The 57,671-nt window shown below is 42.3% G+C and carries 53 protein-coding genes (2 of these 53 running past the window's edge); 31 read left to right on the top strand and 22 right to left on the bottom strand.

Annotated elements, in window-relative coordinates:
• The 3 genes from AAEY75_RS08140 to AAEY75_RS08130 all read left to right on the top strand — a co-directional run.
• Positions 1 to 358: the 3' portion of a hypothetical protein gene (locus AAEY75_RS08140; protein ID WP_197216552.1), read on the top strand. The gene continues 101 nt to the left of window position 1, outside the view; the window shows 358 of its 459 coding nt (coding positions 102-459); its start codon lies beyond the left edge, outside the window; it ends in the stop codon at positions 356 to 358.
• Positions 359 to 602: 244 nt separating this feature from the next.
• Positions 603 to 1,316: a YidB family protein gene (locus tag AAEY75_RS08135; protein ID WP_197216554.1), complete on the top strand. Its 714-nt coding sequence runs from the start codon at positions 603 to 605 to the stop codon at positions 1,314 to 1,316.
• A 320-nt stretch (positions 1,317 to 1,636) separates the two neighbouring features.
• Positions 1,637 to 3,094, top strand: a complete 1,458-nt coding sequence (locus AAEY75_RS08130) for an anion permease (RefSeq protein ID WP_110923285.1) — start codon at positions 1,637 to 1,639, stop codon at positions 3,092 to 3,094.
• A 199-nt stretch (positions 3,095 to 3,293) separates the two neighbouring features.
• Here the strand turns inward: AAEY75_RS08130 and AAEY75_RS08125 are convergent, their stop codons facing one another.
• The 3 genes from AAEY75_RS08125 to trmB form a co-directional block, all read right to left on the bottom strand.
• Positions 3,294 to 4,415 (bottom strand): regulatory protein RecX, encoded by a 1,122-nt coding sequence (locus AAEY75_RS08125; RefSeq protein ID WP_197216556.1) that lies wholly within the window; start codon positions 4,413 to 4,415, stop codon positions 3,294 to 3,296.
• Between the two features lie 40 nt (positions 4,416 to 4,455).
• The gene (gene recA, locus AAEY75_RS08120; RefSeq protein WP_110923283.1) at positions 4,456 to 5,514 is read right to left on the bottom strand and encodes a recombinase RecA; all 1,059 of its coding nucleotides are present in this window, start codon (positions 5,512 to 5,514) and stop codon (positions 4,456 to 4,458) included.
• A 1,036-nt stretch (positions 5,515 to 6,550) separates the two neighbouring features.
• Positions 6,551 to 7,402, bottom strand: a complete 852-nt coding sequence (gene trmB / locus AAEY75_RS08115) for a tRNA (guanosine(46)-N7)-methyltransferase TrmB (RefSeq protein ID WP_197216558.1) — start codon at positions 7,400 to 7,402, stop codon at positions 6,551 to 6,553.
• Between the two features lie 566 nt (positions 7,403 to 7,968).
• On the opposite strand from trmB, the gene AAEY75_RS08110 reads away from it, so the two are divergent.
• The gene (locus tag AAEY75_RS08110; RefSeq protein ID WP_352259325.1) at positions 7,969 to 8,898 is read left to right on the top strand and encodes a DUF2628 domain-containing protein; all 930 of its coding nucleotides are present in this window, start codon (positions 7,969 to 7,971) and stop codon (positions 8,896 to 8,898) included.
• Between the two features lie 12 nt (positions 8,899 to 8,910).
• On the opposite strand, the gene AAEY75_RS08105 is transcribed toward AAEY75_RS08110, so the two are convergent.
• The 8 genes from AAEY75_RS08105 to gmk all read right to left on the bottom strand — a co-directional run bounded on the left by AAEY75_RS08105 (position 8,911) and on the right by gmk (position 19,816).
• Positions 8,911 to 10,797, bottom strand: a complete 1,887-nt coding sequence (locus AAEY75_RS08105; RefSeq protein WP_352259324.1) for a monovalent cation:proton antiporter-2 (CPA2) family protein — start codon at positions 10,795 to 10,797, stop codon at positions 8,911 to 8,913.
• Between the two features lie 77 nt (positions 10,798 to 10,874).
• Positions 10,875 to 11,579, bottom strand: a complete 705-nt coding sequence (locus AAEY75_RS08100; RefSeq protein ID WP_197101593.1) for a hypothetical protein — start codon at positions 11,577 to 11,579, stop codon at positions 10,875 to 10,877.
• A 209-nt stretch (positions 11,580 to 11,788) separates the two neighbouring features.
• Entirely contained in the window at positions 11,789 to 12,934 is a 1,146-nt protein-coding gene (locus AAEY75_RS08095) for a cation diffusion facilitator family transporter (protein WP_352259323.1), read from the bottom strand.
• A 90-nt stretch (positions 12,935 to 13,024) separates the two neighbouring features.
• A complete protein-coding gene (locus AAEY75_RS08090) occupies positions 13,025 to 15,322 on the bottom strand; it encodes a primosomal protein N' (protein ID WP_352259322.1) in 2,298 nt (765 codons plus the stop codon).
• Positions 15,323 to 15,464: 142 nt separating this feature from the next.
• The gene (locus tag AAEY75_RS08085; protein ID WP_110923276.1) at positions 15,465 to 15,845 is read right to left on the bottom strand and encodes a RidA family protein; all 381 of its coding nucleotides are present in this window, start codon (positions 15,843 to 15,845) and stop codon (positions 15,465 to 15,467) included.
• Between the two features lie 364 nt (positions 15,846 to 16,209).
• A complete protein-coding gene (locus tag AAEY75_RS08080; protein WP_352259321.1) occupies positions 16,210 to 18,408 on the bottom strand; it encodes a RelA/SpoT family protein in 2,199 nt (732 codons plus the stop codon).
• Positions 18,409 to 18,741: 333 nt separating this feature from the next.
• Positions 18,742 to 19,002: a DNA-directed RNA polymerase subunit omega gene (rpoZ, locus tag AAEY75_RS08075; protein ID WP_110923274.1), complete on the bottom strand. Its 261-nt coding sequence runs from the start codon at positions 19,000 to 19,002 to the stop codon at positions 18,742 to 18,744.
• Positions 19,003 to 19,189: 187 nt separating this feature from the next.
• A complete protein-coding gene (gene gmk / locus AAEY75_RS08070) occupies positions 19,190 to 19,816 on the bottom strand; it encodes a guanylate kinase (protein WP_352259320.1) in 627 nt (208 codons plus the stop codon).
• Positions 19,817 to 20,139: 323 nt separating this feature from the next.
• On the opposite strand from gmk, the gene ispH reads away from it, so the two are divergent.
• From ispH to AAEY75_RS08015, 11 genes are all read left to right on the top strand, one after another.
• The gene (gene ispH / locus AAEY75_RS08065; RefSeq protein WP_197216566.1) at positions 20,140 to 21,096 is read left to right on the top strand and encodes a 4-hydroxy-3-methylbut-2-enyl diphosphate reductase; all 957 of its coding nucleotides are present in this window, start codon (positions 20,140 to 20,142) and stop codon (positions 21,094 to 21,096) included.
• A 77-nt stretch (positions 21,097 to 21,173) separates the two neighbouring features.
• Positions 21,174 to 21,419 (top strand): hypothetical protein, encoded by a 246-nt coding sequence (locus tag AAEY75_RS08060; protein WP_110923271.1) that lies wholly within the window; start codon positions 21,174 to 21,176, stop codon positions 21,417 to 21,419.
• Positions 21,420 to 21,445: 26 nt separating this feature from the next.
• Positions 21,446 to 22,261 (top strand): thioesterase family protein, encoded by an 816-nt coding sequence (locus AAEY75_RS08055; protein WP_197216568.1) that lies wholly within the window; start codon positions 21,446 to 21,448, stop codon positions 22,259 to 22,261.
• A gap of 470 nt (positions 22,262 to 22,731) precedes the next feature.
• On the top strand, positions 22,732 to 24,693 hold the full coding sequence (htpG, locus tag AAEY75_RS08050) for a molecular chaperone HtpG (RefSeq protein WP_197216570.1): 1,962 nt from the start codon (positions 22,732 to 22,734) through the stop codon (positions 24,691 to 24,693).
• Positions 24,694 to 25,112: 419 nt separating this feature from the next.
• On the top strand, positions 25,113 to 26,591 hold the full coding sequence (locus AAEY75_RS08045) for a C13 family peptidase (RefSeq protein ID WP_197216572.1): 1,479 nt from the start codon (positions 25,113 to 25,115) through the stop codon (positions 26,589 to 26,591).
• A 39-nt stretch (positions 26,592 to 26,630) separates the two neighbouring features.
• Positions 26,631 to 27,521 (top strand): S-formylglutathione hydrolase, encoded by an 891-nt coding sequence (gene fghA / locus AAEY75_RS08040; RefSeq protein ID WP_197216574.1) that lies wholly within the window; start codon positions 26,631 to 26,633, stop codon positions 27,519 to 27,521.
• A 298-nt stretch (positions 27,522 to 27,819) separates the two neighbouring features.
• Entirely contained in the window at positions 27,820 to 28,068 is a 249-nt protein-coding gene (locus tag AAEY75_RS08035) for a TIGR03643 family protein (RefSeq protein WP_320158630.1), read from the top strand.
• A 112-nt stretch (positions 28,069 to 28,180) separates the two neighbouring features.
• Complete coding sequence (gene rpe, locus AAEY75_RS08030; protein ID WP_110923266.1) at positions 28,181 to 28,870, top strand: ribulose-phosphate 3-epimerase; 690 nt, start codon at positions 28,181 to 28,183, stop codon at positions 28,868 to 28,870.
• A gap of 151 nt (positions 28,871 to 29,021) precedes the next feature.
• Positions 29,022 to 29,378, top strand: a complete 357-nt coding sequence (locus AAEY75_RS08025; RefSeq protein WP_197216581.1) for a hypothetical protein — start codon at positions 29,022 to 29,024, stop codon at positions 29,376 to 29,378.
• A 120-nt stretch (positions 29,379 to 29,498) separates the two neighbouring features.
• A complete protein-coding gene (locus AAEY75_RS08020) occupies positions 29,499 to 29,810 on the top strand; it encodes a hypothetical protein (RefSeq protein ID WP_352259319.1) in 312 nt (103 codons plus the stop codon).
• 184 nt (positions 29,811 to 29,994) lie between these two features.
• A complete protein-coding gene (locus tag AAEY75_RS08015; RefSeq protein WP_110923263.1) occupies positions 29,995 to 30,306 on the top strand; it encodes a hypothetical protein in 312 nt (103 codons plus the stop codon).
• 110 nt (positions 30,307 to 30,416) lie between these two features.
• On the opposite strand, the gene rpmG is transcribed toward AAEY75_RS08015, so the two are convergent.
• Positions 30,417 to 30,572 (bottom strand): 50S ribosomal protein L33, encoded by a 156-nt coding sequence (gene rpmG, locus AAEY75_RS08010; RefSeq protein ID WP_010201403.1) that lies wholly within the window; start codon positions 30,570 to 30,572, stop codon positions 30,417 to 30,419.
• Positions 30,573 to 30,705: 133 nt separating this feature from the next.
• Complete coding sequence (rpmB, locus tag AAEY75_RS08005; RefSeq protein ID WP_010201401.1) at positions 30,706 to 30,942, bottom strand: 50S ribosomal protein L28; 237 nt, start codon at positions 30,940 to 30,942, stop codon at positions 30,706 to 30,708.
• A 455-nt stretch (positions 30,943 to 31,397) separates the two neighbouring features.
• Here rpmB and purU point away from each other — a divergent pair, with 455 nt between their 5' ends.
• Complete coding sequence (gene purU / locus AAEY75_RS08000) at positions 31,398 to 32,330, top strand: formyltetrahydrofolate deformylase (RefSeq protein ID WP_227681310.1); 933 nt, start codon at positions 31,398 to 31,400, stop codon at positions 32,328 to 32,330.
• A gap of 100 nt (positions 32,331 to 32,430) precedes the next feature.
• Here purU and AAEY75_RS07995 read toward each other — a convergent pair whose 3' ends face one another.
• Complete coding sequence (locus tag AAEY75_RS07995; RefSeq protein WP_413786940.1) at positions 32,431 to 33,222, bottom strand: cytochrome C assembly family protein; 792 nt, start codon at positions 33,220 to 33,222, stop codon at positions 32,431 to 32,433.
• 384 nt (positions 33,223 to 33,606) lie between these two features.
• On the opposite strand from AAEY75_RS07995, the gene ffh reads away from it, so the two are divergent.
• From ffh to AAEY75_RS07960, 7 genes are all read left to right on the top strand, one after another.
• On the top strand, positions 33,607 to 35,157 hold the full coding sequence (ffh, locus tag AAEY75_RS07990; RefSeq protein WP_352259318.1) for a signal recognition particle protein: 1,551 nt from the start codon (positions 33,607 to 33,609) through the stop codon (positions 35,155 to 35,157).
• A gap of 274 nt (positions 35,158 to 35,431) precedes the next feature.
• Positions 35,432 to 36,124: a tRNA (adenosine(37)-N6)-threonylcarbamoyltransferase complex dimerization subunit type 1 TsaB gene (gene tsaB / locus AAEY75_RS07985; RefSeq protein ID WP_197216920.1), complete on the top strand. Its 693-nt coding sequence runs from the start codon at positions 35,432 to 35,434 to the stop codon at positions 36,122 to 36,124.
• 89 nt (positions 36,125 to 36,213) lie between these two features.
• Entirely contained in the window at positions 36,214 to 37,056 is an 843-nt protein-coding gene (locus AAEY75_RS07980; RefSeq protein ID WP_197216585.1) for an undecaprenyl-diphosphate phosphatase, read from the top strand.
• A gap of 49 nt (positions 37,057 to 37,105) precedes the next feature.
• Entirely contained in the window at positions 37,106 to 38,005 is a 900-nt protein-coding gene (locus AAEY75_RS07975; RefSeq protein WP_352259317.1) for a class I SAM-dependent methyltransferase, read from the top strand.
• A gap of 93 nt (positions 38,006 to 38,098) precedes the next feature.
• A complete protein-coding gene (locus tag AAEY75_RS07970; RefSeq protein ID WP_197216589.1) occupies positions 38,099 to 38,341 on the top strand; it encodes a hypothetical protein in 243 nt (80 codons plus the stop codon).
• Between the two features lie 96 nt (positions 38,342 to 38,437).
• Complete coding sequence (ubiA, locus tag AAEY75_RS07965) at positions 38,438 to 39,355, top strand: 4-hydroxybenzoate octaprenyltransferase (protein WP_352259316.1); 918 nt, start codon at positions 38,438 to 38,440, stop codon at positions 39,353 to 39,355.
• 25 nt (positions 39,356 to 39,380) lie between these two features.
• Positions 39,381 to 40,025 carry a DUF4112 domain-containing protein gene (locus AAEY75_RS07960; RefSeq protein WP_502944396.1) on the top strand — a complete coding sequence of 215 codons (645 nt, stop codon included), beginning with the start codon at positions 39,381 to 39,383 and terminating at the stop codon, positions 40,023 to 40,025.
• A 99-nt stretch (positions 40,026 to 40,124) separates the two neighbouring features.
• On the opposite strand, the gene AAEY75_RS07955 is transcribed toward AAEY75_RS07960, so the two are convergent.
• The 3 genes from AAEY75_RS07955 to AAEY75_RS07945 all read right to left on the bottom strand — a co-directional run bounded on the left by AAEY75_RS07955 (position 40,125) and on the right by AAEY75_RS07945 (position 41,905).
• Entirely contained in the window at positions 40,125 to 40,760 is a 636-nt protein-coding gene (locus AAEY75_RS07955) for a hypothetical protein (RefSeq protein ID WP_352259314.1), read from the bottom strand.
• A gap of 67 nt (positions 40,761 to 40,827) precedes the next feature.
• Entirely contained in the window at positions 40,828 to 41,265 is a 438-nt protein-coding gene (locus tag AAEY75_RS07950; protein WP_201550086.1) for a secondary thiamine-phosphate synthase enzyme YjbQ, read from the bottom strand.
• Positions 41,266 to 41,272: 7 nt separating this feature from the next.
• A complete protein-coding gene (locus AAEY75_RS07945; protein ID WP_201550087.1) occupies positions 41,273 to 41,905 on the bottom strand; it encodes a hypothetical protein in 633 nt (210 codons plus the stop codon).
• 146 nt (positions 41,906 to 42,051) lie between these two features.
• Between AAEY75_RS07945 and yiaA the strand changes: the two genes are divergently transcribed.
• The gene (gene yiaA, locus AAEY75_RS07940; protein ID WP_352259313.1) at positions 42,052 to 42,615 is read left to right on the top strand and encodes an inner membrane protein YiaA; all 564 of its coding nucleotides are present in this window, start codon (positions 42,052 to 42,054) and stop codon (positions 42,613 to 42,615) included.
• A gap of 22 nt (positions 42,616 to 42,637) precedes the next feature.
• Here the strand turns inward: yiaA and mnmC1 are convergent, their stop codons facing one another.
• The 4 genes from mnmC1 to ispZ form a co-directional block, all read right to left on the bottom strand.
• A complete protein-coding gene (gene mnmC1, locus AAEY75_RS07935; RefSeq protein ID WP_502944392.1) occupies positions 42,638 to 44,740 on the bottom strand; it encodes an FAD-dependent 5-carboxymethylaminomethyl-2-thiouridine(34) oxidoreductase MnmC1 in 2,103 nt (700 codons plus the stop codon).
• A gap of 39 nt (positions 44,741 to 44,779) precedes the next feature.
• Complete coding sequence (locus AAEY75_RS07930; protein ID WP_352259312.1) at positions 44,780 to 45,154, bottom strand: SH3 domain-containing protein; 375 nt, start codon at positions 45,152 to 45,154, stop codon at positions 44,780 to 44,782.
• A gap of 62 nt (positions 45,155 to 45,216) precedes the next feature.
• Positions 45,217 to 45,546, bottom strand: a complete 330-nt coding sequence (locus AAEY75_RS07925) for a YciI family protein (RefSeq protein ID WP_352259311.1) — start codon at positions 45,544 to 45,546, stop codon at positions 45,217 to 45,219.
• A gap of 163 nt (positions 45,547 to 45,709) precedes the next feature.
• A complete protein-coding gene (ispZ, locus tag AAEY75_RS07920; RefSeq protein ID WP_194197699.1) occupies positions 45,710 to 46,261 on the bottom strand; it encodes a septation protein IspZ in 552 nt (183 codons plus the stop codon).
• Positions 46,262 to 46,630: 369 nt separating this feature from the next.
• Between ispZ and AAEY75_RS07915 the strand changes: the two genes are divergently transcribed.
• Together AAEY75_RS07915 and AAEY75_RS07910 are read left to right on the top strand one after the other, a co-directional pair.
• A complete protein-coding gene (locus AAEY75_RS07915; protein WP_352259310.1) occupies positions 46,631 to 47,512 on the top strand; it encodes a PHP domain-containing protein in 882 nt (293 codons plus the stop codon).
• A gap of 276 nt (positions 47,513 to 47,788) precedes the next feature.
• Positions 47,789 to 49,240 (top strand): diguanylate cyclase, encoded by a 1,452-nt coding sequence (locus AAEY75_RS07910; protein ID WP_352259309.1) that lies wholly within the window; start codon positions 47,789 to 47,791, stop codon positions 49,238 to 49,240.
• A gap of 73 nt (positions 49,241 to 49,313) precedes the next feature.
• On the opposite strand, the gene truD is transcribed toward AAEY75_RS07910, so the two are convergent.
• Complete coding sequence (truD, locus tag AAEY75_RS07905; protein ID WP_502944395.1) at positions 49,314 to 50,432, bottom strand: tRNA pseudouridine(13) synthase TruD; 1,119 nt, start codon at positions 50,430 to 50,432, stop codon at positions 49,314 to 49,316.
• A 514-nt stretch (positions 50,433 to 50,946) separates the two neighbouring features.
• On the opposite strand from truD, the gene AAEY75_RS07900 reads away from it, so the two are divergent.
• From AAEY75_RS07900 to AAEY75_RS07880, 5 genes are all read left to right on the top strand, one after another.
• Positions 50,947 to 52,620: an FAD-dependent oxidoreductase gene (locus AAEY75_RS07900; protein WP_352259307.1), complete on the top strand. Its 1,674-nt coding sequence runs from the start codon at positions 50,947 to 50,949 to the stop codon at positions 52,618 to 52,620.
• Between the two features lie 261 nt (positions 52,621 to 52,881).
• On the top strand, positions 52,882 to 53,505 hold the full coding sequence (locus AAEY75_RS07895) for a GNAT family N-acetyltransferase (RefSeq protein WP_197216607.1): 624 nt from the start codon (positions 52,882 to 52,884) through the stop codon (positions 53,503 to 53,505).
• Positions 53,506 to 54,078: 573 nt separating this feature from the next.
• Complete coding sequence (locus tag AAEY75_RS07890; RefSeq protein ID WP_352259306.1) at positions 54,079 to 55,134, top strand: XAC2610-related protein; 1,056 nt, start codon at positions 54,079 to 54,081, stop codon at positions 55,132 to 55,134.
• Between the two features lie 53 nt (positions 55,135 to 55,187).
• Positions 55,188 to 56,114 (top strand): SDR family NAD(P)-dependent oxidoreductase, encoded by a 927-nt coding sequence (locus tag AAEY75_RS07885; protein WP_197216610.1) that lies wholly within the window; start codon positions 55,188 to 55,190, stop codon positions 56,112 to 56,114.
• A gap of 222 nt (positions 56,115 to 56,336) precedes the next feature.
• On the top strand, positions 56,337 to 57,671 hold the 5' portion of the coding sequence (locus tag AAEY75_RS07880) for an AMP-binding protein (protein ID WP_197216612.1). Its footprint extends 585 nt past the window's final position; 1,335 of the gene's 1,920 nt are visible here — the first part of the coding sequence; the start codon lies at positions 56,337 to 56,339; the stop codon falls past the right edge of the window.

The raw sequence follows: 57,671 nt of genomic DNA, 5'->3' as shown, positions 1-57,671 counted from the left end.
CGCATGGCTTGCTTCTTTAAACGTATGGCAGTATGTCGTTACCTTAGTAGTGGCAGCAGCAGTTACTGGGTATTTGATATTATCACGGCCTGTACTATTGCATATGAGCCAACCGCCCCTGAGTCAGCGTGTTGATAGAGGTTGGCAGCTAATGATTAGGACGAGTCGCGGTGATGAGCTGTGGCAGGCACAAATGGTCAAGGTCCATAATTATCGGTGGGCTATGAGCTTTGAGTTCGATATTGTAGAACCCTATCAACGTTCTTTATCAATGACAGTATTCCGTGATCAAGTGAACGCTGAGCAGTGGCGAGAATTGAATATTTTAGCCAATGTGAGCTCTGCTAAAAGTAAGTAGGTGGTTGTTATTTCAGTCCTTGAATGGCAGTTTTGGTATTTTAGCTTTTTTATAAGGTTAATGAATGACTACAGGTTATAACAAAACAGCTCTCTCGATAATGAAAGCAATTTGTTATTTTGTAAGCGTAAAGTGCGCCGTTTAAGAGATCTATACAGTCGTCAGATACTGATTAAATTTTAATATATTAAAAAAGTATAGTGATACTTTCAAAATAAATAATATGACAAAAAAGGAGTAGAGTATGAGCTTGTTAGGGAATTTAGTGAGCCAAGTTGCCCGTAGTGCGATGAATCCAGAAAGTACACAGCGTAATTCTACCGACCAAAGCGTGAACTCGAGTGGTACTGGTGGTTTGGGTGATATATTGGGCAGTGTGTTAGGTGGAAGCAGTCAGACAAGTGCCAATAATTCACAAAATAATCGTCAGGCCGATAATGGTTTTGGTTTAGATGATATTCTGGGTGGTCTGACGGGGAGCACTCAAAGCGGTGGTATGAGCTCAGGTGCTGGTGGTTTAGGAGATATATTAGGCAGTGTATTGGGTGGCGGTCAAAAACAAAGTGGCAGCTTTGGTGGGAAAAGCATGCTAATAGCTGCATTGATGCCAATGGTACTCAGCTGGATCAAGCGTAATGGTGGCTTAAGTGGTGCACTATCGAAAATTACTGCTATGGGTCATGAAAGCAAAGCGCGATCTTGGATGAGTAGTCAAGAAACTAACGATAACCTTGACCCTAATGATATCAATCGCTTGTTTGATGAAAATGAAATTCAACAAGTAGCTGCGCATACCGGTGCCAATGATGCAGAAGTACGTCAGGGTCTCGCTGAACTACTGCCTGAAGTGATGAATCAATTAACACCAAATGGTAACTTAGATACTGAAAATGAAGCCAATGAAGAGATTGACCAAATCATTAGCCAATTATCTAACCGTCTTGGTAATTTCAAATAGTCTTTTATAAAATAAATTTTTATTTGCAAAATTAGACATATCAATGAAAGCATAATAGAAAAACAGCCCGTCACTAGACGGGCTGTTTTTTTATAGCTTATACATGAATACCATATTTAGCAGAACAGTTGTCACTAACTTGTTTTTTAATCTAAATAGATATGTTAAAAACAGTAAACAATAACGTAAGAATTCTATAAATCTTATAAAATAGTTAAGATGATAACTTAAGTGATGACGGTAATACCTGTCACACTAAGAGTATTGAATGAAAGGTATATCCATTTGTTCGTTCAATAATTTTATAAGGATTATTATTTATGCCATTTAAGCCTGTTCAAGCGGCTATCGCTATTTTAGTTGGTTTGATAATTTGGTTTGTCATCCCAGTGCCGACGGGTGTCACACCAGAAGCGTGGCATATGCTGGCACTATTCATCGCGACCATTGTTGCCATTATAGGAAAGGCATTACCTATTGGCGCCATTGCTATTATTGCCGTGACTTTAGTTGCGTTGACAGGCGTCACAAGTGATAGTCCAAAGCAAGCCATTAGCGATGCCTTGTCAAGCTATTCAAGCCCATTGATTTGGCTAATTGGTATTGCGGTTATGATATCGCGTGGGTTGATAAAGACAGGCTTAGGTCGCCGTATCGCTTATTACTTCATCTCTATCTTTGGTAAAAAAACCATTGGCGTTGCTTATTCCTTAGCTGCTGCTGAGCTGATGGTCGCACCCATCACACCGTCTAATACGGCACGTGGTGGCGGTATTATTCATCCTATTATGAAATCCATTGCACAAAGCTTTCATTCGACGCCAGAAGAAGGTACTCAAAATAAAATTGGTCGCTATTTAGCGATGGTGAATTATCACGCCAACCCTATTACTTCTGGTATGTTTATCACTGCTACTGCGCCCAACCCTTTAGTCGTAGAGCTGGTGAATAAAGCGACTGGTGGTGATATTCAGCTGTCGTGGACGACATGGGCAGTGGCGATGTTTATCCCTGGTATGCTGTGTCTGATCGTCATGCCATTAGTTATTTACCTGATTTATCCTCCTGATGTCAAAGCAACACCTGATGCCAAAAAATTCGCAAAAGATAATCTAACAGAAATGGGCCAAATCAGCACCCACGAAAAGATAATGCTCGGTGTATTTGGTCTTATGTTGGTATTGTGGGCTAATATTCCTGCGTTAATTTTGGGTGAGCAGTATAGCGTTGATGCCACCACAACCGCCTTTATTGGCTTGACGACATTGATATTGACTGGTGTATTGACGTGGGATGACATTCTAAAAGAGAAGTCTGCATGGGACACCATTGTTTGGTTCGGTGCACTGATTATGATGGCCGCTTATCTGAACAAGCTTGGTTTGATTAGCTGGTTCGCGGGCAATATTGAGTCTCTTATTGGAACGACTGGGGTAGGTTGGATAGGCGCAGTGACAATTCTGACCTTAGTCTATTTATATATACACTATTTTTTCGCTAGTACTACCGCCCATATTACCGCACTATTTGCAGCATTTTATGCGGTTGGCCTGACACTAGGCGCGCCGCCGATGTTATATGCCTTAATCTTGGCTGCAGCGGGTAATATCATGATGACGTTGACCCATTATGCGACTGGTACAGCCCCTGTAATTTTCAACTCTGGCTATGTGACGTTGAAAGAGTGGTGGAGCATTGGTGCGATTATGAGTGTGGTGAACTTAGTTATTTGGATAGGTGCTGGTTTGATTTGGTGGAAAGTACTTGGCTATTATTAATAAGCCATCTAAATCTATAGTCATTCCACTATAAAATTATTACAGCGTTAACTTCGCTTGAAGTATTTAATATACATCTACACTCGGTTGCCTTGTACTACTTGACGTAGTTTGGCAAGATTTAGCCATTTTTAGCCCATTTAGATGAATATCGATTGAATTGAAGACACGCCCTAGTCAATATATAGGTGAGTGTTGGCTAAAAACGCTCATCTAACGTGTCCAGCGTATAGTTGAGCGCGGCAAAACATATATCAGTATTGAATCCTCTATATTGTAAAAATCGCAACTGCTTGGCTTTGTCTTTTTGCTCAACAGGTATGTCATCACCGTATTTTTTAGTACGTGTTGTCACAGCCAATTTCAGCCAGTCTACGCCATCGACCAAGTTGTCATCATTGTCATCTACAAATTCGCTAAATTCCTCTGACTCAGTATTGGCCATATCAATCAGCTCATCGATATTACCAGGCATAGCAATTTTCTTACGATAAAATTCTTGCTTAATACGACCGCGTCCACGGCCTTTACGAATATTTTCACGTATTAGCATCAGAGTAGTGCGGTAATCGCTTTGATAGCCTTTCTCCTCGAATTCATCAAGGAGCGCATCAACTTTCTCTGGATCTTGTTCCTTATCGATGAGTTTTTGCTTGAGCTCAGATTTGCCATATTCACGGCGCGACAAATAATAAAATGCCAACCAACGTAAGCGGCTTTCGGCTTTAATCGCATCGATCTCTGCTTGTTTCTGTTCAGGTGTACGCAAATAAGCTTTGAGAGCAGCTGGTATATTATCGTTTTGATTGTCTATGTCGTTATCATCAGGAGTCGAAAGCTCAGTTTTATTTTTTGATTTTCTCAAAGACGGATCAGTGCTACGACCAGTATCTGTTGCTAAGCTATTATCTATCTCATCTCCATGAACGCTGTGCTTAACCTCTGCTAGCATCTCTTTGATACTTTGCGCTTCAGGTGGCAGATAAGTAGGCACATCACTAGGTTCAGGGCTAAAGTTAGCCGCTGGATGGAAGCGTTTTTCACGTTTCTGACGCTTTTTAGGTTTGGATGTTTTTTGATTGATAGAGGAAGAGAAGAGTGGGTCGCTCGAGTCTATGTCAGCAGTAGAATCACTAATTAACGAGTCATTGGCTATAGCGTTATTTTTATTTGAATAGGTAGGTCGCTTGCCATTTTTACGAGGTTTGTGCGGCTCATCTTTATATGTGTGCTTAGTATGTTTTTTTGGTTGGGCATTAGGAGAACTCGCTGAATCGGTGTCCGATTCAGCGAGTATCTCAGCTAAGGTTTTAATTTTCATAATAAATCATGATAATTGATAACAGTTATTGATCGTTCCGTTATTGTACAGGTTCAGCGCCTGGTTTTTCTTTGGCTTCGTCAGTCTTTTTATCTTTGGCACTCTTTTTTGATCCAAGTTTTTCGTCGCGAATCTTATCTTCGATTTCTTGAGCAATCACAGGATTCTCTTTTAAGAATAATACAGAATTGGCTTTACCTTGACCGATTTTTTCGTCGCCATAGCTATACCAAGAGCCTGCTTTACCAACCGCACCAATCTCAACGCCCAAATCAATGACTTCGGCTAAGTGATTAGTACCTTCGCCGTAAGTGATTTCAAATTCGGCTTGGCGGAATGGTGGTGCCATTTTATTTTTGATGACTTTCACACGGGTTTGGTTACCGATGATTTCATCACCATTTTTAACTGCGCCAATACGGCGAATGTCCATACGTACAGAGGCGTAGAACTTCAACGCGTTACCACCAGTTGTGGTCTCAGGGCTACCAAACATAACGCCGATTTTCATACGGATTTGGTTAATAAAGACCACCATACAGTTAGAGCGTTTGGCATTACCTGTAATCTTACGTAGTGCTTGGCTCATGAGACGTGCTTGCAGGCCCATATGTGAGTCGCCCATCTCGCCTTCAATCTCAGCACGCGGCGTCAAGGCTGCAACTGAGTCAATAACGATCATGTCGATGGCCCCTGAACGAACCAACATATCAGTGATTTCAAGTGCTTGCTCGCCATTATCAGGCTGAGATAGCAATAGCTCGTCCGTGTTTACACCCAGTTTGCGAGCATAGACAGGGTCAAGCGCGTGCTCAGCATCGATAAAGGCACAAGTACCACCTTGCTTTTGGCACTCTGCAATGGCTTGCAGGGTCATGGTCGTTTTACCTGAGCTCTCTGGGCCATAAATTTCAACGATACGGCCTTTTGGTAGACCACCAATGCCAAGGGCAATATCTAGGCCTAATGAGCCTGTTGAGACCACATCGACATCCATGATGGCTGCGTCATCGCCTAAATGCATGATGGTGTTCTTACCAAACTGCTTCTCAATCTGACCGAGTGCTGCTTTAAGTGCTTTGGCTTTATTGTCGTCCATACTAGATTCCTTATTTTCAATCATTAATGTAAAACTATCAATTTCGGTGTTATGCGTAATATATTTGTACGATAGAAAGTAGTGGCTCAATAGGGCGGGTTGCCACTTAGATAGGAAGAAGCGTTCAGCATCTACCTAGGATAAATAGGTTGTCATCTCGATGAAATAGACAGTAATGTTTATTAGGTCACCTTACTATACAGTAAAATCAAATCGTGAGATAAGCAAAAATAAGTTCATAATTAGCATCTGTTGGTATCGCCATTAAGCCTTACTGTGCCTGTATGTCACGAACATTTTCTCTTGAGTACTATTGATTTGGTAGAGTGATTATAACAAATTGCAAAGGCCATTTAGTGGGTCGAGTGACGATAGACGACATTAACTGTCGCATGATATACAGCTGATGGGTTGCCTAAAATAATGAAAATAGGAACTATTATTTTGGACAATATAATGGTACTGTTTGTCAATAGGCTTAAAGGTTGTCCACAGTAGATAAAGCCTAGAAATTCACGAATTGTGAAACATCGCTAACGATAAAATTTTATTTTGAAAATATTAAAAATAATTTCAAGTAGTTGTCATATCAGTCTAAGTGTTTGATTTATAAGTTTTTTTTAATTGTACAAAAAATGAACGATTTTACCTTACCCTTTAAGTTGTCTAGGGAAATTCTTGTCAAGTGGCGACTTATACACAGGGTTATCCACAGCTTATGGGGAGAACTCACCAAACCCTTATAGCATCGATGTTTGCGTAGATTATTGATATAGAATAATCAAGAATTAATACTATTGTCACAATTGTCAAAATATATATTTAGCCATAAACCCCATGCTAATGGCTATGTTTCACGTATTAATATTTTATAAGTTTTTTTTATAAAAGTAGTGAAAGCTCCTAAAATAAGGCTTACAGCTGATGATTTATCAAGAATTAATCTGAAAACCAGTAACTGGTCAGTTGTAAAGCAAAAAAAGCGGCTAAATATATTAGCCGCTTTTTTAGATCTATCACAAATACGTTATCGGTATTACTCTTTGATATAGATTAAATCCCATACGCCATGCCCACGTTCTAGGCCGCGACGTTCAAACTTGGTCATTGGACGAAAGTCAGGACGATCCGTAAAGTTACCCGCACCCGCTTGATTGGTTAACCCTGCAAAACCATCTAATACCTCAACCATCCAAAATGCATAATGCTCCCAGTCAGTCGCCGTATGGAACCAGCCACCTTGTTTTAAGCTGCGAGTGACGATGGCCATACGTTCAGCACTGACAAAGCGACGCTTGTAGTGACGCTTCTTTTGCCATGGATCAGGGAAGTAAAGTTGGATACGGTCGACATGATTTTCTGGTAATTGCTTGAGCAACTGAATAGCATCGCCGTTGATGATTTTGACGTTTTTTAAGCCTTCTGTGCCTGCCATATAAGCACATTTACCAATACCAGGCTCATGCACTTCGACGCCAACAAAGTTGCGGCTAGGCTCTGCTGCTGCCATTTCAATAAATGAAACACCCAATCCAAAACCAATCTCTACCGTAAGTGGCGCTTCACTACCATTAGGGCTATCAGCGAATAGTGTGCGTAGATTGTTGATACCTTCTAAATCACCATCACCGAAACTGTTATTGACCAAATAATCAGCAAATTCTGGAGCGGTCAGGGCCAGTTCGGCATTTTTATTCATGTGTGTACGTCGTTTCATAAACGTATTGACGATACGAATGTGTTTGCTTTCTTCAGGCGCTATCTCATTACCGACACTGTCATCAATGTCAGTATCGATATTGCTTTCAGTGCTGGTGCTAAGGGTGTTTGGCTCATCAGTAGTACTCGTACTATCGATGTTATCGTTAATATCAGGATGTTGACTCATAGGATTGACAAGACTTAATAAAATGGGTGATGTACGCTTATTATAAGTGAAATCTATACAGCTGTGAACGGACAATGCTTTTTTAATACGCTTATGCTCAATCTATCATGAAAGAATCAAAGCGTTAATCTCGTTTGACGTTTTGCAGATATATTCGTACTTGGCTGCCTTATACTTCTTTTACATTGAATCAACTATATTTATCGGTCACTTACTATTCTGTACAGCGGTTTTGGCGTTATCATATAACCTGCATAGGGTCTGTTGAACATTCAAATGTGGTGCTGGCAGTCACTATTTTTTAGACAATACGCAGTGAAATTTTTGATGCCTAGTCGTTCTAGGTTAAATAATTTCGCCATATATTGGCAAAAAAGAGTACTACCCTGAAAGGCTGATGCTAAAATTACCCCAAACGTTGTTACAAGCCTAGCTAAGGTCTGGACATTATCGTCGGCTTGCGCCTAGTTTGGTGCAATTTTAGCAATCAGCAGCCCTAATATTTGAATGTTCAACAGACCCTGATTAATTTAAACTTTTCTTTATAGTAAATAGGGCACCTCACTATGCTATTTATCGAGACAGATTCGCCGCCTCCGTTTTATCAGGATCAGCTGACTACTGCGAAGCGTAAACAGTTGGATAAGTGGTTTATTAGTCATCGTAGTCAGCACTATTATCTCAAGCGCTTTGAGCAGTTTGATGAGCAAGGTTATCTGTCACCAAAATGGCACTGGGCCGCATTTTTTGTGACTTTTCCTTGGCTACTCTATCGCAAGCGCTATATGGATGCCATTGTATACAGTGTGGCAGGATGGTCGTTCATCCAGCTAAATGTAGCATTGGTGTTGGTTGCCTTTGAATTTGTAGCAATGTCCTATATTCCTGATGCTTATCAGATGGCTACGCGTATAGGTATTGCTGCAGTAATCTGGCTGTTTTGGTCATCTATGGTTGCACGTTGGACGGACGCTTACTATTACCGTATGGCGCGCCGTGAAATTGCCGATGTTGTGGAGGACTATCAGCGAGATGAGAACGCGCAGAAGGCTCACTTGCAGAGGGAAGGTGGCGTGAGCCTGTTTGGACTAGGCTTGGGGTTTGGATTGTTTGCATTTGCTCTAATGGTGATTAAGGTGCAGTTTTTACCGATTATTGCCAAGCCACAAGCAAATGAAGTGGTGTTTGATGCCTATGATACGGTCAAAACGACACAAAATCGTGTGGCATTACTTTATCAGCAAACAGGACAGTGCCCAACTAATTCGTCCTTGAATACGGCAACAGAGCAAGTAAGTATCGACATTGATACCACTGCTGCTGAGGTAGCAGAAACTGACTGTGCGGTGATTGCAACGATTCAGAACATCAAGTTTCCGATACGTTATTTGAATGATCAGACACTGGTTTTTTATCATGTGCCAGACAGCGATAGTTGGAACTGTATGACGTCGCTAAATAAACGGCAAGCGCCACAAAGTTGCTTGCCTGAATAGAGCGTTACGCTATTATTTTTTAGTGTCTGTGACGATATCGTCTTTTTCATCGACTGGCGTCGCTTGGCTCTTTAGCGCTTCATAAAAGTCAGTCAAATCCATTTTGCGTGCTTTACCAATGTCTTCATCAAATAAGCTTTCAAGCTCTGCCATTGCTGATTGTGCAGATTCAATCATACTGGCTTCATCATCATAAATGGCTTGCTGACGTTCAATCAAATCATCATCATAATCACGGAAAGTTTGCACCGTCTCACGCGCTTTTTCTGGTGAGATACCGAGCAGCTGTAGCGACTCACGTGACATATCCAACGACGACAAATAAGTCTCACGCCAGATATGACGAACACCCACTTCACGTAGGCGGTAGTAATGCTGACGATCGCGTGCTCGCGCTAGGACAATCACGTCTGGATAGTTTTTACGCAAATATTGAGCGGTCGTGATGGAGCGCTCTAAGTCATCAATAGCGAGAATGAATACACGTGCTTTTTTGATACCGGCGGCGCGTAAGATTTCGGGGTTTTTGGGATCACCATAGTAAACTTGGTTACCGAATTTTCGGACAAAATCTACGCGATTTGCAGAGCGCTCGATGGCGGTGAATTCAATATTGTGCATGCGCAACACACGACCGATAATCTGACCAACACGGCCAAATCCGGCAATGATTACCTGATGCTCATGGTCTGGAATGGAATCGTATTCACGGCTTGGTTTGCTCTTAGCAAATAAGGGCTCACCTATCTTTTCTAATAGTAAAAATGCCAATGGCGTGAGTGCCATAGAGATTGTTACAACAAGGTTTAGTGTATTGGCAAGCTCAGGTCGCAGGACGTTCTGTGCGGTAGCGACACTAAATAGTACGAAGGCAAATTCACCACCTTGAGCGAGAGTCACACCGAGTCTAAGACTGGTTGGCCAGCGATTTCCTAGTACTTTTGCAATTGCTGTAATGACACCAAATTTGATAAACATTAAGGCCATCGCACAACCGATGATAAAGATAGGCTCGGCTAATATAAGCTTGACGTCGGTCAGCATCCCAACGGACATAAAGAACAAGCCTAACAGCAGCCCTTTGAAGGGCTCAATACTGGCTTCTAACTCATGGCGATACTCTGAATCCGCTAGCAATACACCAGTTAGGAATGCACCTAATGCCATCGATAGACCGATTTGTCCCATCAAAATAGACACACCCATCACGATAAATAGGGCAACTGCAGTTAGTAACTCTGATGCGCCACTTGACGCCACAAATTTAAAAAATGGTCGAACCACATAGCGACTGGCAAAAATGAGACCTGCAAATACGGCAAATACCTTACCAAAATAAATCAAATCATAGCTTTGCTCGCGCACCCCTGATAAAAATGGAATGACGGCGAGTAAAGGAATAACGGCAATATCTTGGAATAATAAGATCGTAAAAGCTTCTCGACCATGGGTACTCGCAAGCTGCTGTTTTTCAGTCAATATCTGTAATACAAATGCAGTAGAAGATAGTGCAAGGCCAAAGCCTACGATAAAAGCAGTATCCAATTGTAAGGAGAAGAAATGATGTAAGAGCAGCATTAATAGTGTGCCGGTCAGGCCGACTTGCAAGCCACCGAGTACAAATATGGAGCGCCGTAATGCCCATAGTCGTGAAGGCTGAAGCTCAAGACCAATGATGAATAGCAGCATCACCACGCCAAACTCAGAAAAGTGTAATAAGCTCTCAGCGTCGCCCGCTACATCTAGGCCACTGGGGCCTAATATCAGACCTGTGATGAGATAACCTAAGACCGTCGCAATACCAAATCGTTTACCAAGGGGTACAAAGAGCAGTGCTGCTCCTAAGAAGATTGTAGCTTGTAACATTAAATTTGGTGAGCCGGCGGCGGCAGCAAGCATCTGAGATCCTTAAGATGGAGTAATAAGACAAACAATATAAAGTGGCTATAGTGAAAATAATATAGCGTCAACGTAGGTTATTTTTTACGGTAAATCTTCCAAATGCCATTATCGGCAAGCGGATTGTTATAAGCGTCATTACGGCGCTTACGTGGAGTCTGCCTGCTATCAACTATTTTAAAATCGGGTAAAGCATGGACGATGAGTCCAGTACGATAAAAGCGTACCCGTTCGGGCTCTAGCATCTCACCTTTATTATCACGGCAAAACACATAAGCGCGTAGATCAATAAACTCACGGTGCGCAACCAAACGTGCCTCATCATCGTTATCGAATACTGCCGACATTCGTGCAATTTCATCAGCACTATAATCACCGCATTTATCAGTCAGCGCACCCACTGAACCAAAGCTTTTGGATTCTTTGGCACGAGTCTTGGTTAAATGTAGACGTTGAACATGATAGATAAACTGTGGAATCTCAAGGCTGGCTGGTAGTGGTAGATAGTCGGGCGGTAGATTGGCTGCAGGGTAAAACGCCATCGCGCGCTCAAGTATCGTTTGCCAGTGTTGTTGGTAGGCTTGGACTTCTGCCAAGTTACCTTCATAAATAGGCATGTCACGAATTTGACGCAAAATATCAGGTGGAAATTGCTCATCACGAAAGCTCGCAATATCTTCTTGCAGCGTTGATAGCAAAACTTTGGCGTGTTTTTTGCCGTCTTTTGAAGTGGGATCATCGATATAGTCAGGGGCGACAAAGGGTGCTGAGCGTCTAGACATAATGGTATATCTTCAATAGATCGTGAATAAGTTTTTTAAGTCTTAAGTATACAGAATTTCTATTAAAAATATGGCAACGAGACTCAATTTTTCATTATTTGTGACATGCTATTACATTGATAGAAACTAGGGTGACATGAATTTGAGATTTTTTATTTGTTAACATTTACTTATTTTATATTCATCTACTTATTATAAGTGGCTCATAGTCAATGGTTATGCCCGATGTGACTATTGCTATCAGTTGCTTGTTCGGAGATGTCACAGACCAACGCATCGCTATGTGGTTTAGTCTGTAGGTGCGATGAGCTTTCGACCTGGATGGTAGCGTGATGTATGCCAAGCGTGAGCAAGCGTTGTTCTAGATTGGCAATTAATAGGCTTGATTCGTGAATGTTCATCTCGCCATCGACGACAACATGGCAAGACAAGGCATTGAGACCACTGGTAATACTCCAAACATGCAGATCATGGACTTTCTGTACCTGTGGATGGGCAACTAATGTTTCCTCAACCGTGATTAGTGATATCCCTGCTGGCGTACCTTCCATTAAGATATGTATAGAATCACGAACAACGCGATAACCACTAAAGAGAATCAAGACGGCAACAATGATTGACGCTATCGCATCTGCCCACACCCAACCAAAACTCATCATCAATAGCGCTGCAATAATTGCAGCCACTGATCCCATCAAATCACTCAATACATGTAAGTATGCACTTTGCATATTAAGGTTAACGGGTTCTTTCGTATCAGCTATATTGTTTAGCGCTTCGGAGTTATTGCCATCGTGGCCATGACCATGTGCTTCTCCATTATGGCTACCTCGGTGCATTAGCCATGCGACCAAAATATTCACAAGCATACCGATAGTCGCGATGATGAGCATGCCCTGAGTAGCAATGTCAGGGGGAGCGTTAAAGCGTTTAAGTGCTTCATAAAAAATCATTAACGCAATAATAATGAGCGTAGCGCCATTGACGGTCGCGACCAATATCTCAAAGCGTTTATAGCCAAAAGTCTTTTGATGAGTGGCTGCTCTTTCGCCAATTTTGAATGCCATTAAGGTGGCACCAAGTGCGACTGCATCGCTGAGCATATGACCTGCATCAGATAATAGCGCTAAACTGCCAGTGAGCCAGCCACCAATGGCTTCAATGAACATGTAGCCAGTGATGATAATGAAGCTAAATAGTAATGTGCGCTGATAGCCTTTGGTATCTTGCGGTGAGGTTGACTGCTCTAAGTGTGAATCATGAGAGTTTTGCTCATCGTGCTGATGTTCATGCGTATCAGCAGCACTCTGATGCGTATCATGGATTGCATTAGCCTTTGAATCTTCTATAGTCATAACAACCCTCAAATTCTCTGACATTGAATTCGATCGTCAATGTTGGCTCTACATAGTGTAGCGAGGCGATAGGTACTTAAGATATTTAGGTTACCAACCAACTGGGTCAATGTCCAAGGTAAGCTTGAGATACTTTGCATTTGGCAAGGCAAGAACTGGCTCCCACCATTGATTTAGTACATGGTGTAATTGCCGTCTATCTTTGGCTAAGAGCAGGAGTTGCGCATGGTAACGACTGTTCTTTTTACTCATCGGTGCATCGATAGGACCAAGCACGGCCAGATTATGTGCATTTGGTAAAATGCTAATAGCATCTTTGAGCGCTTGCGTGGTGGCGGCAAGTGTCTTACCTTCACAGCGTATCAATGCAGCATGAGTATGAGGCGGCAACCCCATCATTTTACGCTCTTGTAGTAGTTCGCGCGCAAATGACAAATACCCATCCTTCACCAGCTTCAATAATAGCTCATTATCTGGTTGTAGAGTTTGAATCAGTACTTGCCCAGATTTATCACCGCGTCCAGCGCGCCCAGCCACCTGAATCATAAGCTGTGCAGTGTGCTCAGGTGAGCGAAAATCTGCTGATAAAAAGCCACGATCAGCGTTAGGCAAACAGACGAGTGTGACATTAGGGAAGTGATGACCTTTTGCGACCATTTGCGTGCCGACTAATATAGCAGGAGTGCCTTCGTTGATACGCTGGTAGATGTTTTCCCAGCTGTCTTTACGTCTTGTGGTATCACGGTCTATCTGAATAATGGGGTACAGCTCTTTACTGGTTTGCGGATTGGCAAAAATAGCATGCAGGTTTTCGCTGAGCCTCGTGGTTCCCATACCTTTGGCATCTAAATTTTGACTACCACAATCAGGACATATAGTAGGAATATAGGATTGCCAGTCGCAATGGTGACATTTTAAATAAGAGTTGCTGACGTAAGTGTTATGTTGAGACTGGCTATTATAATGAACCGTTAAATGAGCATCACAGCGCGGACAGTCGGCCTGCCAACCGCAAGCCTCGCATAATAAAACAGGCGCATAGCCACGACGGTTTAAGAATATTAATACTTGATTGCCAGCTTCTAGTGTTTTTCGTATTGCCCCAATTAAGGCATCCGTTAAACCTGTATCGTAGCGCGCGCCATCGTCTTGTGCTTGCTGATGTGTGCTTTGCAGGCGGGCATCGATGAGTTGCATGGTGGCAGGCTTTGCATTACCAGGACGAGTGAGCAGTTGACACTCTACGAGTTTGCCGTCATCGACCAATTTTAGATGTTCAAGAGAAGGAGTGGCAGTACCTAGCACAACTGGAATATTGGCTTGTAGCCCGCGATATAATGCAACGTCAGCGGCATGATAACGCAGTGTGTCTTGCTGTTTGTAGGAACCATCATGTGCCTCATCAACGACAATTAACCCTAAATTAGCAAAGGGATATAGTACTGATGAGCGTGTACCAATGATGATTTGTGCATGACCGGTGCGACAGTCTTGCCATCCTTGTAAGCGATGGGTATTGTTCATCCCTGAATGTAGCAAAACAATATGAGCGGCAAAGCGACTGGCGAATCGTGCACGAGTCTGCGGTGTTAATCCAATCTCGGGCACCAAAATTAAGACTTGCTTGCCAGCTTCTAATACTGCCTGCATCGCTTGTAGATAGACTTCAGTCTTACCGCTACCAGTAATACCGTTTAATAAAAATCCTGTATAGCATCCAGATTCATGAGCAGCGACGATGGCTTCAACAGCAAGCTTTTGCTCATCGTTGAGATCAAGTGGCATTTTTGCAAGTTTGACAGGCGCAGGTGCTTGTTTTGGCTCAATATAGCGCTCGATAAGTCCTTTTTCTTCCAGCGTTTTTAAGAATGCTCTTTGCATACCTTCTAATAACAGCACATCTTCACTTGCGCCGCGCTCGCCATGCAGCTTGAGCATATCAAATTGCTGTTTCTGCTTTTTTGCATTGGTATGAAAGTCATCGTCAGTGATATGGGGCAGAATTCGCCAGTGCGTAATCAGCAGATCTAACGGCTTACCCTGACGAACGAGGGTTGGTAAGATGACTGCTAACACGTCGCCGAGGGGGTAGTGATAATAACGCGACAGCCAAGAAGCGAGCTTTAGCATACGATCATCTAGAATAGGCTCAGCATCCAGGCATTTATTGATAGGTTTGAGCTTATTGAGTGGCACGCTACTATCAGCTTCGGAGATATGAGCAATGACAATACCGATTAGAGTTTGACGACCGAAAGATACCTCGACGCGGCTACCAATAGGCGGTATGGATGTGGGGGTTGCATTTGGCAAAGCATGCACATTCGCTAGTAGGCTATAGTCAAATACCCGATAAAGGGGCACGGGCAGAGCAACTTGTACCAACATAAAAGGCTTCGCAGTTTGATGAGATTGAGGTGAAAAAAAGAGCCAGAGACTAATAAGCTTAGCATGATGCTAAGCTTATGATGGTTCAATATACAATATTTTATTTAAGCAGAGTCACCATTAAAATTAGTCACTGTCAAAATTAGTCAATATATAGAATAGACTCAATCTCAACCACGCCACCTTTAGGTAATGCTGCTACTTGAACCGCTGCACGGGCAGGGTATGGTTCGCTTAAATTGGCAACGAATACTTCGTTTAGAACAGCAAAATCACTCAAATCAGTTAACGACACGTTGAATTTAACCACGTCATTCAAACTGCCGCCAGCAGCTTCACAGATGGCTTTGATATTTTCAAATACTTGCTCTGCTTGCGCTTTAAAACCTTCTCTTAACTCCATCGTATCAGGATCGAAACCTAACTGACCTGAAATATAGACAGTGTTGCCGACTTTTACGGCTTGTGAGTAAGTACCAACAGCGGCAGGTGCTTTATCAGTTTGGATAGTTTGACGAGTCATATTATGTCCTTTTTATGCTTTTTTGGTTTGGGTAATAGTGGCGTATCATCATTTCGTAGATTTCAGTATAAATGATGATAGGCTTTAATTTTAAGTGCTAAAAATCAAGTAAAACAGTTTATCATTATTTGAGAGTTTTCTAAAATTGATGAATAAAATATTCAACGCTTTTTTAAGCAAGTTTTAACGATAAGTCATCGCTCTGATGACCCATTCAAGATGACTTATATACGACTTAAAAACAACTCAGACACTATTCTTATAAATAATAAAGGTCTTATAAATAACAAAGGCTAGTGCAGGTACTACAAATATTATGTTGAGCGAGCTTGATGCCGTATCTGATTTATATCAATTGACTATATTATAATTGATATAGGCGTATGATATTAGGAAAGCCAAGTAATGAGCGCAGCTCTCGAATGCCTTGTGCTAAATGATTGCGACTACGTACAATGATATGGATGATGGTATCACTATTACGGACATCAACGGTTTCGATACCCATGTTTAGTTGGCGCAAATGATAAATGACTTCAGTTATTTGTTCGTCGCTGAGAGCAACGGAGAGCTTCAAATAAGCAGGGAAGCGAATTTTGCCAGTGTTTTTAATATTGTATTCATCTGGATCGCCTTGTTTGACCGCTTTATCATTGCGCCAACGTAGCTGAATCACTTGATAAGGGTTGTCTTTACGGATGTCGTCCAAAGAGAAGCATTTGTGTCGATGCACTACTAAACCGTGACGCGATAAATGGCCAACGATAGGATCGCCATAGATAGGATGACAACAGTTGGCAAAATCGAGCTCAACTCCAGAGGCATTTACTATCAGCTGTTGTGGCTGAGTCATGTCATCGCTATGCTCTCGAGCTTGCAAATCATGAACTTCATCGCTGAATAAGCGGGTCACTACAAGTTGCGGTAGTAGTGTGCCAGAGCTTATTTGTTCAAATAGCGCATCTTTTTCTGTTAATCCACGCCATTCAGTGAGGTTTTTCCAGTCACTTTCAGTCAAGTCATCCAGACTTTTTTGGTAGGTTCTAAGGGCTCTATCTAATGCTTGCTGACCATGATGCTGCTTGTCTGCGGCAGATAAGTCTTTAAACCAACGCAAAATCTCTTCACGGGCTTTGTTGGTGACCACAAACCCAAGCCATTCTGCTTTCGGCTCTGAGTGACTGTTGACTTCGATTTCAACCAGCTGTCCATTTTTTACCACGGTGCCAAGTTTGGCAGCTTTGCCCTCGATATTGGCTCCAACGGCCACGTTACCAACCATGGGTCCGACAGCATAAGCAAAGTCTAATGCCGTTGCCCCTTGTGGGAGTTCATAAGCACGACCTTTCGGGCTATAGCAGATGATTTTACTGGAGTGCAGATAATCCATCAGCTCATTAATCGTAGCGACTGCTGCTGCAAAATCAGGACTGTGTGCATTTAAATTGTCTTCATCGACCAAGTCCTTCATATTGCGCAGTGATGCTTGAATGACTGATTGACTGACATCGGAGGCATGTTCTGCACCGATGACCCCGAGTCTAGCGGCACTTTGCATTTGCTTGGTCAAAATAGTGACTTTGACCACATCGTTATCGCGCTCATAGATAAGCGTGAGCGATTGATTGCCGCCCGGTAGAGGCCGACGAATATTATCCGCAATATGGGTATCGTCAATTTGGTATTTTTTAATCAGATAATAAGCGAGTTTGTCACAGGCTTCGATATTATCGAGAATAATCTCAAACGCATAATGACGTAGTAGCGCATTAATCTCGCCGCGGTTTCGGAAAAATTGTCGGTATATCACTACTCGATTGTCTAGAACGGTAACCAGTCCATTCAGATCTAAGTTATTGAGTACTATACTTAAATAGCGATGAATGGCTTCTCTCTGGAAGTTACGCCCAAGACCGTGTTGTAGTAGCTTATCAGAGATCTTGTTATACATATCAGAGTCAAGATTGCGATAACACAGTACCTCGATATAATCAGCAATATCATTGAGACCCATGAGCCGTGCAAATGGCACATAAAAATCTAGGGTTTCTTGTGCCGTCGTGCGTTGCTTTTCAGGACGTACCGCATCAAGCGTAGACATATTGTGCAAGCGGTCGGCAAGCTTAATAATCAACACGCGTGGATCAGCAAGTGTGGCGGTCAAAATCTTATGAAAGGTCGCAGCTTTATTTTGTTGCTTATTATGCGAAGAGGATTTTAGCTTGGTCACACCATCAACCAGTCTTGCCACCACGATGCCATAGCGCTGTTCAACTTGCTCATAGCTCACATCAGTATCTTCGACCGTATCATGCAAAATGGCGGCGATAACGGTATCTCGGTCCAATCGAAAACCAGCCAGTATCTCAGCGACCGCAATCGGGTGGGTGATATAAGGTTCCCCTGATTTGCGCTTGTCTTTAATGTGCGCAATATCACCGAACTCACAGGCATCAACAATATCACGGCGTTCAGCGGCAGTGATATAACCTACTGAGCGCAGCAAATTATATTGAGCGTCATCGACTAGGTGATGACTGAGTTTGGGTAAGGTTTGACTCATAAAGTAACGATCCTATTTTCCATTACCTATTTGCCTGATTGTCTGTCGAGGTAAATGGTGACTGAGTGAATACTATAAAAATCTTGAGAAAAAGATAAAAATGGGTAGCCCATCCTCTAATTAATCGCAAATCACATTCAATGTCAACTGCTAAGCGAGTCGGCGCTATAAAAAATTAAAAATTATAACCCAATGGTAGGTTTTGACGTATAAATAGGGGTTAAAACAGTTTAGTGGCTATCGTTATAATTTATAATCAAAAAACCACAGCATAAGCTGTGGTTTCTATTATAAGTATATAGTGGCTACATACTTATTTTAGCAATCAGTTTACTAAAAACTATGATCGCCTGACAGTGCTAAATCTAGCGAGCTGGTCGCAAAATTATGCTCTGGTTGATTCAGAATATCGCGAGTGATTTTACCAGCGGCAATTTCACGTAATGCCAATACAGTAGGCTTGTCGTTATCGACATCAACCATAGGCTCAGCGAGACCTTTGGCCAATTGACGTGCGCGCTTACTTGCTACTAAAATTAGTTCAAAGCGATTATCAACATTATCCAAACAATCTTCAATCGTCACTCGTGCCATAAATAGCTACCTCGGTTGTTTTTATTAGTCTCGGACTTTACCGCTACTCAATAAAAATAATATCAAAAATATAAAAGGGGAATAGCTAGACATTATAGCATTTTTTGCCCAGTCGCGTAGTTGCTTTTTGCGTATCTGTTTGTCGCTACTTAATTTATGCGCTACTAGGCAGTTATCAGTGCTTGATTTATACGTCTACGTTGCTGTTGAGCAGGTTACTAATCGTGCGATGATAACGCTGCTGCTGGCGAGCAAGTGTCTGTCTATCTGCCACGATAATCGCCTTTAGCTCAGTCAATGCGACTTCAAAGTTGTCATTAATGATAACAAAGTCGGCGTTCACATACTGCGACATCTCATTCACTGACCCTGCCAAACGTTGCTCGATAACTTCCACACTATCTTGTGCACGAGTCGATAAGCGCTGACGTAAGGTAGCGATACTGGGCGGCAAGATAAAAACCATCGTCGCTTCAGTAAATATTTTTTTGACTTGCAATGCGCCTTGCCAATCAATCTCTAAGATGACATCAACGCCTGCCTCTAGCTGCGTACGCACGCTTTGCTCTGACGTCCCATAATAGTTACCAAATACTTCTGCGTGTTCTAAAAACTTATTTTCATTGATATCTGCCAAGAAACTATCCACGTCGGTAAAATGATAATGATGACCATCAATCTCGCCAGGACGCGGTGTGCGAGTTGTGTGTGACACACTGACCGTTAAGTCGTTAGTGGTGGCAAGTAACTGCTTAACCAGTGAAGTTTTGCCAGTACCAGAGGCGGCGGTAATAATAAATAATGAACCTGTCATACAATTTGTCCTAATGGAGTGTGTTCTGATAAACAATTAAAGACTGGTAAAAATAAAAATCGTCATCATACAAGGCGATAGAAGCTATGTGAAGTAAGTCATTATAAACTGCTTTTGTGGCTTTTATTTTAATTAAAGCCACTCTTGTCCAGACACTACTGTTATATCAGTGAGTTGTATCACTTATTGCTATTAGTACATGCTATTTTCAAGAGCAATAAAAGCAAATTATGCTAAAGTAGCAGAATGAATTCATCCCAATATTTGAATTGAAGCTTTTAAAATAAGCCTTAACTATAAATTATCTAATGATAGGCCTTCTTATGCAAATTTATCTTGCCAATCCACGTGGATTTTGTGCTGGTGTGGATCGCGCGATTGCGATTGTGAACGAAGCATTGACGCGTTTTGAGCCACCCATTTATGTTCGCCACGAGGTGGTACACAACAAATTTGTCGTTTCTGATTTAGCCAATCGCGGTGCAGTATTCGTTGAAGAGCTTCACGAAGTTCCAGATGGCTCTATCGTTATCTTCTCCGCTCATGGCGTGTCAAAAGCGGTGGAAGATGAAGCGGAGCGCCGTGATTTAACGGTGTTTGATGCCACTTGTCCGCTAGTGACCAAGGTACACATTGAAGTCGCTAAGTTTGCACAAGATGGAATGGACGCAGTATTGATTGGTCATGCCGGACACCCTGAAGTGGAAGGCACGATGGGACGCTTTAACCGTCGCCATGGTGGTCATATTCATTTGGTTGAGGATGAAAGCGATGTCGCAGCCTTGACGGTACAAGATCCTGAGCGTTTAGCATTCGTCACTCAAACCACTTTATCCATGGATGACACGGCACGCGTTATCGATGCGTTACGTGAGAAGTTCCCTAGTATCCAAGGCCCACGTAAAGATGATATCTGCTATGCCACCCAAAACCGCCAAGATGCGGTAAAAGACTTAGCCAGTCGCTGTGAGGTGGTCTTAGTCGTCGGCTCACCAAATTCATCAAACTCTAACCGTCTGCGTGAATTAGCAGAGCGTATGAATTGCCGCGCTTACTTAATTGATAATGCCAGTGAAATGGATAAAAGCTGGTTAGAAGGTGTGCAGAGTATTGGGGTGACTGCTGGTGCGTCAGCGCCTGAAGTATTGATTCAAGAAGTACTTCAGCAGCTACAAGACTGGGGTGGCGACCTGCCTAGCGAGTTATCAGGTATTGAGGAAAACGTGATATTTAGCTTGCCTAAAGCGCTACGTATTCCGATTACCCAAGTCGGTAAGTAGCGTAAAATCAGTTACTATGAAAATTATCGACTAAAAACTATCTACTACTAAAAACTACCTACTATGAGCACAGTAGAATGAACAAGCAAAACAATAAGTTTGTACTAGCGACTGCCACTCTCGCTGAAGTTAATAAGCAATTAAAAATTAATATGCTGGTGACTGTGGTAGTAGCATTTGTGTTGTTTATGAACATGATGAAATTTATGTCAGAAAAAACATTTTTTTATGCAGCACTTGTTGTGCTGATGATTTTTTTATTATTTTTTATAAGAAAAGCTCGTAATATTCTCATGCTGAGAAAGCAAGAGCTTACTCAATAGAATAAAAAGCAAAACATAGGACAGTTATGACCGCTTATTATAAGTTTATCAAACGAGAACAGCAGGATGATGGCGTTAGCGTGGCATATTATCAGCCAACCAAGCATGCACAAGGTGCTTGGAATGAGCATGAGCAACATATGGCACCAGCGACAGGCTTGCTTACTGCTGAACTAAAAGGGTATGCACCGCAAGCAGGTACCCGTATTGCCCGTATTAGTCTCGATATCTTAGGGTTAATACCGCTCGATGATTTTACCATTACCACGCGTTGTATTCGTCCGGGCAAGACCATTGAGCTGGTTGAGGCAGTGATGAGCAGTCGCGGTCGCGATGCCATCATTGCACGAGCGTGGCGACTCTTGACGCAAGATACCAGTCCTATAGCAGGGCTTGAAGACCAAAAAGCCAAACATAAACCTGAAAATTTGCCAGTTTGGGACGATATGAAAGGCTGGCCGGGTGGTTTTATCGAAAGCGTACGCCTAGTTGCGGAACCTGACCGTCGCCCTGGTAAAGGGATGGTGTGGATTACCAATGATATGGAAATGATCGAAGGAGAACCGACCGATGATATGGTGCATTTGCTAGGTATGGTCGATACTGCCAATGGTGTCGTACCGCGACTCGGTCTTGGGTTGTCAAAATTAGAATGGATGTTTCCAAACACTGATTTGCAAATTCATATGCATCGTATACCACAAGGCCGCTGGCTCGGTATTGAAGCTGTGCAGCAATACGGCGATGATGGGATAGGGCTGACCAGTGCTGTGTTGCATGACATACAAGGGCCATTTGGTCGCAGTGAGCAAATTTTAACGATTCGTCCGATGCCGCGCTAAACGTTCAATGATTTTTATTGTTTTAAAAAACAAAATAAAAATATATATTTAATAGGTTTTACAAAATCATAGTAATCGGTTGTAATGGTGTCTACCAAGACAATATTACTGCACTGAAGGTTACTATGAAAAAGAACAATCGTTTTTCAAAAAAACTCACTACTATTTTGGGTATATTGCTAGAAGCTTATTCAGAATAAGCTGTGCAACTTGAGTTGTTTACTATTTAAAGAAAGCTTTTATGAGTACTGAGCAACAATAAGTACTATCTGAAAACACCGCTTTAGGAAACTAAGGCGGTGTTTTTTATTGAATAACCTTTTTACGCTTGAAATTTTCTGCTATGCCCCTATTAGTATAGACAGTTTAACGATATTGCACACAGCAGGTTTTCTAGTATTAGTAGGTCAGCTCTGGCAAGTTTATCGTTATCTTATAATAGGTCTTTCATAGAATTTAAAGGAGTTTTTATGAGTGAAGCAACTCAAGCTGAAGGTCTGAATCCAGAATTAAAAAAACATACGTTTGAAGCGGAAGTGGCGCAGTTGCTGCATTTAGTGACGCATTCACTGTATTCTAACGCTGACATCTTTGTTCGTGAGCTAGTATCTAATGCCTCTGATGCTTGTGACAAATTGCGTTTTGAAGGTACCAATGATGACAGCCTTTACGAAGATGATGGCGAGTTAAAAATTCGCATCGCTGTCGATGAAGACGCTAAAACCATTACTTTTACCGATAATGGTATTGGTATGAATGAAGCGGATGCTATCGAAAACTTAGGTACGATTGCCAAGTCAGGTACCAAAGCATTTTTGGACAAGCTTTCTGAATCGCAAAAGCAAGAAGGTCAACTAATCGGACAGTTTGGGGTTGGTTTTTACTCAGGCTTTATCGTGGCGGATACCATCAGTGTTGAATCACGTAAAGCGGGCGAGCCTGCGGATACAGGCGTACGCTGGGTATCAGATGGTACAGGTAGCTTCACAGTTGAGCCTATCACCAAAGCCGCACGCGGTACTGCCATCACTTTGCATTTAAAAGAAGAGTACTCTGAAGGTGAAGACAGCTATTTAGATCGTGGCAAAATCAAGCGCCTGGTGAATAAATACTCTGACCATATCAGCTTGCCGATTCAGATGCGTAAAGAGATCTGGCAAGAAGACGTAAAAGAAGATGAGAACGACGACGCACCTGCTGGTGGCGAGATGGTATTGACTGACGAATGGGAAACCATTAACAAGGCCAGTGCACTATGGACACGTTCAGCATCTGAGATTGAAGATGATGAGTATGTTGATTTTTATAAAAACATCTCATATGACATGGATGCGCCGCTTACGTGGACACATAACCGTGTAGAAGGCCGTGTTCAGTACACGCAGCTTTTGTATATTCCTACAAAAGCACCAGCAGATTTGTACACTCGAGAGCAGCAACATGGCCTCAAGTTATACGTCAAACGTGTTTTCATTATGGATGAAGCAGAGCAGCTGCTACCGATGTATCTGCGCTTTGTCAAAGGGGTTATCGATTCAGCAGACTTGCCACTGAACGTCAGCCGTGAGCTGTTACAAGAGTCACGTGATGTGAAGTCTATCCGCGATGGTAACGCGCGTCGTATCTTGACGACATTGGCAAGTTTGGGCAATAGCGAAGACAGCGATAAGCAAGAAAAGTTTGCGCAGTTCTACGCAGAGTTTGGTGATGTTATCAAAGAAGGTCTTGGCGAAGACATGGGCAATCAAGAACGTATTGCCAAATTGCTTCGTTATGCCACCAGCACGCAAGATGGTCTAAAGACCAGCTTTGAAGATTATAAAGGCCGTATGAAAGAAGGTCAAAAAGCCATCTATTATCTAACGGCTGATAATTTGGCTGCGGCAAAAAATAGTCCGCAACTTGAGCTGTTCAAAAAGAAAGGCATCGAAGTTATTTTGATGACCAGTCGTGTCGATGAGTGGGCGATGAACTTCTTAACCTCATTTGATGAGACACCGCTGCAAAACATCGCGAAAGGCGCAGTAGATTTAGGCGACTTGCAAGATGAAGCAGAGAAAGCGGAAGCGTCAAAAGCAGAAGAAACCTTAAAGCCAGTAGTCGATAAGCTCAAAGCAGCTCTAAGCGAGCGTGCTAAAGACGTTAAAGTGTCTACTCGTTTGGTTGATAGCCCAGCTTGTTTGGTTGTGGGTGAAGGCGAGCTGTCACCGCAGATGATTCAGATGCTTAAACAGATGGGACAGGACGTACCAGAGAGCAAGCCAACGCTTGAAGTAAACCCTGATCATCCATTGATTAAGAAGCTTGAGAGCAGCGAACAGTTTGATGATTTGGCACAAGTGATTTTTGATCAAGCGTTATTAGCAGATGGCGGTCAATTAGAAGATCCAGCCGCTTATCTAAAACGTGTTAATGAGTTATTGATGAGATAATGACTGATATTTAAAAAAAAGAGGTCTTGTACGCAAGGCCTCTTTTTTATTTGTTTTTCAGCTCAAATATTAGCAAATTTTACAAATCAGCCTTATCCTCTTGACCGACAATCCGTTACAATCGCGATAGATTAGCGAGCTAAACTATTAGTCAGTATTTAATGCCGCTTATAATCATTTCATAGTGAATTAAATATAAAATTGATATTTATATGCCATGCAAAAATGTAAATTAATGGCATTAAATGGCTAACATATCAAAATATAGTCAAAGTATTGGTAGATTGATACGGTGCCAATCTTGTGTGTGGTACAGCTGTACTATTTATACTCGGTTGCCTTGTATTAACTCTAAATTACCCCGACTATACTTATCATTGACTCACTTTATTTTCTCGGCTGGCTAGAGGTCTAAGTCTTTGTCACTTGCGTCGTTAAAAACCGTATCTCTTCAGCGCTTTTCGCTCAACTTCGCTGCCAATATTATTGCAACCTTATGGATGCTGGTAGGGTCGACGCGTGCGTTTTCTTGGGTCAAACCCACTTTTATACAGTTTGCTGTGTTTGCACTATTAGCACTCGGTAGCAATGTATTGTTTTCTTGGTTGGCTGCCGAAAGTGGCAGTATCTTTAATGAGCAAGGGTTGGTCAGTTATCTAATTTGGCCGATGATTATCCTATTGAGCGGCATTATTCTGGCACGGCGTGCTGGTAATCAAGCGCTGGTTTTTGTGCCCGTGGTGTTGTGGTTGGTTGCTGATACATTGTCAGCGCTATTACAGAGCTTGGTGCAATACTTGAGTAGCTATGGTTGGTTGCCCAATTGGAGTTATTCATTTTTACCCGTCTTATTTTTAGTGCTGTTCTTATGGCAGACGTTAGCGTTGATGTGGATTTTCTTCCATCGCTTGCGTATACCGTGGTGGGAGCGGGTGATCGTACTGGTAGGTGCTGTTGCACTTCTCACGATTTGGCAGCGTAATGTCGCTGACCAACCGATATTTAAGCAGATTCCTGTAGAGCCTGTTTTAGAAGAAGCTGCATTATATGAGCAGCCACGTTTATTACAGCAAGCATTAAATAGCATTGATCCAAGTACGTCAGGTAAGACTGACTGGTATTTTATGGGCGTTGCAGGCTTCTCTGATCAAAACGTTTTCCGTTCTGAAATTAATAAGGTACGTGAGCTGTTCGATGTGCGTTTTGGCACCAGCGGGCACTCACTCTCATTGATTAACAACACCTATAGCTGGATGGATGAGCCAATCGCTACCAAGACGAGTATCTTGCGTGGTCTAAAAAGAATCGGTCAGCAGATGAATGCCGACGAAGATGTGTTATTCCTCACGCTATCTTCACATGGCAACGAGGACATCGTACAACTGGCAAATCCACCGATTGAGATGGATAATTTAGATGCCGCTTGGCTACGTGAGGCACTAGATGCGTCAGGTATTCGCTGGCGTGTAATTGTAGTATCTGCTTGTTATTCAGGCTCATTTATCGATGATTTAGCATCTCCAACCACTGTGGTGATTACCGCCTCTGCTGCTGATAAAGCTTCATTTGGCTGTACCAATACAGCAGAGATGACTTACTTTGGGCAAGCATTTTTTGCTGAGAGTCTGCGAAGTAACACCAGTTTTGAGACAGCATTTAAAGACGCGAGATTGCGTGTTAGTGAACGTGAAAGCTTGATGGGCTTTGAGCCATCAGAGCCGCAGATGGTCATTGGTAGTCTCATGGAAACAGCATTGCCTGCGTTCGAACAAGTGTTATTTGATAACACTCGACCATCTGTCGCTAGTATCACTAACGAGTCCGATACGGCTATTAATATCGTTAATAACAATGATGGTAATCAGCCAGTCGTTGAGACCGCCAGTACTACAAACTAAATATTGTGTATTTTGCTTTGAACAAAAGGAACATCACTCATGAATCATTCTTATAATCACAGTTTATCCGCCAACTCACCGCTGACAAAGAAAAGTGTGAATCGCTGTTTTGATGGTGAGCAGCATTATTATAGCCATCAATCAACGTCTACCAAAACGCCAATGACGTTCAGCATTTATCTGCCTGACGAAGCGCTTGCTGGCCGACTTTGCCCAGCGATTCTCTACTTATCAGGTCTTACTTGTAATGCTGACAATGTCACGCACAAAGCGCATTTCCAGCAGAAGTGTAGTGAGCTTGGCATGATATTGATCGCACCTGATACTTCTCCTCGCAGTAGTGAAGGCTATGATGTGCCTAATGATGAACGCTATTTTGTGGGTCAAGGGGCTAGCTATTATGTCGACGCTACCCAAGCACCTTGGGCAGACAACTTCAATATGCAAAGCTATATCGTCGATGAGTTATATGACTTGCTGCGCTCAGAGTTCCCAATCCATAGCATTGGTATCACAGGGCACTCGATGGGTGGTCACGGTGCGCTGCTTTTAGGATTTAAATTCCCAAGTAAGTTTGTCAGTGTTTCTGCACTGTCGCCAGTATGCGCTGCCAGTGAGTCAGCATGGGGTGAGGCTGCTTACACTGAGTATTTTGGTGAAGACGAGTCACTATGGTCGCAAGCAGATGCCTCAAAAATGATCGAAAAAGTCGGTCAGCAGTACTCAAGTATTTTGGTTGATCAAGGCGCTGCGGATAACTTCTTAGCAGAAGGTCAGTTGCAAACGTCTAAGTTACAACAGGCTTGTGAAAAAGCCAAACAGCCTTTAACATTGCGTTATCAGGCGGGTCACGACCACAGTTATTATTTTATTCAGAGCGTTATCAACGACCATATCGAACATCATTGGCGCACGGCACAACTTAGCTAGGCATTGATATTGAACGCTTTTCACTAAGCCGCTCAATACGCGCTAATGTTTAAAAGGTAAAACTATGGCAAGTTATCAAGATTTAACCGCATCTAATTCCGATGCGAATTCAATACGTGATGCCCATTCAACACGTAACACCCACTCAGAGTCTAAAAGTGCGCAGTCAGCACTTGAGACCATGCAAGCCGAAATGGATGCTGCTCTAAAAAATAAGCAGCATAGCAATAGTGAACAAGTCTCGAAGGCTAACTCAGATGAGTTTATTGCAAAAAATATCAATGACGCGGGCGATAGAGTGCTTGATGAGACTCAAGTCTCGAGAGTGATAGAGATGGCATGGGAAGACAGGACACCGTTTGGTGCTATCGAGCACAGCTATGGTCTCAATGAAGCAGGGGTTATCAAACTCATGCGCCAAGAGCTTAAGCCGTCGTCTTTTCGGTTATGGCGTCAGCGAATGAGCAACCGCGCTACCAAACATCAAGCAAAACGAGATTTTGGTGTTGGGCGTGCTTATTGTAAAACTCAGTACAAGCAGCGCTAGTCATCTGCGCTCAATATCAGTCGCTTGATGCCTGCTATAATAGACACACCAGTTGCAAGTTTCTTTCTATTTTATTAATACTTTATTTATACATCAATTAGGTAGCTCAATTATGATTAGTCCTTCTAAACCATATCTTATTGCACCATCGATACTCTCAGCTGATTTTGCACGTTTAGGCGAAGAAGTTGAAAAGGTATTAGAGTCAGGTGCCGATGTGATTCATTTTGATGTGATGGACAATCATTACGTACCCAATTTGACGTTTGGTAGTATGATTTGTAAGGCGCTGCGTGATTATGGCATTGATGCACCTATCGATGTACACCTGATGGTGTCACCTGTCGATAGTATGATTGAGCAGTTCTTGGAAGCGGGTGCGAGCATTATTACTTTCCATCCAGAAGCCAGTGGACATATTGACCGTTCGTTACAGCTCATTAAAGATGGTGGTGCTGAATGTGGTTTGGTATTGAATCCAGCAACGCCATTGCATTATTTAGATTATGTCATGGACAAAGTAGATCAAATTCTACTGATGAGTGTCAATCCTGGCTACGGTGGCCAGTCATTTATTGAGGGAACTCTGGACAAAGTGCGCCAAGTTCGTCAGCGTATTATTACCAGTGGCCGAGATATTAGATTAGAAGTCGATGGTGGTGTCAAAGCCAGTAATATTCGTGCGATAGCTGAGGCGGGCGCTGATATGTTCGTTGCAGGTTCTGCGATATTTAACCAAGAAGACTATAAGGCTGCTATCGACGCCATGCGTGTAGAGCTTGCATTGGCCAATAACTGTTAATAATTGCCAATAAGCTGTCAATAACTGCCAGTCACTGCCGTATAGTGTGATAGTGAAAATGCCCCGATGCTATTGGAGCAAAAGAGTCTTAAAATATGCTGTATAACTTATAACGATGCCTAACAGCAAGTTACGTAAAGGTAGGTGAAATATGGACATAAAAAATTCAATCAACTCGTCAGTGTCGCCAGAATCATCAGTAAGCACAGCGCCGCAACGCAGCTTGGTACCGAAAGGTATCACTATTGGCCTAGCGGTGTTTGCGCTCGTTCTCAGTCTAGCAGGTTATGGCTTTCGTCTAATGGTCGGCGATGATGTCGGAGAAGTATTGCGCCATGCAGCCGTAATCGTGCCTTCATTTATACTTGGTATTCCCTTGCTGTTCTGGGTAGGATCACGTATTTTTAACAAGGTTAAAGGTATGCATATCGAGAGCTGGAATGCTATTAGTTTGGGCTATTTGACGTCTTGTATTTCGATGCTATGGTTGATGGGTACTTATAGTTAAAGGCTTTAGCAGCAAAGACGATGCTACTTAATACAGGTAGCATTGTCATATTTTATAAGCTGTTTTCTATACACTTTTTAATCATGAAGTCATGCTATATAAGTATGACTGGGATTTTACATGCGAATTATGCCAGCCAGAATTGCCAGAATTATTTACCCAAAAGATTTACCAAACGGTTTATTTACGAGCTTAATTATAGCGTGTTTGCTATTGGGCTTGGCTTCGTTACGTAATGGCACGGATTTACAAGGTTGGCTAAATGTCATTGAAAACTGGCTACTCATGCTGTTGATACTGCCTACCGCGACTGCCACCGTTGCACTACCGTTCAAATATCGAGATCGCACGCTTGAGCTAAAGCTTGTTTATTACCTTGGCATGTTTGTGGCCTTCTTATTTACCTTAGGAAAGCTGCGTTACTGGCATTGATTTTATAAGAAATATCTTATTTAAGTGCTCATCTATGTAGAAGACTTATGTGACAGCCCTTGAATTCTAAGGTGAAAGCGTCCATTGTATGAGTAAGACAGTTTTACCCGTATTACTGTAAAACAATAATGTGGCTACATGCGATTTTTTGCCAGTATTGGACGGGATAATAAGGAGCAAATTCATGCCATACGATATCGATAACGATATAGAAGTAGATAACGAGAGTACCGATCAATTTGCAGGATTTGCCAAAGAGACCACACTTGAGCTAGTAGAAGCGGATGATGGTAGGTTGCTATTGCGTGATGCCGAACAAGATGAAGCACCATTGATGACCATTGATTTTTCTGAAAAACTCAAAGAGCTGCTTGGTAGTGATACCCAAGCGATTGGTCAGCACATGATTCATGCAGCGATTCAGGTCATTATGCAAAAGCAGATGAGCCAATGGCATGCACATGTCTATGATAAAGAGCCGACGCACTACAGCTGATAAGTGATTTGATTAGTCGCTAGTGATGGATAATTAATTAAAACGAAAAAAAGGGTTTATCAATTGATAAACCCTTTTTTTTCAGATAAAACCATTGATAAAAATGGTAATTATTTGATTTTAGCTTCTTTAAAGATCACATGCTGGCGTACTTTTGGATCAAACTTTTTGATTTCCATTTTGCCAGGCATAGTGCGCTTGTTTTTAGTAGTGGTGTAGTAATACCCAGTACCAGCTGTTGATACTAACTTAATTTTATCTCTCATGATAGCTTTCCTGTAAATGAGGGGTCTTCAAACGATAGGTACGGATCTAAAATATTAAGTAGCTACATAAGATGTAGCAGAAAAGCAGCCCAACTGCTGAAAATTATCAACATATCAAGCTGCAAGTCTTAACTTAAACTTTTTGACCTTGTGCGCGCATATCTGCTAGCACTTTATCGATACCAAGTTTGTCAATAGTGCGCATACCTTTGGTAGACACACGTAGACGTACAAAACGATTTTCAGACTCTACCCAAAAACGATGGTTATGAAGGTTTGGTAGAAAGCGACGACGGGTTTTGTTGTTTGCGTGCGAAACATTATTACCCACCATAGGGCGCTTTCCAGTCACTTGGCAAACTCGAGACATGGCGAACTCCTAATCTATGAGGTATGAGTTTTTCTCATACCAGTCTGGGCAAGTTGCACGTTTTTGCGGCATGGACACAGCAAGCGGCAGCTTTGCACCAAACAAAACTATATGAATGTTGAGTTGATATTACTGTTATCTAAAGGCAAATAACAAGCATACCAATTCAGAAAATTTTAAAGCCGACATTTATACCATAAAAGAGATGAATACTCAAATATTTTTATGATTATTGTTGGTTTAAAGGGTGGTCATTATACCCTGAAATGAATGGGCTATGTTGTTGATTGTTTAATAGTAAAGATTAATTTTCACTTGAGGTTATTTTGTATCAGTTATTATAAAAAATCATCAACTCAGTCAGCAAAGACTCGCAAAAAAGACTAAAATAGCCAGTTTCCTGTGCTACTAGCATTTGAACCTAGTAGCGAGTTTTATTTTTAATTGGGCTTACTATGTCAGATAATACAAAAACGGTTTCATCATCGAATATACAGTCGAGTACCATTTCTATAAATACAGCCGCTCCAGTTGCTATCGATACCGCGACATTGCTGATTAAATGCAAAGATCAAGCAGGCATCGTACAAGCCGTATCTGAGTTTATACATCGCTATGGCGCCAATATCATTACTCTCGATCAGTATTCAACTGCCCATGAAGGCGGTCAGTATTTTATGCGTTTAGAGTTTGCCTTAGCAGGACTGAGCGATATTATTGATAATTTTGAAGCCAGTTTTGGTCATACGGTCGCCAAACGCCACAATATGGAATGGCGACTACACAATAATGCAATTAAAACCAAGGTCGGTATTTTGGTATCGAAGTTTGATCACGCGTTATTAGATTTGTTATGGCGTCATCAGCGCGGTCTGCTTGATTGCGAGATTACCTCTGTCGTCAGCAACCATCCTGATCTACGTCAATCGGTAGAAAACTTTGGTATCACCTTCCATCACGTACCAGTGACTAAGAATAATAAAGCTGAAGCAGAAGAGCAGATTCATGAATTGATGGCAGGCAATGACTTGCTCGTATTGGCGCGTTATATGCAGATATTATCGTCTGATTTTGTGAAGCGTTGGCCGATGCAAGTTATCAACATTCATCATTCATTCTTACCAGCCTTTGTGGGAGCAGATCCTTATCGTCAAGCCTATGATAAAGGCGTGAAGCTGATCGGTGCAACGGCGCATTATGTCACTGCTGAACTGGATCAAGGGCCTATCATAGAGCAAGATGTGCATCGTGTGACGCATCGTCAAGGTGTGACAGAACTGCGTGCTATTGGCCGTGATATCGAGCGTAATGTACTGGCGCGCGCTGTGAACTGGCATGTGCAGAACCGTGTGATTGTGGCAGGTAACAAGACCGTGGTTTTTAACTAAGACAAAGCGAATAGAAGAAATAGAAGACTTATCTAATACGATGGCAGTCGGCAGTAATAAGTATTGCTGTCGACCATGATGCCTTTGCTGACTTTATCTTTTATAGCAGCATCTCTAAAACAAACTTGCTACCGACAAAACCAATGGCCAGTAAGATAAAGGCGTAAATAGTAATGTTGGCAGCACGCTTACCACGCCACCCTGCGCGCCAACTACCGAATAGTAGTGTGCCAAATAGCAGCCATGAGAGTAGGCTAAAGACGGTCTTATGGACAATGTGCTGCGCCATCAGGTCTTGCACATAGACAAATCCAATGCCGAGCGCAATACTGAGCAAGACAAAGCCCACCAAAAGCATATCGAATAATAAGCTTTCCATACTTTGTAGTGACGGGAGTTTATTGACCCAAAACCGATGAATCGTATGATGCTTTAGCTCGCGGATTTGTAGGCGTAAAAATAGCGCTTGCACCGCTGCCATCAGCAGCACACAATAGGCGGCAAGAGAGAGCAGTATATGAGCCTCAAGCCCAATGCTGATATCAGTGATGGGCTGATAAGGTGCACGACCAACATAACCAATGGTCATGCCCATGAGTGCCGTTGGCGCTGCTAAGATGCCAAGGCTAATGATGGGGCGATAGAGACTAAATAGCATGTAGAAAAACAAGAAAAACAAACTAATCAGGCTAATGGTATTAAACAGATTAAAATTTAGACCATAAAGGGTTACGACGTAGGGATAGAGCAGCACTGCGTGCGCGACCATGCCAGCCGTCAATAGACCCAAGCTGATGTCTTTCCGAATAGGTGTACTTCGAATCAGCGCCCAACCGATGTAAATGCTGACTAAGATATAAGCTAGGCTAGCAAGTAAGAATGCAAGGTGCACAGACATAAAGCCTCGTCTCATACTGAGTGAAAATAGCCGCTCAGGTGAATGCTAAAGTGGTATTATTGGAATGATTAGAATAATTATCCAATTTATCATAAAATGGCAGCCAATTGAGTACCATCTTGCGTATTCCTTATAAATGTTTAGCCAGAGTAAGTTAAATAGAACGGATAGCCCTAAATGATATATTTAGGAGCGAATGATTTTGCAAAAACCCTATAAGTTTTGCGCCTGCTTGATGCTATAGTATTGATAATACGATTTTTATAGGGCATTTTTAGAGAATGTGAGCCAATGGCTAACATCTCATAATGCACCCGAATATTATTTATAAGCCATTCAAATGGTTTAACCGAGAATTATTTTAACTGAGAGTTATTTATGTTTGATACCTTAACAGAACGCTTATCGTCGAGCCTGCGTAATATCGTGGGTACTGGACAGCTGACCGAAGACAACATCAAAGACACTATGCGTGAAGTGCGCATGGCGCTACTGGAAGCTGATGTGGCGCTACCTGTCACTCGCGACTTTGTTAAGCGTGTTAAAGAGCAAGCACTTGGTGCTGAAGTCCTAAAAGAGCTAGCTCCAGGACAAGCATTTGTCAAAATCGTCCATGACGAGCTGACTGAGATGATGGGCAGTGCCAATCAACAGCTAGAGATGACTGGTAAGCCACCTGTTGTTTATTTGCTTGCAGGTCTGCAAGGTGCGGGTAAAACCACTACTGCAGGTAAGTTGGCCAAGTTTTTACAAGAGCGTCATAAGAAAAAAGTCATGTTGGTTTCAGCTGATGTCTATCGTCCAGCCGCCATCAAGCAGCTTGAGCAAGTAGCAGGTCAGGTAAATGCCAAGTTTGTGAATTCAAGCGCTGACGAAAACCCAATCGATATCGCGCTGCGTGCTATCGAAGAAGCAAAAATCCAATATCAAGATATTTTGATTATCGATACTGCTGGTCGTCTACATATTGATGACACGATGATGGATGAGATTAAGGCGCTGACTGCAGCGGTTAATCCATCTGAGACGCTATTTGTCGTTGATGCAATGACAGGTCAAGATGCTGCCAATACCGCCAAAGCCTTTAATGATGCGTTGCCGTTGACAGGTGTTATTCTGACCAAAACAGATGGTGATGCACGCGGTGGTGCTGCACTTTCTGTACGTGCGATCACAGGTAAGCCGATTAAGTTTTTAGGTCGCGGTGAGAAACTAGATGAGTTAGAGCTGTTCCATCCTGAGCGTATTGCTCAGCGTATTCTTGGTATGGGTGATGTACTGAGTTTAGTGGAAGAAGTCGAGCAAAAAATCGACCGTGATAAAGCTGAAAAAATGGCGAAAAAGATGCAAAAGGGCGGCGAGTTCGACCTTGAGGATCTCTTGACGCAGTTCCAGCAAATGAAAAGTATGGGCGGCATGGCAGGATTTTTAGACAAGATGCCAGGTATGGGCGGCTCTGATATGCAAAAAGCAGTCGAAGATGCCAAGCCAGAAGAAAAAGTGCGTGAAATGGAAGCGTTAATCAATTCTATGACACCATTTGAGCGTAAAAACCCTGATAAGATTAATCCAAGTCGTAAGCGTCGTATTGCTGCTGGTTCTGGCCACGAGATTCAAGACGTCAATCGTTTGCTCAAGCAACATAAGCAAATGGCCAAAATGATGAAAATGATCTCCAAGCCTGAAGGCATCAGTAAAATGATGAAGTCTATGCAAGGGTTGATGGGCGGCGGTGGAGCAGGTGGCGGCGGTGGTGGCCCACTATTCGGTGGCGGCGGTCAACAAGGCAGCCCGAAAGATGTGAACCCAGAACAAATGGCAAAGCAGATGGGCCTTGATCCAAATAACATGCCGAGCACCGAAGAGATGCAAAAGCAGATGCAGGAAATGCAGAATCAAGTGCCAAAAAAGTTTAAAACGCGTTTTTAAACCATAGCTAACTGTACTATCTATGACTTTCTGATAGAAACCTCAAAACTGATATGGTTTTGAGGTTTTTTCTTTTCTTTTAATTTGGTCAAGCCCTTATGGATAAAGTATGAAAAACGTAGAAATTAATAAAATACGTGTACCCTAAATGCTATGATAGGCGCTGTTTTATTCTGTCAGTATTTTTACAATGTACAAATGATAAATCGTTATAAAAAATGATTAAAAGCTGACAAGCCAATTTAGAACACCAAAAGTACAAGCCGAGGTTATGATGTTTTTAGCAATGGATACCGTGTTTGATCAGTGCTCAATCGCAATTTTGGATTCGAATGGTCAGGTGCTATCGAGTCATACCGAAACAGGTAAGCGCCAGCAGACTCAGCAAATTTTACCGATGATTGATGCGGCCTTATCCGAAGCGCAATTAAAGCTTGCTGATATACAGGCATTAATATTCAATCGAGGGCCTGGTGCATTTAGTGGTATCCGCATCAATACAGCTGTAGTACAGGCATTGTCTGTGGCACATGATATTCCCTGTGTGGGCGTCTCAAGTTTGCAAGCCATTGCTCAGAGTGCGTATCAGCAGTATGGTCTGACGCAAGTATATAGCGCGCTTGATGCCCGTATGCAGCAAGTATATTTTGGGCAGTATGCAGTAATCGATAGTGAAGCAGCCATTATGCAGCCAGTCTTGGCCAATGATAGCGATAGCACCGAGCAGCTGTTAGATTATGACAGTCAGACTACGCTCGATATAGCCATCGTCGGTAATGGCTCAGGTCTATTAACATTGCGTGATAATCAGATTTTTCATGAAGACGTGTCGCCGAATGCAGTAGTTATCGGTCAGCTCGGTATCGCCCAGTTTATGGCGGTAGGTGGGACCGAAGCATCACAAGCTTTACCAAAATACTTACGTAACCAAGCTTGGAAAACCCTTAAAGAGCAAGGTAAAGCGTAGTCAATCCCCATCATTTTTAGCACTATGTAAAATACAACAACACACTAAAAACTGTACTAACCAATAGGTCTGTATCTAGGAAAGCCACCGTGGATATCATTTTATTAATTCAAGCTGTCATCATGGGTATCGTTGAAGGTATCACTGAATTTTTACCCATTTCTAGCACTGGCTACCTAATTTTATCAGCAGATGTAATGGGATTTTGGACCAAAGAAAAGGTCGACTTGTTTGTCGTCGTCGTCCAACTGGGTGCTATCTTGGCCGTTATCTATGACTATTGGGGCAGACTATGGCAAGCGCTTATGGGGTTGCTAACGGGTAAAGCAGAGGGCATGACCAATCCAAGACAGCTGGGACTTAGCCTAATTGTCGCCACCATTCCTGTGATGATCGTTGGTTTTACCTTCGCTGATGAGATTAAAGCTTATTTATTTAATCCAATCGTTGTCGCGATTATGCTTATCATCGGCGGTCTGCTGATATTTTATGTAGAAAAATGCCCTAAGACGGTCATTGCAGAAGAGGCAGAAGACGTCAGCATGAAAACTGCGCTGATGATTGGTCTGCTTCAATGTCTAGCTCTCATACCAGGGACCTCACGCTCGGGTGCGACTATTATTGGTGCACTGTGGCTTGGTGTCTCGCGCAAAGCGTCAGCAGAGTTTTCATTCTTTTTAGGTATTCCAGTTATCGTAGGCGCGGCACTATTAGACTTAATCAAACATGGTGACGTATTGACCAACAGTGAAGATTGGTTAGTACTGGGCATCGGCACCATCGTATCGTTTATCGTCGCTTTACTCTGTATTCGCCTGCTAGTAGCATGGGTGAGCCGTCGTGACTTTACGATCTTTGCTTGGTTACGCATCATTACGGGTGTTATCGTGCTGGTCGCTGCTTGGGGCTTTGGTTATCAAATGGCAGGTTAAGCCATCACGATGGTTTATAGCCTTATAAGCAGTAAAAAAGAGGGCAGTTATGAGCAGTTTGCAACACGCTTCTAAGCAGGCTAATGCCTTGATGCAATGCCAGTTACTCTATGTGAGTGAGTCGCAGCAAGAGCAAGTGGATAGCTTGCAAGTATTGATAGAGCAGCACCGATTACCAATCGAATTAAAAGCTGAGTTGTCTGTCGATAAGTTAACGCAAAAGCGTCGTCAGCAATTAAGCCAAACAGCCATTCAACCTATTTTGTTATTGGATGATAAAAATAAACTATCATGGCTTAGTGATGGGTTGAGTGTCGCACCAGAGTGGGACAAACTGCAACGTCGTGTGGTGAGTGCAGGACGAAAGTCTGAATTGCTATTACAAGCTGCCAAGCTCACATCGGATAGCTTCGTCATTGATGCGACGGCGGGCTTTGGGCATGATAGCTTGATATTGGGCAGTACGGGCGCCCAAATCTTCATGCTTGAGCAGCAGCCATTGATGGCATTGCTCTTACTTGCAGAGCAGCAGCGCATGAGTACATTGCCGAATTGGCAAAAGCTGATGTCACGCTTACATATCATAAATACGGATGCGCTTAGTTATTTTGAAGGACTAGACGTTGAGTCAGATGCTAGCGAGAGTAACGTCATCGATGTCGTCTATCTGGACCCTATGTTTCCAGAGGATAGCTATCAAGATAGTAAGACAGGTAAGGGCGCTAAAGTTGGTAAGCACATGCAAGCATTGCATCAATTGGCAAGCCCTCCAACACTCGATGAAGAATGCCAGCTGCTAGCATCGGCAAAGACTGTTGTCAGTAAGCATGCGCAGCACTCTGGGCGCGTTATCGTAAAACGTCCTCAGCATGCGCCATTGTTAGCAAGCCAACAACCCAATGAAAGCTGGCATAATGAAGCAGTTCGTTTTGACGGTTATTTTGTTTAGAATGCTTTAAATGTGGTATTTGGTGATAAGGACGAGCCTTAGTTAGCAGGTTTATAATCATTAAGTTTAAAAAAATGGATTTAGGAGCAAGGAATGTCAACGCTAATTATTTGGGCCATGGGTGCAGTGCTATTATTGATCAATATCATTTTGCGTACCCGAATTCTTCGGCTTGAAGCGCGTCTAAAAGAGCTGAGCAATCCACAAGAGCAATTGGCATTTTTGCGTCAGCAAGCAGCAAAGAAAGATAAGATTCCGGCGATTAAAGCGTTACGCAAACAGTATCCTGAGCTGTCACTGGTCGAAGCCAATCGATTATGGAAACAAGTTCAGTAGCCAGCAGTCAGTTCATTAAGCAGTCATTCTAGGCGCTCTTAGCAAAAAGTCTATAAACACGCACACAACATATTATATTGATGATAATAGAAAGCCATGACATTTAAAGACAAATTACAGGCCTACATCCAACTAACCCGTTTTGATAAGCCAGTGGGTATTGAATTGCTGCTATGGCCAACATTATGGGGCGTGCTGCTGGCTGCGATGGGTCAAGCTCAGCAGCAAGGAGCAACGGCAGCGCTGCCAAATCTCAAAATATTTATAATATTTGCATTAGGCGCAATCTTTATGCGGGCGGCTGGTTGTGCGATTAATGACTTTGCCGATCGCAAAGTAGATGGCTATGTGACCCGTACCAAAGGACGCCCATTAGCGGACGGGCGTTTATCAGGTAAAGAAGCCATCGCTGCGTTTTTGGTGCTGGTGCTACTAAGTGCCAGCCTGTTGTTTTTCTTACCTATTACCGTGTTTTATTGGTCGCTTGGTGCCGTTATATTGGCGTTTATTTATCCCTTTATGAAACGTTATACACATTTGCCGCAAGTATTTTTAGCAGCAGCTTTTGGTTGGGCGATACCGATGGCTTATGTGGCCGTACAAGGTGCTCCTGATATCTGGTGTTGGTTATTGTTTTTAGCCTATATGTGCTGGACGGTGGCTTACGATACGCAGTATGCAATGGCTGACCGCGAGGACGATTTGAAAATTGGGGTAAAATCAACGGCGATATTATTTGGCCGCTATGACGTTATTATCATCTCGCTGCTACAAACTCTCTTTTTGCTCATTATGGGCGTGGTTATGTGGCATTATTTTGCGCCGACTACGTTGGGTGTTACGCCAGTATTTGGTTTGGCATTAGTGGCTATGATGTTTGCCAAGCAAAACAGTGCTTGTGCTAGCTACAATGCATTGGCTTGCTTTCAGGCATTTTTGGCTAATATTTGGGTAGGACGTTACGTTTTTGCTCTTATTGCCATCGCTTGTATATGGACGACGCTTAATGGATGAAGTGGATACAATGTCAAAATTAAAAATGCAGAAATCATCTGATGCCAATATATCTGAAATCGATTATCAGGCAAGACTGGCTGAGCATGGTCTCACACGCGAGCAAGTCATTGCGACCGAGCGTAAATTGGCAAAGTTTGCCAATACAATGGATTCGTTGGTACGGATACCGTTTACCAAACAGGGTATGGGTGCGGATGCGGCGCTTTCAACCATTCCATTGGCGGGCGATTTAGCAGGACTGGCACTGACGAGCTATGCATTTATATTGGGTCGTCAATTGGGTGTGCCAGCACATAAGATGACGCCAGCAGTTAGGCTAGCACTTATTGATATGGTAGTAGGTATCGTGCCTGGTATTGGGACGCTGCTCGATATATTCATTCGTCCGAGTCGTAAGACATTGGGTATCGTGCATGAGCATCTACATGATGAGTATGGCATCACTGAAACCATGCATATGGATCGACCATTTTTACATCAATCGCTAGAAGATAAGCAACAGCAAAGTCGTTTTGGTTTTTTTTGGCGTAATCCAATCGTTGCTTGGCTGTACCTGCATATCCCTGATATTTTAGGATTAATCGTCATTGTGGTGATTGGTTTGGGATTATGGGCAATGATAAGTTGGTTGGTCAGCCTATTCGGGAAAACCACAGGGTTTGGCTAAAATAAAAGAATAAGTAAAAAGGCGGCATACGTTACTATTTAATCGTAACGTATGCCGCCTTTTTTATGGCAAATTTTTATAAATGTTAAGGTTCAGATATTACTCAGTGATGACTTCTGCTTCTGCACTGACAGCATCAAAGCTAGTGATTTTGTTATTTTGGACAAGGTCGATAGTACCACCACCAGCATGACTGACAAGCTCGATACTGCCATCATTTGAGCGATAGGTGGGGTTATTACCTTGGCCTTCTGGTGCACTTAGCGTCAGCTTTGGTTTATTGGGCAAGGTGAGGATAGCATTAAGCATACCTGCTGCCGAGGTTTGAAAGACAACGGATAGGGTTTCACCTGCTGCACTTTTATAACGGACATCCGTTATTTGTGCACCCGTAATGGCTTGCTCAGGATTGGGTGCTACAGCAGCACTGTTTGCTGATGTATTAGTAGTATTAAGATCACCCTCTAACTCACTCAAGTTAATATCACTCTCTGAATCGGTTGGTTGCGCTGTGGTACTGTCGGTATTGCTGTCTAAGTTTTCATCAGCATCAATGCCGTTGATATTAGTCGTGACGGGCGTTGTTTGTACCGCTGTCTCCGTCTGTACTTCATTAGCGGCTTCAGATTCTGGATTTTTTTGGCAGGCAGTCAGTAGCAATGCACTAAAGAAAACAGCAGGGATTACTTTATAGTAAGACTTGGATTTTAGTGGGTTTAAAGTAAGGTTGTTCATAATAGGGTAGTTATCCAATAAGCGTACTTTATTTAAGCACAGTAAGATGCAAGAGTCAGTGGTGCTGTTAAATATTAACCGTAATAACCAGCTTTCGCTGCTCACCATATTTTTCAAGATGGTATCTATGCTCACACAAGTAAATACCTTGCCACGACCCCAATCCTAGCGTTCCATTAATAAGTGGAATGGTCAAACTCACGCCAAACAGCATACTTTTAAAATGGGCTGGCAAGTCATCTGAACCTTCTAGGGTGTGGCGATACTCTGGTTGATCAGCGGGTGCGATTTTATTAAGCCAGTCTTCGGCATCTAGCCTGACATCTGGATCAGCATTTTCGTTAATGGTTAGGCTAGCAGAGGTATGCTGCAAAAACAGATGTACCAATCCTGCATTGTCAGAGTGAGGTATCAGCTGGTCAATCGCGTCTTCAACTATCGGAGTAATGATGTGAAGACCGCGTGCATAAGCAGGTAACGTAAGAGTGGTTTGGTGATAAGACATACTAGACTCACTTTATCTTTAGACTATCGGCTGCCATGCCACTTTCTTTATAGACATCATCCAGATATCGGCGGCTAGCCAGTAACTTATCAACGACCCCATTTTGGCTTTGGGTATTCAGCTTTTGTGAAAAGTCCAAAATTGAATTTAACTGACTTAACACGACGTCATAGCTGGTATTTTGTTGATTCTTGTCGATGATGACCGTTTTTGCATAGTGCTGATCAAGGCTCAAATAGTCAGTAATTAATTCTGGCACACGTGTCGCGATGAGCTTATTAAGGGTGAATAATTGCGATTCAGTGATTTCATCATGATGAGTAGATTCATATTGCTGCCCAATATCATCCATCGTGGCTCGAAAGACCTTAGGAACTTGCTCATCATAGAGCAATTTAATAAAAGGGTGGTGAGCTGAAAAATTAATAACGTCAAGTTTGTTAGTTTGGCTATTCTCTACCTTTTCTCTTAAGGCTAGCTCTGCTTGAGACTGGATCGCGATATGATGTGCAGATGCTAGATACTCTTGATGACGTTGTATAGAGTCATTCTGAGTGTGCTTAGATTTTTCTTTCATCACAAAAAATATGGGCACGATGAGAATTAGACTAAGCAAGATGAGTAAGGCAAAAAAAGACATGTCGGGACTCTGGCATTAAAAAGGCTGTTTATCTTAAAAATAATTTTAGATTACAATATAACACGCTTGTGTTATGTTAAGGCAAAACAGAGGTCGATAAAAGTTGCCCCTCTTTACCGAATATTTGCTTATTTTAATTAAGGACCATGATGAACAATGACACGATTACTAAGAGTCAGCTAGCTGCGTATAAGCCGACAACTGCATATGTCGGGACGTCTTGGGCAGTCATGCTGGTCGGTGTGCTTGCGTATCTACTGGGACTATGGAATGCACAAAGTATGTTATTGAATGAAAAGGGCTATTATCTAGCAGTGCTGGCGCTTGGTCTTTATTCGGCGATCAGTTTGCAAAAAACCTTGCGTGACCGTAGTGAAGGTATCCCAACGACGAATATGTACTACTTAATCAGTTGGGCGGCTTTAGGATTGTCTATTGCACTTATCGTGATGGGTCTCATGAATGCGGGCGGTTTAAGTCTCAGTGAAAAAGGCTTTTATATGATGGCATTTACCATGAGTTTGTTTGCCGCTGTGACCATTCAAAAGAACACGCGTGATGAGGCACAAATTCGAACCTTGACTGCTAGCCCGATGACTACAGTGAAAAATGATGGCAGCGCTAAAATTGCTCATCAAGGGGCACCTGAATCTGATTCTGGAAAATCGCTTTTCGGTTCGGTTAAATCTAAAATGGAAGGCAACGAGTAAAGCCTTCGACTAAAAGAAACAATTAAGTCAGCGGTGTCTGCAAACGCGTACGGTTGGGTGAAAGGCGTGCTAGCATCGCGGTTGATAAAGGTGTAAACGAGCCTAGCATCATATCTACTAACGCTTCCGCGCATAGTGGTGCAATGGCATAGCCTTTAGCACCCATCGCACTCATTACCCAAACGCGTTCGCTATCTATTAATTGTCCCACGATAGGGTGATAGTCAGGTGTTTGGGTACGAACGCCAGCCTTTCCTTGCCATCCACTTATATCTGTCAGCACAACCGACGCCATCTCAGGAATGGCAGTGACCAACTTATCACGGCTAATCTGATGCTCTTCTTCACGGATATCCGTGTTCGTATCATTACGTATAAAACTCGCCCCTAGTAGAAACTGAGGTTGGCCTTTTGCTGTGTTATTTAAGTTTTCATCACCCGCTTGGGCAGTGAATGGCGTACAGTAACCACTATATTTGAGTGGTATTTTAGGTAAGTTTTCGAGTTGTTCGGCTGTAGGCGTAAACCATGAGAGCTGACCACGAATTTTACGACAATCAAAAATACGCTGATCCAATTGATGGCTCTCAAACGCCGCACAAACCACCACATTATCAGCAGTTATAGATGTTACTTGTTGATTTTGATCATACCCTTCAATACAAACATGACTTTCCATCTCGCTAATATTATTAACGGCTAACTGCTGAAAATGGATAAGCGGATGGGTCAGAATCGTATCTTTTAATGCTTGTGGATTCACCAAGCCTGACTGCGGTAAATATAGATTCTCCGATACATCCTGCGTCTTTAATCCGCTGGCATCTTGCGCCTGCGTAAGCGATAACGTGGTTGCCATGTCATTAGGATAATCTGCAATTTGCGCTGTACCGATATTGGCTTTGATTAGTAAATCAAGAGCACCTGTTGGCTCCAATATGGGCGCTATATTGAGCTGTACAGCTGTTTCATTCAGCACACGATATAGTCTGCTACTATAGAGATAACCTATGGTGTGTAAATGCTCATCGACATGATGAATCGGTGTCATTTTGGGCGCAAGCAATGCCCGAGGATTGCCTGATGCGCCTGCTAAGGGTGCGGATTTATCTAATAAAGTGACTTGAATACCACGATTGGCTAGCGACCAAGCCGTTAGCAATCCTGAGACACCAGCACCAATGACGATACTATGATCAGGCTTAAGGTTGCTATGAGCAGGAGTATTGTGTGTACTGTTAGCAGGCTTACTCTGACTATTAATTTCAGATAAACAGGCAGCATCAGTCATAACAGCTGTTATCATTTGGTTTTTTCGCCCAAAGCCTTTTACCTTGTTAATCTCAAAGCCATGCTCTCTTAGCCCACGTTTAACGATACCTGCACTGCTATAGGTCGCAGCGGTAGTGTGTTGGCAGGATAAGCGCTTTATCTGAGTAAAGATATCTTCTGCCCATAAGGTGCTATTACAAGAAGGGGCAAAGCCATCTAAAAACCATGCGTTAACACAGGGCGTAGGTTCTATCGAAGTATCTAATGCTAACTTGGCCAAGCTCTCAGCAGCATCACCAAACCACATATCAACGGTCAAATTATCATCAAAGAAGTTTAGACGATGAGAGCCAGCGATAAGAGGTGGGTAGGCGGCCAAAAGAGGCGTAATTAATTCTGCAAGCTCAGGCGCACGCTGCGCCCACAATGTCAGTATGTGCGTTAAATCTGCAAGGGGTATGGGAAATTTTTCCGTGGTAATAAAATGTAGACGAGCCGTTGCTAATTGTGGATGAGTCTCGCGTAACTGTCGCCATAGCAGCCAAGTGGCTAATAGATTGAGCCCTGTACCAAATCCCAATTCAGCGATCGTAAAGCATTGCTTTGGGGCAAGGCTTGCCAGTCGCTCTGGTAGTTGGTTATGCGCCAAAAAAACATATCGTGACTCTGCTAGACCATCTGCATGTGAAAAATACACATCGCCAAACTCACCTGATACGGGCACTTGATTACCCGTATCGTCTACCTGCCAATCAATCTTGGCAGGAGTGATGATGTTTAGTGCGTTAGCAGTTTTAGATTGCGCAGGAGAGTTAGGCATTTCTTTGGATGCAGACGTGGACATAATAGACATAGACACTCACATAGGACAGAGCAATAAATAGAGAGTGCGCTACCAACGCTCACGGCGGACAAACACTAGCCACGAGATAAAGATACCAACCAACAGACTGATTAATACTGTAAATGCCCCGTATAAGAAAATCTGACCTTTACTTTCATAAACCAAAACGTTTGCTTGAGTCTGCAAGTCGTTTACCTGACGTTGCAACTGTGCATTGCGGCTTAGTAACTCTTGATTGGCATCGGACAACGCCTGTTTAGATGGCTGCAGTTGCGCTGCTAAAGTACGATTGATATCCAACGCCGAGTTACTGGTTGGTTGAGCGTTTAGTGCTCCAGGTTCTGTCACCGGTATCGTTGCCAATGGGTCGGTCACATCCATAGTCGTTACCGTTGGTACAGCTTGTACCGATGTAGCAGCCATAAGTATTAATGGAACTATGCTGAGTTTGTAATGATGTGTATTCAAATAAGAGACACGCTGACTCACGACGTTGCTACTTTGTCTGATGTGCTGTCATCGGGTTTTGGCAGTGCTTGAATGAACGGCTTGATATCTACATGGCTGTACACACCGTCACGCAAGTAAGGCTCTTCGTTTGCCCATGCTTGTGCGGCCTCAAGAGAGTCGAAATCAGCAATGATTAGGCTGCCTGACATAGCGCTTTGACCATGCTCAATAGGGTTTGGACCTGCAATAATGAGTCGCTGCTCATTGTTCAATACTTTAAGACGTTCAAGATGTTCGATACGGGTAATCTGACGTTGCGCGCTGCTCTCTGCAACATCGTGACCAATAATGGCAAATAAGGACATAAGGCTTCCTCAATAAAATAATGATTGATGTAAGTGTGTTTAATCAATAAAGCTCAATTCATAGCAACTAATGCCGTTACTATAAATGTTTAAAATACTGTGAATAGTTGAAATACTATGGATATTCAAAAATCGTATTTATTATAAAATAATAGCCTAAGTATTACTTAGTGGTTTTGTTTGTCAGTTCTGGATTTAAGTAATTTTTTAGTACCGCAAACTGAGCCACAACGAACACCAACATAATTGGAATCCAACCGTAGGTTTTAAAGTTGATCCATGCTTCATCTGACATCGTAAACGCTGTGATATAATGTAAGACGCCCATCATGGCAAAAAACAATGCCCAAGCAATGGTGAGTTTTTTCCAGCCACTCATTGTGAGCGAAAAAACATCTTTCATTGCTAGCTGCATCAGAGGCTTATTAATAGCGGCACTTACTAATAGCGTCAAAGCAAAGATACCGTTGATAATTGGTGATTTCCAACGCAGATAGATGTCATCACGTAAGATTAAGGTACCACCACAAAACAGAATGGTTAATAGTAAAACGACCCATTGCTGCTTATCAAACTTGCCTTTTTGGCGAATAAAATGAATCGCATAAACGATAATAGTGGCGATGAGTAAAGCACCGGCCCCTGCCAAAATACCACTGTGACGCGCACCAATGAAAAAGGCAATTAAAGGAATAAAGTCTAATAGGGCTTTCATAACAAATAGGGTGTCCACCAAAAACGTATGGGGTAGTTTACACGTCTACTGCACCAAAAAAAAGCAATCAAAGCGATAATCATTCTATATAGCGGGCTTGCTTAGTAACACTTTATGATTGTGGCTCATGAGCAGCGCTGCTATCCAATATAACGATTCGATAATGTCAGTAGTTCTATATATTAAATACAGTCATTCCTTTATAAAAGTGTTACTGCGTTAACCCCACTTGAAGTGTCTAATATATATCTACACTCGGTTTGCTTGAATGACTTTCGTATTGAATAGACTACACAACAGCTAGCTACTACTGTAGTTCTCTTTTTACTCTCTTTAATGCTTATTATTTTAAAATGCTAAGGCTTATTTATGAAATTCGATCTACATTGTCACAGCACTTGCTCTGATGGTACTTATGGGCCAACGGAGGTGATAAAACGCGCCCACGCGGCTGGCGTCAATGTATTGGCTCTGACTGATCACGATACGCTAGCGGGAATTGATGAGGCGAGAGTCGCTGCGACGGCCTGTGATATGCAACTCATCAATGGTGTTGAGATAAGCTGTGAGCATACGCTCAGCGGCGGTTATGGTAAAAACAAATCGACCAACAAGATTATCCATGTACTTGGGCTTGATTTCACTGATCTTGAAAAAATGCATGCAACATTGCAGCAGCTGCAAGACAGTCGTGCCACACGTGGTCAGAAGATTACGGAAAAACTCAGTGAATTGCTAGATATCAGTTATGACGAGCTATGGCAAGCGGTACTTGCGAAAGCAGGTGGTAATCCTCAAGCAGTAGGGCGTGCGCATATTGGGCAAGTACTGTTTGAGCGCGGTGAAGTAAAAACCGTACAAAAGGCCTTTGATAAATATCTGGCGGATAATAAACCTGCTTATGTGGCAATCGAGGCCCTAACGATGCAGCATGGTATCGAGCTAATCCATGCTTGTGGTGGCAAGGCTGTACTGGCGCATCCCACACGTTATCAACTCTCAGCCACTCGTGTGCGTAAACTGATCGAAGAGTTCGCTCAGTTAGGCGGTGATGCTTGTGAGCTGCCCGCCAATAGTGAGCCAGTTAGCACCCGCAGAATGGTCGATCGTAGTATCGCTGAGCACGATCTTGTCACATCAATTGGTAGTGACTTTCATGGTAGTAATATGCCGTGGCGACGTTTGGGCGATGTACCAACGCTGAACCCCGAACAGCAAGGGATTTGGCAGTCATTTAAGATGTTTGCTTAATTCGTGTTTTACAAGTATTCAAAAAATACCTATAAAATCCACTGAAAAGTGGTTGATTATCGTTTAATCTTGAAGGTTGCCTGAGTTAATATATCAATTGAAATAATGTTTAAAACAAAGCGTCAGATATTGACGCGTGAACCTATCAAATGGATTGATAATTCAGGCATGAATGGCCACACTGAATAAGTAGTTTTGGTTTCAGTAGTAATCATGAGTTGTCAGTTGTTATTCTGGTTTTAGCTCTATCAATTTTTCTATTTGCGGTAGCCCATTATGGCTGTATCTAAGTTTTATCTAGGCTACAAGCAGCTTTCTAAGGCAGTTTTTGAGTGGGAAGCAGCTGATAGGACTGCTCTACTAGCAGCATTTATGGTGATTGAGGTTTTTTCACATTGGCTGTGGTGCTTATTTGTTTGGTATCGCCGCGACATTTATAGTAATTACGTTGATATAACTCTGCTCTATCCACTATGGATTCTCGTGTCCATGGTAGGTGTATTTTTACTATGGATGTCCAGTCGTTTTTCACCCGTTAGAAACGCCAAGAGCAATTTGTATACGTGGCAAGCGATACTTATCACCATTTATAGTGCCTATATTACCTTTGTTATCACCATATTAGGGCATAGTAGTCTGGTAACAGGTGTCTCACTGGTAGGTGGTGCTATGCTAGGAATGATGCTCATTAGCCGGCGGTATGTATGGCGAGCATTTATAGGGCAAATTATTGCTATCTTGGTGGTAACGCTTCTTCCTTATGCTGGCATTACGTTACCAAATTTGCGTCAAATGATTGCTACGACGCTGCCTCCTAATATTCATAGTTATGTCACTTATAATGAGATGGCTATGATGAAAGACGCTACCGCTGCTACTGTCCTGCCAAATGGAAGGTTAAATTGGGATAGTGTCAATTATCTGCGTCAATCTTCCAATCTGTTGTGGCGTTCTACCCATATTTATATGTCGTTACCAAAAGCCATTTTTATCATTTATATGTTTCGTACTTTATTGGTGATATTAGATGACAGTAGAAAAGAAACCTTACAACATGCCAATCAAGACGAGCTGACCCAACTAAAAAACCGTCGTTATGGTCTGATGCAAATGAAACAGGCATTGGTGAGCATAGAACGTGTTCAAGACTTTAGCGTAATTCTATTAGATTTAGATTGGTTTAAAGATATCAATGATAGCTATGGTCATGATATTGGCGATCGAGTGTTAGTGACAGTGGCACAAGCACTACTACAGTCTTTGACAGATGATGCTATTGTTAGCCGCTATGGTGGTGAGGAGTTTTTGATTGTGCTACCAGATACGAAGCATGATAGTGCGATGGTTATTGCCGAACAACTACGGCTAAGCATCGCTGATCAAACCATCGTGGTCGATGACAATACTACCTTTAACGTGACCGCTAGTCTCGGGCTATACACGCTGACTCATGATGAGCGTCATTGCATAAAGCACACATGCGAAAAACTGTCACAAACCGAATCAGGGTATCAGTTTAAAAAACCACAGGTCAGTAAGTCGAATAGTGAACGAGCTGGTAAAAATATCGACACAACGCAGTTGCCCCAAGATATTTGTCAGCGCTTAATTTGTATGGCAGATAAGGCTTTGTATAATGCTAAGGGCCTCGGGCGCGATAAAGTTGTGAGTGCTAACGAGATGTTAAAAGCAGGCGATACAAAGATAGATTCGCTTTATAGTCATTAAAAATCGATAAAGCAGCTGGACATTCATAGATGATAGATGTCATCTATGAATGTCCTAATCTGTATCTACTTAATTAAAAAACCAACTGCTGTACCAAACTAGCCAATACACTGGTTGCAAAACTGCCAGTCGTTAGCGTGAAATTCAACACGAGTGTCTGCGAGTCTTCTTCTGAATCACGCCATTCCCATGTTAATGCTTCGATAGGTAAACGCAGCGCTCGTCGTTGTGCCTTTATATCTCGTTGCTCTAATCCTGCTGCTAACTGCGTCAATAAAAGGCTGTGTTGTACAGTATCATTTTCAATGTCTGCCGCCGCATTACTGACTTTGTCATTGTCTATACCCCACATCACAGCTGTTGGATGGATATCACCACTAGCCATTCGTTCACGTAATGTGTCATCTATCTCTTCACTGGTAAATATAGACCCTGAACCATCCAAGTTAAACACTTCACCGGATAGACCAGTATTCCAGCTACCATCTCGTACGCGTGCTGCCAATATCTCATTAAATATCAAGCTACGGGCTGCAGACAGCTCCATCGTGTTTTGCTCTCGCGGGGCACGCTTGCTTTTGCTTTTTTTAGACGATGGGCGAGGCGCTCGTGGTGGACGGGCAAACAGTGATAGTGCCTCTCTGACGTTATTACCCTGACGACCGAAACGCTGAGGACCAAAATAATTGGGGACGCCGCTTTGACTAATATTCGATAAATACTGCTCGACTGCTTCTTTTGCAGACAATAATTGCTCAGGTTCTGGTGTCTCAGTATCGATATTTTCAAACTGAATATCACGCAAGGTAATCACGAATTGATTGGCACGATGCGTACCACGATTGAGCTTTTTGTTATGCCAATGCTGGGCGAGAATAGTGACTGACTCTGTCTCTCCGATATCTATTGGCGCAAACTCAGTTACTGGTAGTTGCTTCTTAGGTATTCGTAGGCTAAACCACTGTGTCGTTAGTGCATGACGGTCTTTCAGTCCTGAATATCCAACATCACGCAATGGAATCTCTGCCCACTCTGATAGTAGTTTGGCCAAATAAGCAGTATTCATTCCTGATTTTTCGATATGCAACCATAGATGCTCACCTTCATTGGTGAAGTCTAATGGCAATATCTCATTAACGATGAAATCCGTAGTATTGGCTTTATAAGTTGCCTGTTTTAACGGTGGCTGCATCGGCTGTGGCAACTGCGCAGTATCTGCGGCAGCTGCAATATCGATATCAGCGATATCAACAGATGCACTCGTAACTGGCTTGCTCTCCAAATGTGGTTCAGAGTCAGAGATCGTAGGCGTTTCAATATGGTTGTCTGGATAAGTCATAAAGTAGTCCTTTATTTTGATTGTAAATTTAAAATGGAAGTCATAGTCATAGAGGGTTTGAAAGAAACTCGCAAACTTACGTTTTGCAACGCAGTAAATATACAAAGAAACAGCGTGTGCTAAATGGTCTTGCTACTATCGATGAATAGGTTATGAAAAAAGTATTCTGAAAATCAGTACTATAGTTGATTCAGTTTGAAAGAGATACAAGGCAACCGAGTACAGATGTATGTTTGATACTTCAAGCGAAGTTAAGGCTGTCACTCTTTTATAGAGGATTGACTATATCTGTTGAATTACTTGATTAAGTAGAGTTGTTTTCACCCCATTCTTATTAGAAATCCATTATAACCGTTAAGGAAGACTTATGACCAATGCAACGATTAACACAGTTACTATCAGCAAGGCGGATATTCCAAGTGGCGGTATGAAATCATACAAGCAAGATGATGATAGTATCATTTTAATCACTCGAGACGACGATGAGTTTCATGCGTTTGATGGTAAATGCCCACATGCGGGAGCGGATTTAGGCACTGGGTTACGCTGTGGCAACCGTGTGGTTTGCCCATGGCATCATGCCACTTTTGATAGTCGTGATGGCACGTTATTGGAGCCGATTGCCACTGAAGGCTTGACCCAATATCAACTGACTGACAATGGTGAAGAGTTGATTGTGACAACATCAGCCAAAGAGAATATCAGCGTACCAAATGATAAATTGGAAGACACTCATACTGTAATTGTGGGCGGCGGTGCGGCTGGGTTTATGACGGCACATTACCTGAGAAATACCGGGTATGGCGGTGATATCACATTGATTAGTGCTGACAATAAAGCTCCTTATAATCGTCCGTTATTGTCTAAAGCTTTTTTGGCAGGGAATATGCCAGAAGAGAAGTTACTGCTTGGCGGTAGCGACTGGGCCAAAGACAATAATATTGATTTGCGCTTAAATCAAACCGTGAGCAAAGTATTGCCCAATGAGCGTACGTTAATGGTTGTTAGTGACAGTAGTGACAGCAACGATCATAATAGTAGTGACGAAACGATATCGGCCGATTATTTGGTAGTGGCCACAGGATCGTCGCCATCTATACCGCCTATTACTGGAGCAGATTTAGATGGCGTGTATACCTTACGCAGTATGGATGATGCCAAGTTGATTAAAGCGGCCAGTCATGATCAGCGCGTGGTAATTATCGGTACTGGTTTTATTGGTATGGAGGTCGCCTCAGCTTTAGCACAAGCAGGCACGACAGCTTCAATTACAGTGGTTGGGCAGTCTGGCCGTGTGATGGACAATATCGTCTCAGAAACTGTTAGCAAAGCACTTATCAAGTTGCATGAAGAAAACGGCATTAACTTTGTGTTAAATGCCAACGTAAATGAAATTACTAAGGTTGAAAATAAATCTGACAGCAGTGAGGCAAGACAAACCTTTTCACAAGTAGGTGGTGTGACGCTTGCTAATGGCGAGCATATCGATGCCGACATTGTGATTTTAGGTACTGGGGTATCTGCCAATACCGAGCTGTTAGAAGAGGTCAACGACTCTGATGGGGTACAGGTCGATAGCAAGCTGCAATTGCGTGATGGAGTTTATGCACTGGGTGATATCGCAAAAGCATCTGGGCAAATGGGGCGTATGCGTATTGAGCATTGGCGTGTGGCATTACAGCATGGGCTTGTAGCAGCCGCTGCGATATTAAAAGACGAGACAGTAGAGACGTTAGATGCCCGTGTGCCATTTTTTTGGACCATGCAATTTGGCAAAAGCCTACGCTATAGTGGTCATGCCCAAACACCAGACAACAGCATATTACTTGGCACCCCAGATACGCTCGATTATATTGAGTACTACTTTAATGATGGCGATGACAGTAATGAGAATAGCCGAGCCACTGCGGCCAGTACATTAGGGCGCGACCAAGAGCTAATTGCTTTTGCTGAGCTATTACGTATAGGTCAAGCCCCAACTCGTGCTCAAATCAACTCAGGATTCGATATTATTAATCAAGCAAAAGTGTTATCGCTCTAGCACTACTAAAGAATAAGTATTAGTATCTTGGGCATGTCATCAATTAGCACATTAATACATTTAGTGGTCTTAAAATGGCTAAATTTTGATAAATATCGTCAGAAGTTTTGTCAATATGTTCATATTAACGGCAATTTCTTCCTCATTTATCTACAATTTTTCTCATTTTAAGCCTCACAATCTAAGTGATGACATGCCCTAGGCTGGCTTAGGGATCTAAGCCAGTTTTTTTATACATGAACAAAAAAGGAAAATTATAATATGAGCGAAAATATTATAAATAAGAGTACTATAAATGAAAACCACTTGAGTAAAGAGTCTATATTTCTACGTGAAGCGACATTAGACGATATTAGCGCACTTGAGCAGCTATTGAATTGCTGCTATCGCGAGACCGCAGGTTGGACCAACGAGGCTGATTTGATTGGTGGTATTCGAACCACCTCAGCCGAGCTTGCTGCCGTGATTAATGATCCCAATCACTATTATTTTGTCTATCCAAAAACGACCACGGGCAACCGTGATGGAGAAGAAACGGGTGAGATACTTGGCTGTATCGCTGTCGATATTAAAACTGATGCTGACTCAAATAAAAAAGCCTATATCGGTATGTTTGCGGTACATCCTGTGCTACAAGGGCAGGGCGTTGGTAACGTGATCCTGCAAGCAGCAGAAACTTTTGCAGATCGCCACTTGCAGTCACAGAATCAGCCGAGCCGTTTGACCATGTCTATTCTTAGCCATCGTCCTGAGCTATTGGCTTATTATGAGCGCCGTGGCTATCAGTTAAATGGTAATAAAATGCCGTTTCCCAATGATGGCAATAATGGCGAGCCAAAGCGTGAAGATTTAGAGCTATTAGAGCTAGAAAAAATGGTTGGCTGATAATGTAGGTCTAGTAAAAAGACACTCAGAACTAGGATGTTTTATTTAACCCCAAAAATGCCTAAAGGTCATAAATAGACCCATGCTTAACAATAAAAATGCCACGATGATTAATCGCTTAAACCAATTAAATGCTGGCAAGCGCGTGGCATTATCATCAGACATAAGATAAGCAAATAAACAAAGCAAGCTTGTTGCTAACGTCATGATCCCAAGACCAATCGGTAATATAAATAAATACACCTGCCACACAGTCATCTCTCAACGGTCATTATTAATGGCATGATAGCAGCATCGTGATTGCGCTGTCTGTATGAACGTGACTTCACTTAAACTTTTCAGAGCTATTCAAACAGAAGTGATTCAATTATAAAAAAGCAATATCAAATAAAAATAGGCAAATATCGAGAAATTAAGTTGGGTTTAAAGTTATAATTCTGTATAGCTCATTGAATATGTATTGTGTAGATTGAGAATATGCTCTAAGTAAGATAGTTGTATTAATCCTATCATTTGCTGGCTATTCGAATACATCTTTAAATGTTCAGCAAGTTTTAAGCACTAAGGACAGATATGACTTTTATACTTAATATGAGACTCAAACCGCTTGCTTTATTGTCGGGGCTGCTAGTTTCGCCGCTATTGTCCTATTCGGCATTGGCGCAAACCTATCAAATCCAAGGTTTCTCAGACGATTATTATGCAATCATTGACCAAGTAGGTGAGTATGGTTATGAGGCGAACAGTATCATCAAAATTATAGATGAGAAAACACATAAAACCCTTATCAGTCAACCTGCTAGTATCGATATTGAATATGAGTTAAGTAATAGCGAAGAACATGAATTGGGTGAAAAAGTAAGTGCCAATATCGTCAGTATTCCTTATGGTGAACATAGTGTGTTGATCTATGACGATTTTAATTTTGATGGACAAAAAGATTTAGCGATAAAAGATGGGCGCAACGGTTGCTATGGTGGGCCTTCTTATCAAGTTTATCTAAAAGATGGTGAGACTTTCGTTCATAGCGAAGGATTTACTGATTTAGCACAAGGCTATTGCGGTTTTTTTGGTATAAATAAAGACAGTCAAACTTTGTATACGATGACTAAGAGTGGCGCAGGATGGCATCAGTATTCAGAGTATAAAGTGATCGATAATAAGCCAGTGGCCGTACATGTGCTTGTAGAAGAATATAATCCAAAACAATTAATTTCTATCATCGAGAGCACAAGAGTGAATGGCAAAATGGTAGAAGATAGCTATGAGATGTTACCTGAGTACGATAACGAAAGCCACGATGGGACATTGCCTTTCGTTTATAAGTTGGATTTAGATAACGGTAAAAAAATGGTTTTAAATAAGACTTATGACAAGGAAGGTGAGCAGATGTATTATGCCTTTGCCGATAAAAATGACAGAATCGAGCTGTATTATGATGGGTCATTTGTCTATGATACCGCTAAAAAGACGCTTAGCTTTTTCAATAAGCCTGTAGTCTATCAGATCAATAAGCAAGGCATTACAGTGAGACAATCTAACAAGAACATCTTAATCAAGTCAGTACTACAAAGCGAGCAGGGAAGTCTGGAAAGTCTGACGCATTTTGACAATGTGAGCGTTAGATAATTGGTAAAACTAATAGCGCCTATTCAATATAACTCACACATTATTGACTCATTATGAACCAGTATAGTCCGCAGGCAGATACAGATCGAACGCAACCGTTAAGCATTCGATTACTTGAAAAGCTACTATTCCCAAGTCGTATATTATCCAGTAAAGAAAAGCAGCGATTGGCTCATGATATAGCTGGTAAAACCATACTCATTACAGGTGCAAGTTATGGCATCGGTGAGCAGCTTGCTTATCTATTGGCAAGTCTAACCACTTCGGATAACAGACAGAATGAACAGCTGCAGCCCTTTAAATTAGTATTAGTCGGTAGAACCACGGAAAAATTAGAGCAGGTACAAGCTCACATCCATCAAACCAATGCATCAGCCAGTATCTATCCCATAGATTTAAGAGATGATGAATCACTCGAACGCTTCATCCAGTTTTTACAAACACTCAGCGTAGACATCTTTATTAATAATGCGGGCCAATCTATCATGCGCTCTGTCATGGATTCACTTGAGCGTGGTCATGATTATGAACGCACTATCAGTCTAAATTATCTAGCGCCTGTTAAATTATGCTTAGGTTTGATACCTCAGCTTGGTATCAATCAAGGGCATATCATCAATGTATCCGCACTCAATGTATTGCTACCACCAATGCCTAAATGGTCTGCTTATCAAGCCTCTAAGTCTGCTTTTGATCAGTGGTTTCGGTCAGTATCACCAGAATTATATGCGCAAAAAATAACGACCAGTACATTGTATCTGCCTTTGGTTCGCACTCGTATGATTGCGCCAACGGCTATCTATCAATCTGCGCCTACTATGACTACTGAGCAAGTAGCCGCACTCATTAGTAGGCTTATTATTCATAAAAAAACCAGTTTTAAGCCTTGGTGGTTATATCCTGTCGAGATTCTAGCATTGCTATTCAAAAGACCATTAGAGTTTTGTGTTCGCAGTTATTATCGGCACCAGTCACGCTAGGGCGTGTCCTCAATCCAATCGATAGTCATCTAAATGGGTTAAAAATGGCTAAATCTTGCTAAACGGCGTTAACTAGCTGACTAATATCTCAATATTATCTGCGCTATTTTCCTTGTTTGATTGCAATTTATCTCATTTTTATCACCATTTTTGAAATGAGGGCACGCACTAATAAAACGGCATTACCCTTCAAGGTCTAACACAACGAATAGAGACTTATCAATGTCTAATAGCCACCAACATAGCCATCAGAATCAGAGTAATAAGCAGCAGATTCAAGATGAAAGTAGCCAGTTAACATCATCATGGCTGGGGTGGATGTTTATCAGTATTCGCAACTTGTACCGTATTGGTTTATTGACACCAAAAGGTATTTTTTGTGTCATTAAATCTATTTATAAGCATGGCGCAAACCTGATGGTCTTGCTCGAATTTGCTAGCCATATTGCACCTAATAGAAGTACGCTAAACCAACAGTACAGCTATCAACAGAGTTATGAATTAGCCCTGTCATTAGCGGCTTATCTCAATGAAAAATTACAGATGAGCAATGATGCTAAGACTAGCAACCACTCACGCTATAAAGCAAAAGTGGCGCTACTCTGCGCCAATCATAGCAGTAGCGTCTTGGCTTTATTTGCAGCTGCACGTACTGGCGCTGATATCACGCTGCTCAATACCGATATGAGTTATAGTCAAATCGAGAAAATTATTGAGCAACAAGCATACGATATGCTTATTTGTGATGATGAATTTGTCAGCATTGTGTCAAAGGTATCAGTGCTTAAATCAGAGACAGCGCCAATAGTAATTCGTACCGAAGTATTGAACCAGTTTCTTGCTGCAAGATTTGAACATATAAAGGTAGCGACTCATCAGGGCTCAGCTAAGTATAGAAAAAATGGCCATAAAATCGCACGCCAGTCATCAGGTAAAATAAATGTGCTGACAGGCGGTACCAGTGGCCGTATTAAATTTGCTAAGCGTGAGCCGTCACCGCTTGCGATGCTTATACCTTTTTTGGCATTATTGAATAAAGTAGAGCTGGCTAAATATCACTCTGTCTATATTGCCGTGCCTTTTTATCATGGTTATGGATTGTCAGCGCTCATTATCTCCATACTGCTCTCTGCTCGTATCTTTATCAGTGATAAATTTAATAGCGCTGAAGCCAGTCACTTGATTTATCATAATCAGATTGAAACGCTTATTTTAGTGCCAACGATGCTCAAGCGCCTGCTTGATTACGACAAACTTAAGCAGCACGAATATGATCAGCTCAAAAGTAGAGAAGCCAAAGAAGCTATTTATAATCCAACTTTCCTTTCTGTTCAGCGGATAATCTCAGGTGGTGCCAAACTCGACGCCAATCTTGCTAAGCAGACGTTGGCTCATACTGGTGATACTTTGTTCAATCTCTATGGCACCTCCGAATCAGGTTTTGGGGTCATGGCGACTCCAGCTGATTTACACCGCTATCCTGATAGTATTGGTAAAGCGATTAAAGGCGTGCGCTTACAAATATTACCGATTGAGAAAACTTCAAATACTGCTAGT

The sequence above is a fragment of the Psychrobacter sp. TB55-MNA-CIBAN-0194 genome (genome assembly GCF_040309505.1).
In the GTDB taxonomy this organism is placed as follows: Bacteria; Pseudomonadota; Gammaproteobacteria; order Pseudomonadales; family Moraxellaceae; genus Psychrobacter; species Psychrobacter fozii.
The sequence above is the reverse complement of the archived record's forward strand: the minus strand, read 5'-3'. Positions and strand labels throughout refer to the sequence as shown.

Bases quoted from the DNA above. Each gene is read 5' to 3' on its own strand.
- truD (WP_502944395.1), bottom strand. From the start codon at position 50,432: ATGCAGCCACCGTTAAAACAGGCAACTTATAAAGCCAATACTACGGAT.
- AAEY75_RS07885 (WP_197216610.1), top strand. From the start codon at position 55,188: ATGAACCAGTATAGTCCGCAGGCAGATACAGATCGAACGCAACCGTTA.
- rpoZ (WP_110923274.1), bottom strand. From the start codon at position 19,002: ATGGCACGAGTGACGATTGAAGATTGTTTGGATAATGTTGATAATCGC.
- AAEY75_RS08100 (WP_197101593.1), bottom strand. From the start codon at position 11,579: ATGTCTAGACGCTCAGCACCCTTTGTCGCCCCTGACTATATCGATGAT.
- AAEY75_RS08020 (WP_352259319.1), top strand. From the start codon at position 29,499: ATGCGAATTATGCCAGCCAGAATTGCCAGAATTATTTACCCAAAAGAT.
- AAEY75_RS07900 (WP_352259307.1), top strand. From the start codon at position 50,947: ATGACCAATGCAACGATTAACACAGTTACTATCAGCAAGGCGGATATT.
- AAEY75_RS07970 (WP_197216589.1), top strand. From the start codon at position 38,099: ATGTCAACGCTAATTATTTGGGCCATGGGTGCAGTGCTATTATTGATC.
- yiaA (WP_352259313.1), top strand. From the start codon at position 42,052: ATGATGAACAATGACACGATTACTAAGAGTCAGCTAGCTGCGTATAAG.
- AAEY75_RS08085 (WP_110923276.1), bottom strand. From the start codon at position 15,845: ATGACTCGTCAAACTATCCAAACTGATAAAGCACCTGCCGCTGTTGGT.
- AAEY75_RS08095 (WP_352259323.1), bottom strand. From the start codon at position 12,934: ATGACTATAGAAGATTCAAAGGCTAATGCAATCCATGATACGCATCAG.
- purU (WP_227681310.1), top strand. From the start codon at position 31,398: ATGTCAGATAATACAAAAACGGTTTCATCATCGAATATACAGTCGAGT.
- AAEY75_RS08135 (WP_197216554.1), top strand. From the start codon at position 603: ATGAGCTTGTTAGGGAATTTAGTGAGCCAAGTTGCCCGTAGTGCGATG.
- AAEY75_RS07915 (WP_352259310.1), top strand. From the start codon at position 46,631: ATGAAATTCGATCTACATTGTCACAGCACTTGCTCTGATGGTACTTAT.
- recA (WP_110923283.1), bottom strand. From the start codon at position 5,514: ATGGACGACAATAAAGCCAAAGCACTTAAAGCAGCACTCGGTCAGATT.
- AAEY75_RS07955 (WP_352259314.1), bottom strand. From the start codon at position 40,760: ATGAACAACCTTACTTTAAACCCACTAAAATCCAAGTCTTACTATAAA.
- ispH (WP_197216566.1), top strand. From the start codon at position 20,140: ATGCAAATTTATCTTGCCAATCCACGTGGATTTTGTGCTGGTGTGGAT.
- ispZ (WP_194197699.1), bottom strand. From the start codon at position 46,261: ATGAAAGCCCTATTAGACTTTATTCCTTTAATTGCCTTTTTCATTGGT.
- gmk (WP_352259320.1), bottom strand. From the start codon at position 19,816: ATGACAGGTTCATTATTTATTATTACCGCCGCCTCTGGTACTGGCAAA.
- AAEY75_RS07925 (WP_352259311.1), bottom strand. From the start codon at position 45,546: ATGTCCTTATTTGCCATTATTGGTCACGATGTTGCAGAGAGCAGCGCG.
- AAEY75_RS07950 (WP_201550086.1), bottom strand. From the start codon at position 41,265: ATGTCTTATCACCAAACCACTCTTACGTTACCTGCTTATGCACGCGGT.
- AAEY75_RS07960 (WP_502944396.1), top strand. From the start codon at position 39,381: ATGCAGAAATCATCTGATGCCAATATATCTGAAATCGATTATCAGGCA.
- AAEY75_RS07945 (WP_201550087.1), bottom strand. From the start codon at position 41,905: ATGTCTTTTTTTGCCTTACTCATCTTGCTTAGTCTAATTCTCATCGTG.
- fghA (WP_197216574.1), top strand. From the start codon at position 26,631: ATGAATCATTCTTATAATCACAGTTTATCCGCCAACTCACCGCTGACA.
- AAEY75_RS08130 (WP_110923285.1), top strand. From the start codon at position 1,637: ATGCCATTTAAGCCTGTTCAAGCGGCTATCGCTATTTTAGTTGGTTTG.
- htpG (WP_197216570.1), top strand. From the start codon at position 22,732: ATGAGTGAAGCAACTCAAGCTGAAGGTCTGAATCCAGAATTAAAAAAA.
- rpmG (WP_010201403.1), bottom strand. From the start codon at position 30,572: ATGAGAGATAAAATTAAGTTAGTATCAACAGCTGGTACTGGGTATTAC.
- ubiA (WP_352259316.1), top strand. From the start codon at position 38,438: ATGACATTTAAAGACAAATTACAGGCCTACATCCAACTAACCCGTTTT.
- AAEY75_RS07910 (WP_352259309.1), top strand. From the start codon at position 47,789: ATGGCTGTATCTAAGTTTTATCTAGGCTACAAGCAGCTTTCTAAGGCA.
- rpmB (WP_010201401.1), bottom strand. From the start codon at position 30,942: ATGTCTCGAGTTTGCCAAGTGACTGGAAAGCGCCCTATGGTGGGTAAT.
- tsaB (WP_197216920.1), top strand. From the start codon at position 35,432: ATGTTTTTAGCAATGGATACCGTGTTTGATCAGTGCTCAATCGCAATT.
- AAEY75_RS08110 (WP_352259325.1), top strand. From the start codon at position 7,969: ATGCTATTTATCGAGACAGATTCGCCGCCTCCGTTTTATCAGGATCAG.
- AAEY75_RS08080 (WP_352259321.1), bottom strand. From the start codon at position 18,408: ATGAGTCAAACCTTACCCAAACTCAGTCATCACCTAGTCGATGACGCT.
- AAEY75_RS08025 (WP_197216581.1), top strand. From the start codon at position 29,022: ATGGACATAAAAAATTCAATCAACTCGTCAGTGTCGCCAGAATCATCA.
- AAEY75_RS08105 (WP_352259324.1), bottom strand. From the start codon at position 10,797: ATGCTTGCTGCCGCCGCCGGCTCACCAAATTTAATGTTACAAGCTACA.
- ffh (WP_352259318.1), top strand. From the start codon at position 33,607: ATGTTTGATACCTTAACAGAACGCTTATCGTCGAGCCTGCGTAATATC.
- mnmC1 (WP_502944392.1), bottom strand. From the start codon at position 44,740: ATGTCTATTATGTCCACGTCTGCATCCAAAGAAATGCCTAACTCTCCT.
- AAEY75_RS08125 (WP_197216556.1), bottom strand. From the start codon at position 4,415: ATGAAAATTAAAACCTTAGCTGAGATACTCGCTGAATCGGACACCGAT.
- rpe (WP_110923266.1), top strand. From the start codon at position 28,181: ATGATTAGTCCTTCTAAACCATATCTTATTGCACCATCGATACTCTCA.
- AAEY75_RS07975 (WP_352259317.1), top strand. From the start codon at position 37,106: ATGAGCAGTTTGCAACACGCTTCTAAGCAGGCTAATGCCTTGATGCAA.
- AAEY75_RS08015 (WP_110923263.1), top strand. From the start codon at position 29,995: ATGCCATACGATATCGATAACGATATAGAAGTAGATAACGAGAGTACC.
- AAEY75_RS07895 (WP_197216607.1), top strand. From the start codon at position 52,882: ATGAGCGAAAATATTATAAATAAGAGTACTATAAATGAAAACCACTTG.
- AAEY75_RS08055 (WP_197216568.1), top strand. From the start codon at position 21,446: ATGACCGCTTATTATAAGTTTATCAAACGAGAACAGCAGGATGATGGC.
- trmB (WP_197216558.1), bottom strand. From the start codon at position 7,402: ATGAGTCAACATCCTGATATTAACGATAACATCGATAGTACGAGTACT.
- AAEY75_RS08090 (WP_352259322.1), bottom strand. From the start codon at position 15,322: ATGTTGGTACAAGTTGCTCTGCCCGTGCCCCTTTATCGGGTATTTGAC.
- AAEY75_RS07890 (WP_352259306.1), top strand. From the start codon at position 54,079: ATGACTTTTATACTTAATATGAGACTCAAACCGCTTGCTTTATTGTCG.
- AAEY75_RS08060 (WP_110923271.1), top strand. From the start codon at position 21,174: ATGAACAAGCAAAACAATAAGTTTGTACTAGCGACTGCCACTCTCGCT.
- AAEY75_RS07930 (WP_352259312.1), bottom strand. From the start codon at position 45,154: ATGGCTGCTACATCGGTACAAGCTGTACCAACGGTAACGACTATGGAT.